Below are 56963 nucleotides of genomic sequence, written 5' to 3' on the forward strand. Positions count from 1 at the left end.
AGTTCTCAAAGAACACACGCACACACTTCTACCAACAACATGTCGTCGGGGTTTCGGTGAGGCAAGGGTTCAAACTTAGCTCAGCCAACCGGCCGGAAGCAAATCCGATCCGAGTTCTGCTGAACACGCAATCAGTCAGGCGCTCATCGTACTACCTCGTGTCCCGGCCGCTGGGCGGCTGAGTCGGTGTCCGTGTCGCTCTGACTGGAATAAAGTTACGTGCCGACAAACACGAAGTCAAATCGCCTGGAAAATCCGGCATTTCCCCAGGTCACGAGAACATCCTACCCACGGTTGAAGGCCGGCGCTCGTCGGCGAACATCACGAGCGACGACTACAAACAACGCCGCCCCGGTGACCGGGGCGGCGTTGTCGAATGGATCAGGACAGCTCAGACGCGGTTCGGTCGCCAGGTGGCCACCGCCCAGATCACCACGATGTCGACGGCGATGATCAGGATCGACCACCACGGGTAGTAGGGCAGCCACAGGAAATTGGCGATGATCGACAATGCCGCGATCACCATCGCCGCTACCCGGCCCCACGTCTGACCGGCCAGCAGGCCGATCGCGACGATCACCGCGATAGCGCCGAGAACGATGTGCCACCAGCCCCAGCTGGTGATGTCGAACTGGTAGATGTACTCCGGTCCGACGACGATGAGGTCGTCCTTGGCGACCGCGGAGATTCCCTGGAGAATCTGCAGAACACCGACAACGGCCAGCAGGATGCCAGCGCCGATGGAGGTTCCTGCCGCAATTCCGTCGCGCAGGTGGTGCTGATTCGTGTCTGTCATCGCTGGGCCTTCCCATGAGGTCAACGCCACGTGCCACCACGGCACACGACAACGGTAGGAAACCCGGCGTGTCGCGCGCCTCACCCGTTGCGGGTGAACTCCCCTACCCGACGCGACACCGGTCGCAGGGTCTTGCCGAGGTCGGTGCGCAGGGTGATCAGCGCGTCGAGCAGGTAGTTCTGCCTGACCCGCCATGGATGACGGTCGCCCTGACGTGGGAAGGCAGCGATCGAGCGCAGGACGTAGCCGGCGTTCAGATCGAGTAGCGGGCGCTCGGCGAGCGAGCCCTTCGGCTCGGGGACGACCGCGGCGCTACCGGTGCGGTCCAGGTGGGTGAGGACTTTGCAGACCAGACGGGAGGTGAGGTCGGCGCGCAGGGTCCACGACGCGTTGGTGTAGCCGACGCAGATGGCGAAGTTGGGCAGGCCGGTGAGCATGGCGCCCTGCCAGACGAACTGATCGGCCAGCGGAACGGGGGTGCCGTCCACTGAAGGCGCGATGCCGCCGAACGCCAACAGGCGCAGGCCCGTGGCGGTGACCACGATGTCGGCGGGCAGCGTCTCCCCCGAGACCAGGCGGATCCCCGACGGGACGAAGGCGTCGATGTGGTCGGTGACCACCGAGGCTTTGCCCTTTTTCATCGCCTTGAAGAAGTCGGCGTCGGGAGCGGCGCACAGGCGCTGGTCCCACGGGTCGTAGTCGGGCGTGAAGTGTTCGGCGACGAGCCTGTCGTCTTTGAGGATGCGCGCGGTGAGGTCGGTGAGCAGTTTGCGCGCGGCGGCGGGGCGACGGCGGCAGAACTGGTAGAAACCGATGTTGAACAGGATGTTCTTGGTTCGGATGAGCCGGTGAGCGAGGCCGGCGGGGAGCAGTTTACGGAGCTTGTCGGCGTGCTTGTCGCGGCCGGGGACGGGGCTGATCCAGGTGGGGCTGCGCTGCAGCATGGTGACGTGTGCGGCGTCGGCGGCGAGGTTGGGCACCAAGGTGACGGCCGTGGCGCCGCTGCCGATCACGACGATGCGCTTGTCGCTGGTGTCGAGGTCGGCGGGCCAGAACTGTGGGTGCACCACGGTGCCCGCGAAGTCGTCGCGGCCGGGGAACTCGGGGGCGTGCGGCTGCTGGTAGTCGTAGTAGCCGGCGCAGGCGTAGAGGAAACCGCAGGTCAGGGTGCTCAGTTCGGGGCCGTCGGGGCCCTCGTGGGCGATGGTGAGTTGCCAGTGGGCCTGCGCCGATGACCAATCCGCGCCGATCACCCGGGAACCGAAGCGAATGCGCCGATCGATGCCGTTCTCCTGCGCGGTCTCGCGGATGTAGTCCAGGATCGCGGAGCCGTCGGCGATGGAGCGGGCCGCGCGCCACGGCTTGAACGGGTAGCCGAGGGTGAACATGTCCGAATCCGAGCGGATGCCCGGGTAGCGGAACAGGTCCCAGGTGCCGCCGAGGTCGGCGCGCGCCTCGAGGACGGCGTAGCTGCGATGCGGGTGCTCGGTCTGCAGCCGGTAAGCGGCCCCGATGCCGGACAACCCGGCGCCGACGATGACGACGTCGAGGTGTTCGGGGGCAACGGCGGTGTCGGTCATGGGCTCCAGTGTGCCTGCCCTGCGACCGCGACAGAAGGGCGTGTGCCCGGTCGACAGCGGACCGGCGGCCATCGTCGAGGTTTCGGTATCGTCGGAGCCGTGTCGATCTTTCGGCGTGCGGGATGGTTGCTCGTCGGCGCACTGGTCATCGTGCTGGCTGCCGCGTTCGCTGGATGGCCGGTCTTCGTGCACCCCCAGGTCGACCCGTTGCGGCCCGCGGACGTGATCGTGGTGCTCGGTGGCACCGCCTACGAACGGTTCGACCTCGGCATCGAACTCGCCGAGCGCGGCCTCGCCCCCGAGGTGCTGATCTCGCAGTCCACCGGACCCGACGATCCGATGATGGACAAGTACTGCGGCGGCCGATTCGCCTTCCGGGTCTCGTGTTTCGTGCCCGACCCGTGGACCACCGACGGTGAGGCGCGCGAAATCGTCCGGCGCGCAAATATCTACGGATGGCGCCACATCATCGTGGTCACCTTCACGCCACATGTGTCGCGGGCGAGATACATCGTCGAGAAGTGCTACGACGGCGAGATCACCATGGTCGCCAGCCCGTCGGATTCCGGGCCGGAGTTCTGGACGTGGATGTATGTGCGCCAATCCGCTGGGTACATCAGAGCTTTCGTCAATCAGCATTGCGAGACCGACTGACACACGGTGGTCCGGCTCCTACAGTGAAACCAGCACTTCGGGGGCAGCGCTGGTGAGAGGACCGCCGATGCTTGTGGAGGATCTGCGCACCGTCGGCGACGACGCGCTGCGCACCCAGATCTGCGTCATCGGGTCGGGCCCCGCGGGACTGACGGTGGCCACCGAACTCGCCGCCGCCGGACTGCGAGTGCTGGTGCTGGAAAGTGGCGGGCACGAGATCACCGCGGACGAACCAGCATTCGCCGCGATGGAAAGCATCGGCGCTGCGCGTGCGGAACAACACCGGATCGCGGGAAACCGAGTGCTCGGCGGGAGCTCACACAGCTGGGCCGGACGTTGCGGCGTGCTCGACGACCTCGACTTCGCCCATCGGCCCTGGGTCGCCCGGTCCGGCTGGCCGATCGACGCGGGCGCGCTGCGGCCCTATGCCGAACGTGCCGCCGCGCATGCCGGGCTCGGGCACGGCACCGGCTTCACCGACAACGAGTTCTGGGCCATGGCCGGGCGGCGAGCACCGGCCGACGCGCTCGACACCGCCTCGTTGCGCCCCTACTTCTGGCAGATCAGCCGCGACCCGACCAACCGGTTCGACTGCAAACGATGGGGTCCGCACGTGCGCGACATCGTCGCGCCGACAGCTCGGGTGCTGGTGAACGCGACGGTCACCCATATCGACACCGATGCCACCGGCGCGCATGTGAATTCGGTCGAGGTGACCGGTGCGGGCGGGCGCGTGCGCACCGTCGAGGCACGGATGTTCGTGCTGGCCGCGGGTGGAATCGCCACGCCACGGCTGCTGCTGGCCTCGCGGCGCACCGTCGCCGGTGGGATCGGGAATCGGTACGACCAGGTCGGGCGGTACCTGATGGATCACCGCTGCGGGGTGGTGGCGACACTGCGCACCGCGGAGGCCGGGGCGGCGCTCGACCGGTTCGGCAAGTACGTGGTCAAGAGTGTGCGGGGCCGCCACACCTATCTGCACGGCATGGCGCTGTCGTCCGCGCTGCAACGGCGCGAGTCGCTGGTGAACTGTGCGCTGTGGTTGCAGGAGGTCACCGCCGACGACGATCCGTGGGCCTCGGTGAAGCGGTTCTTGCGCGGACGGGCTCACTGGCAGGACCTGCTGATCATGCTGTCCGACACCGGGCTTCTGCTCGACGGTGCGCGGCGCAGGTTGGTCGACAGTGTCGGGGTACCGCATCGACTGGCCTGCGTCGAGGTGCGGGCGATGGTGGAGCAGACCCCGAACGCCGACAGTAGGGTCCGGCTTTCGACGCGGACTGATCCGATGGGAATCCCACTGCCGCAAGTGGATTGGCGGACGAGTGAGCAGGAGGATCGAACGGTGCGCCGGGCTACGGCATTGCTCGTGGGTGAGTTCGCCCGGCTCGGGTTGCCGACGCCGCAGGTGGTTCCCGCGGCGCTGCCCGACAGCACCGATCCCCTGCCGCTCACCGACTGGGCGCATCCCTGCGGGACCACCCGGATGTCGGCCGATCCCCGGCACGGCGTCGTGGACCAGCACTGCCGGGTGCACGGGGTGGACAACCTCTACATCGCCGGTAGTTCGGTGTTTCCGACGAACGGGCACGTCAATCCGACGCTGACCGTGATCGCGCTCGCTGTGCGACTGGCCGACACGCTGCGCGCGGGGCTGGTGGCCGCTCCCGATTAGGCTGGGCCGGTGCCGGACTCGTCATCGACCAGCCATCCCCACGAACCACATACCGAGGGCCTCGCGTCGCGGTTGAACTGGCTGCGCGCCGGGGTGCTCGGCGCAAACGACGGCATCGTCTCCACCGCCGGGCTCGTCGTCGGTGTGGCCGCGACCACGAACAATGCCCAGACGATCCTCACCGCGGGTATCGCGGGACTGGTCGCCGGTGCGATCTCGATGGCCGCGGGCGAATACGTGTCGGTGAGCACCCAGCGGGATTCGGAGAAGGCGCTGCTGGCCGAGGAACGCCGCGAATTGGCCGACGAGCCCGATTTCGAACTGGCCGAACTGGCCGAGATCTACGAGCAGAAGGGCCTCAGCCCGGCCACCGCGCGCGTCGTGGCCGCCGAGCTCACCGCCCACGACGCGTTCACCGCGCACGCCGAGGCCGAACTCGGCATCGACCCGCGCTCGCTCACCAACCCGTGGGCGGCCGCGATCTCCTCGGCGATCGCGTTCACCTGCGGTGCGCTGCTGCCCTTGCTGGCGATCGTGTTGCCGCCCACCGCATGGCGGGTGCCGGTGACCTTCGCCGCGGTGCTGATCGCGCTGGCGATCACCGGCTCGGTGAGTGCCCGCCTCGGCGGCGGCAACCGCGGACGAGCGGTGGTCCGCGTGGTCGTCGGCGGAGCGCTGGCAATGGCGATCACCTACGGAATCGGCGCCCTCACCGACTCCCTGAGTTCCGGCTGAGCTCCAACCAGACCGACCGCTGAATTGCCTCGGCACCCGCACACCCAGCGAATCCGCAAACCGCCATGTATGCGCCTACCAACTAAGGTCAGACCACGAATCCGTGAACCCGGCCGTGTATGCGCCTTCCAAAAAAACAAGGTCAGACCACGAATCCGTGAACTACCCGGATCTGCGCACTCAGTGCATCGGGCCGAGGTCGAGGCGGCGGGTGACCCGATCGACGACATCCGGGGGCATGCCGGGTTCGCGGCGGGCGGTTTGGGCCTCGCGGCGGCCCGCTTCGGTGACGGCGGCGCGGACCGCGCGCATCTGCGAGGCGAGTTTTCGTTCCTTGTCCAGAGCGGCCTTGGCGTCGGCGTCGGCCGCTTCGGGATCGGCCTTGGCGGACAGCCGACGCAACAGGGCCTTGAGGTCGTCGTAGACGTCTTCGGGGAGGTTGTCGCGGGCGGCGATCGCTTTGAGTTCGGCGAGTTCGGCATTCACGACCCTGGTCCAGAGGGCCTGTTCGACGGCGCGTTCGTGCCGGGTGTCGGCGTGGACGCCGGTGAGGCGGACTACCAGCGGGAGTGTCGGGCCCTGGACGAGCAGGGTGAACAGCACGACCGCGAACGCGATGAACAGGATTTCCGAGCGGGCCGGGAAGTCGGCGCCGGTGTCGAGGGTGAACGGCACGGCCAGTGCCAGCGCCACCGTGGCGACGCCGCGCATTCCGGCCCACCAGGTGACGATGACCTCGCGCCAGGTGAACGGTTCGTCGGTGTAGGGCAGTTTGCTACTGATCGCCCAGGTGGCCATCAGCCAGGCCAGGCGCAATCCCACGACGACCACGATCACCGCGACGGTGACCCCGGCCAGCCCCGGCCAATTGTGGCCGGTGGTTTCGATGACCACCCGCAGTTCCAGCCCGATCAGGGCGAAGGCGAAACCGGTGATGAGCATTTCGGTGATGTCCCAGAACGAGTCGGCGACCAGGCGATAGTCACGGTCGCCGATCTCGGTCACGGCATCGGTGAGATACAGCGCGCAGACCAGCACGGCAAGGACCGCCGAGCCCTCCCAGTGTTCGGCGATGCCGTAGGCGGCGAAGGGCAGCAGCAGGCTCAGGGCAACCTGGCCGGTGGCGGTGTCGAGGTGCTTGGTGAGCGTGCTGCCGAGCCAGCCGAGCACCAGTCCGACGACCAGCCCGACCACCGCGGCGATCGCGAAGTCGGCGAGCGCGTGCCACGGGCTGAACAGGCCGGTCATCACCACCTGGAGACCGACGGTGTAGATGACGATCGCGGTGACGTCGTTGAACAGACCTTCGCCACCCAGCGTGACGATCAGTCGGCGTGGCAGACCGAGGCGGCCCGCCATCGACGTGGCCGCCACCGGGTCCGGCGGCGCGACGAGGGCGCCGAGCACCACGGCCGCGGCGACGGCGGTACCAGGACTCCAGGCATGGAAGACCGCGGCGACCGCGATCGCGGTGACTATCACGAGGCCGACCGCGCGCAACGCGATGATCTGCCAGTTCTCCGCGAACTGCCGCCACGAGGTGCGGCGGGCGGCGGCGTAGAGCAGCGGCGGCAGGACCAGCGGCAGGATCAACTCGGGCGGGATGCTCAGGCTCGGCACGGCCGGAATCAGGGCGAGCAGGCAGCCGAACAGGGTCATCAGGATCGAGGGCGCCAGACCGATGCGCGCACCGAGGGGTTCGGCGAGTACGGCCGCGAGCAGGATCACCAGAGTCAGCACCAACTGGTCCATAGCTGACCAGTCTCACCGACATCGACGGTGCGCGGGCATCGACCCGCCGCCGGTCAGGGGGTCGAACGGCTGACTCGACTCACCCGCGCGACGCACCGGAGACCCGGTCCACATCGACGGCGCGGTGCGATCGCAGATCAGGGCCGGACGGCTGCCGCCGGTGGGAGCAGGATCGGCGGAAGGGGGAACGGGAGTTGCAGGACAGGGGGCGGCGGAGGTGGTGGAGGCGGCGCCGGGGCGGGTTCGGGTTCGAAGACCGGCGGCGGCTCGGGCGGGGGCGGCGGCTCGTAGACAGGCGGCTCGTAGACAGGCGGCGGGGGCGGCTCGAATGCGGGCGGCGGCGCAGGCTCCTCCACGGGCACGGGCCCGGGGGCGGGTTCGGTTCCGGGCGGCGGGGGCGGCGGAGGCGGCCCGGGGGCCGCTGTCGGGGGCAGGGCGTCGGGGGTGGTCACCGTGCATTGCCATTGGCCGTCGTCGTGGACGCGCCAGTGCGCGACGATGCCACCGGCCGAGCAGTTCCCGCCGACTCGCCTGGCCGGCCACGGGGGCGCGAATTTCTGGTCCTGGTCGGCGGCTTCCCGATCGGAACCGGCGATCGGGAGACCGTTGGCGTCGGATCCCATCGGGTTCACCGACGGGTTGTCGTCACCCTGGTCGGCGCGCAGCAACAGACCGAGCGCACCCACCAGTGCGAGTATCGCGGCGAGTACCGCCGCGATCGCGATCATTCGAGTACTGCTGCCGGTCCGAGCTTCCGGACCCTCGCTGCTCTCTGCCATCGCACCGCCTCCACCGCGGACCAGGTCCCCCGTCCAGCAGGCTACCGCACGGTTGCTCGCAGGCCACTCGGCTCGGCCGAACAACCACTGGCCAGGGCAGATACCTATATACGATGGTTGCCAGATGTTTACTTGATCGCGACCCGCACCTTCACCGCGTCGGCGTCGGTGTTGTGCAGCGCCTGGGTGATCAGCGCGCTCAGATCGAGCTGCGGAGCGGTCGCGGTGACCGATTCGGTGAGCGGGCGCAGCCCGGGCAGTAGCGCGGAGAGCTCGGGGCCGAGCTCGTTCAGCTTGGCGGTGAGTTGCTCGAGCAACGGCACCAATCCGCCCTCGCGCAGGTACATCTGCGGATCACCCTCGGTGGCCCGGCCGACCGATTCGACGAACTGATCGATCACCTGACTCAACCGGATGAAGGCGGGCGCGGCCGCGGAGGTGGCCGGGCCTGCCCAGCCGATGTCGCCGGAGACGTACTCGAAGTTGTTCTGCAGCTCGCCGATCGCCGGGGCGCGACTCATGAGCGCCGCGGCGAGCAGGTCGCCTGCCCTTGCCAGCTCCGGGACCACGTTCTCGGTGCCGACCATCGCCGTGCCGAGCGTGTCGACCAGAGAGCCGACGACCGCGGGGTCGAGTTGCTCGACGGTCTTGGTGACCAGCCGTGCGACCTCGGGGATCGACATCGGGGTGCGCACGTTCTCGCCGGAAAGGCGTTGCCCGTCGATGAGATAGGGACCGTTGGCGTCGCGCGGCACGAACTGCACGTACGGCTCACCGAGCGAGGACAGGTGCTCGATGGTGACGACACTGCTCATCGGCACCTTGTGATCGGCGCCGAACCGGAATCCGACCTGGACGCGACCGCTCGCCGAGGTGTCGACGCCGGTGACCTCGCCGATCTCGATGCCGGTGAGCAGGATCGGCGAACCGACGCTGAGGCCACCGGAATTCGCGATCTCGATCGAGGCCGCGGTGTAGTCGGCGAACGGGTCGACGCGCACCACCCCGAAGGTGAGGTAGCTCGCACCGAGCACGGTGATGGCGGCGATGCCGCCGAGTGAGGCCAGTGCACCGATCTTCATCGCACCATTCCGATCATCCGCAGCGCGGTGACGATCTGCGCCAGCTGGTCTTGTTCGGACACCTCGACACCGGTGACGTTCACCTTCGGTCCGCGCTCGGCGAAGGGAATGATCTTGTCGCGCAACAGGGCTGTGAGCAGTGCCATGTTGGTCGAGGAGCGCAGGTCGGCCGAGCCGCCGGTGGCCAGCGGGAGGAACGCGGTCGCGGCGGCGTCACCGGAGCTCGCGATCGGAGCCAGCCAGGTGAGCGAGGAACCGACCGGACCGAGCGCGGCGAAGATCTTCATGGTCTTGGCGATCGAGTCCTGCGTACCCGTGAGCGAGGCGACGGCCTCGGGGGTGAGGATGTCGGTGAGCGCTTGTTCGGTGTCGTCGTGCAGGATCGTCGCATTGCGGGACAGGCCGTTGACCAGCAGGTCGACCTGGTCCAGATTCGCGGCCAGGTCGGCGGCGTCAGCGCCCATCACCGCTGAGATGCGCGCGGTTTCCTTGGGATCCTGTGGCATCACCGAGTTGATCCGGCCGAGCATCTCCTGCAGCTGACCGATCGCCCCGCCCTGGACGAACAGGGCCATGGTGGCCATCGTGTCCTCCAGTTGCACAGGCGGTTTCGTGCGTTCGATCGGGATCGTGCCGCCGTCGCGCAGCAGCTCGCCGAAACCGTCCTTCGGGGTGGTGAGCGAGAGGTGGATATCGCCGAGGATGGTGTCCTGACGCAGTTCGGCGATGGACTTCGTCGGCAACTGCACGGTGTCGAGGATGTCGGCCTCGACGATGACGTAACCGCCGCGACCGGCGGGGGCGTCGGCGGGCTGGACCACGCGCACCCCGTCGACGATGCCGATCTCGGCGCCGTTGGCGATCACCTTCGACTTCGCGGGCAGGTTCAGCGCGCTGCTGAACTCGATCTGCACGCGGTAGGTCGAACCGCTGACAGTCGAGCCGGGCACCGGCACCTCGGCGGGGTCGAAACCACAGCCGCCGACCGCGAGCCCGGCCGCGATCACCAGTGCGACCGCACTGCGCCGCACCATCTTTCGAGTGTTCATCGAGCACCTGCCATTCCCAGCACGACCTGCACGAGATTCACATCGGCCAGTCCCTGCGCCGGATCGGGGCACTGCCCCGGGATCAGCTCGTTCACCGCGCCGCACACCTGGTCGGCCGCACCGGCAGGGAGGGCGACCTTCGGCGGCGCGTAGGTGATCGCGGTGCCGCCCGCGGGATCGGTGGCGCTCCGGAAGGCGGAGGCGAGCGCGGGCATCTTCGCCACGATCTCACTCAGCGATCCGACGTTGGCGCGCAACAACTTCACCAGCGGGACCGTGTCGTCGAGCGCGCCGATCAGCGGGTCACCGAGGATGACGGCGATGTCGTTGAGCATCGGCAACACCTCGCCGAGACCGTCGAACAGCGACGTGGCCGGGATGAGCAGGTCGTCGGAGGCCATGTTGAGCAGCGGCGCCAGGCGGACCAGCATCGTCTGCAGGTCACCCCAGTTGGCGGCGACCCGGTTCGACACCGAGGCGAACGCGTCGAAAAGGCTTGCGAGATGGCCGATGTCTGCGTCGGGCTTGGTCATCGCCGAACCGAGCTTGTGGATGAGTTCGTTGACCGTGGGGCCGGTGCCCTCGGTCGCACGGTTGAGCGAGGACAGGCCGTCGGACAGGGCACTCGGCTCCCCCGCGGCGCCGCCGGAGAGCTGATCGGACAGGCTCGCCAGCGCCGTGAGCGTTTCGGTGATGCTCTTGGGGGTCAGGGTTTTGGTGATGCAGCCACCCGCCAGCGGGGGCGCGGTCTTGCCGCTGGTGAGCACCGCCAGATTGCGGTCCGCCGCGACCGAGTACGCGACCGTGGTGGCGGAAGCATCCGAGTAGACCGGGAATTCGGCGTCGACCTCGAATTCGACGCGCACCTTGGCGCCCTCGTTGCGCACCGCGGTCACCTCGCCCACATCCATGCCGCGCATGGTGACGTGGTTGCCGGGGTACAGGCCGATCGCGTCGGGCATGAGCGCGCAATAGGATTCGGTCTTCTTCAGCGGATCGAAGGCGACGAAGTAGCCGCCGGTCACCAGCGCCACGAGCACCGCGACACCGGCGATCGACATGAACGCCTGGGATCCGAGCAGTCGTTTCAGCATCAGCACGCCTTCCCGGGCAGCGGTACGCACACGCGGGCGCCCGACTGGTCGACCACCACACCGGCTTCGGGGGTCGCCAGCTGCGACAACTTCGTCTGCAGGGCACCGACGGTCCCGATGACAGGCTCGAGCCGGCCGCCGAGTTCCTGCAGGCGAGGCAGGGTGTCGGCCAGGGCCTGCACCTGCGGTTTCAGAGTCGATTCCCAGGTCGGAGTGAGGCCGGCCAGACGATTCACTACGGAGGTGAGCAACCGAACCGCTTCGGCCAGTTCGGCTTTCTTACTCAGTAGCAGATCTTCGAGAAGGTTGACGTTGTCCATCAGCCTGCCCAGATCGGACTTGGCGCCGTCGTACATGGAGATGTACTCGTCGACGACCGCGATCGACTTCGACACCTGGCTGCGCTGACGATCGAGCATGTCGACGTACTTACCGACGGTGTCCAGCGTGGTGCGCAGCGCCTCCGGCGAGGTCGCGATCGCGGAGTTCGCGGCGGCCAGGTTGTTACGCACGGTATCGCCGTCGATGGCGGCCAGCGGGGCGGTGGCGTCCTGGAAGGTCTCGATCAGGCTGTAGGGCAAGCGGATTCGATCGGAGGGAATCGCCTTGTCCCCCAGCGGGGCCGTGCCTGCCGGGTAGAGCGCGACGTAGTGGCCGCCGACCACGGTGAGCATGCGGACATCGAGGGAGGTCTTGTCGCCGACGAACACCTCGTTGTCGACAGTGAACTGCATGAGGACCTTGTCGGGCTTCAGCTCCAGGGAGGTGACGCTGCCGACCGAGATGCCCGCCAGGCGCACGTCGTCGCCCTCGCGCACCGACTGCGCTTCGCTGAGCTCGGCGGTGTAGGTGTGCTTGCCCAGCGGCACCACGTAGACCACGCCCGCGGCGATGATGAACAGCACGACCAGGCTCAGGCCGATGATCCCCATCCGCAGTTCCCGTGCGCGTTTGCCCGCTTCATCGGGGATCGGGCGATCACCGGCGAACATCCCGGTGAGCTTCTTCAGCGGTTGCATACGGTGACCTTCTGTCCGGCGATCAGCACCTGCAGCGGCGCGGGCACCTCGGCGGCGCCATTGCTGCAGTGCGGCGTGAAGTCGGCGAAACCGCGCGAGAGCGAGGCGTCGACCGTGGCCAGCAGACCGGGGAGCTTGCCGAATACCTCGACAGCTTCCTGTGGATTCGGGAAAAGCCCGCGGATCATCGCGTCGACATCGGCGCCGCCGCCTTCGACCAGGCCGAGCGAAGCGAGCAACCGGTCCACCGGAGCGAGCACCGAGGGCGCGGTCATCGCGAACTGCGCGACGCCGCCGATATTGCGCTGCATCGCCTCGAAGACATCGGTGAGCCGAGCCAGCAGCGGCAGCAGGTACCCGACCCGACCGCCGTGCCGGTCGCCCATGTCGGACAGGTTGCGGATCAGGGTGCCGATCACCTGCTGACGATCGTCGGCGTAGTTCGCGAGCTGGTCGATCGCGGTCAGCGCGGGACCGAGGCCGGTGCCGTCACCCTCGATGACGGCGAGCATGCTCGCGGTGAACTGGTTGATCGCTTCCGGCGACAGCGTGGCGAGCACCGGCTTGAGGCCGCTGAACAGGCTCGTCACGTCGAAGGACGGGACGGTCATGTTCGCGCCGATCCTGGCGTTCGCCGCGATGGCCTTACCGGGGTTCGGCGCCTGCTGCAGGTCGATATAGCGCTGGCCGGTGAGGTTCTGGTAGCGGATGGCCAGCTTGGAGTTGTCGTAGATCGGGGTGTCGGTCTTGACCGTGATCGCGACCTTGGCCTTGTCGCCTTCGAGGCTGATCTTCTCGATCTTGCCCACCTGCACGCCGAACATCCGCACGTCGTTGCCGACCTTGAGGCCGTTGGCGTCGGTGAACAGCGCGTCGTGGGCGAAGGTGTCGCCGTCGACAGGACGCTTGATCAGGGTGAACACGAGCCCGAGGACGGTGATCATCACCAGGGTGAAGGCGCCCAGGCGCAGCGCGGTTCCGCGAATCTTCATCGCCCACCGGCCTTTCCGAACAGCGGCACCGCGATGCCGGGGACACCGCTGAGCTCGACGTCGAGGTTGAGGACAGGACCGTTCGGGCTGTCGGGCATGGCGCCGCGCAGGTTGTGCAGCAGGGCGGTGAGATCGGCACCGGTACTGCGCGGGTTCGGCGACATCTGAGCCAGCGCGAGCAGCATCGGAGCGAGCATGTCGGTGGTCTCGGCGAAGTGGCCGCCCGCGGTACTCAGCGTGGTGGTCAGCGCGGGCAGGATGCTGCCGCCGATCACCCCGACGCCGATGTCGTAGCGCTCCTTGTCGACCTGGGTGACCCGGATCTCGCTGAGCCGGTCGATCACTTTCATGGTGGCGCCCGCGAACTCACCGCCGCCGTCGAAGGCGGGGCCGAGCTTGCCGAACAGCTCCGAGGGCATCACGTCCTGGTTGTCGGCGATGGTCTTCGCGACCGTGATCAGGGCCTGCACCAGCGGGGTGAAGGCCTTGAAGTCGGCGGCCAGCTGGGAGATGACGGTCGCCATCTGCGGGCTGGTGACGGTCATGCCGACCTGCGAGAGGCTGCGCAGGATCGCGCTCATCGTGGCGTCGTAGACCCGGTCGCCGTTGTTGCCGGTGAGGTCGAGGACCGCGCCCTCACGCAGCGGCGAACCGCCCGCGCCACGGCGCAATTCGATCTCGGCGATGCCGAACAGATTGGTCGGGGCGTAGTCGATCGCGAGGCTGTCGTCGATGCCGACCAGGCGCTGCGAGTCGAGCAGCAGCGAGATCTGCTGGGTGCCGCGCGCGCCGGGGGTCACCTCGGCGACCTCGCCGACCGTCACGCCGTCGACGCGGACCTGACTGCCCGCGCTGATGCCGTCACCGAGATGTTCGGTGTGCAGGGCGATACGCAGGCCGTCTTCGGTGCGCAGGTTGTTGTAGGCGACAGTTCCGAGCAAGACCGCCGTGATCAGTCCGAGGATGATCGCGCCGGTCGTGCGCGCGCTGCGCCGATCGGCCGCGACGCCCGGCATTCCGTAGTTAGGCATAGCTCACCCCGTAAAACTGATCGCCGAGTTGAAGCCCCAGAGCATGATCGTGAGGACCATGTCGATGGCGATGATGGCCACCGAGCTGGCGCGCACCGCGCGACCGGAGGCGATGCCGACCCCCTCGGGACCGCCGGTGGCGAAGAACCCGAAGTACGCGTGCACCAGGATCACCACCGTGCCGAACACCGCCACCTTGATCACTGCGGCGATCATGTCGAAGCCGGAGATGAACTGGAAGAAGTAGTGGTCGTACACACCGGCCGACTGGCCGTAGACCATCGTGAGCAGCCCGCGGCAGGCGCCGTAGGCCAGGATCAGCGCGATCAGGAAGGTCGGCACGATGGCGATGGCGCCCGCGATCACCCTGGTGGTGACGACATAGGGCACCGAACGCAGGCCGAGCGCCTCGATCGCGTCGATCTCCTCGGAGATGCGCATCGCACCGATCTCGGCGGTGATCCGGCAGCCGGCCTGCGCGGCGAAGCCGATGGCCGCCGCGATCGGGGCCAGCTCACGGGTGGTCGCGTAGGCCGAGATCACGCCGGTGACCGGGCCCATGCCGAGCATGTCGAGTGAGGCGAACGATTCGACGCCCACCGAGGCGCCCATCACCAGGCCGAGCACGATCATCATCGGGACGGTGCCGCCGCCGACGATGATCGACCCGCGACCCCAGGTCATATCGGTGACCGCGCGCAGCGTTTCGTCCCGGTAGCGGCGCAGCGTCAGCGGCACCGAAGACAGCACCTGCCAGACGAACACCGCGACGAAGCCGATCGATTCACCGGCGGTGACGATCCGCTTGCCGGTGCGGGCGGGCTTGCGCAGCCAGTGCAGCGAGGTGGGGATATACGACGAGGCAGCCATCACGCCAACTTCGTCGGCAGGAACATGGCACTGATCTGGCTGGCCAGGAGGTTCACAATCGCGATCGAGACCACCGAGAGCACCACCGCCGCGTTCACCGCGTCGGCGACACCGCGCGGACCGCCCTTGGCCTCCAGGCCGCGCTGGCAGGAGATGATCACGACCAGGAAGCCGAAGATCAGCGCCTTGAGCAGCGAGACCCACACGTCACCGGCGGTCGCGAACGAACCGAACGTCGACCAGTAGCTACCCGGGGTCACGCCCTGACCGCCGACGGCGACCGCGTAACCGGCCAGCACGCCGACGAAGATGATCAGCACATTGAGCATCGGAGCGACCAGCAGCATGGCCGCCAGCCGGGGGATGACGAGCCGGTGCACCGGGTTGATGCCCATGGTGTTGAGCGCGTCGATCTCCTCGCGGATGGTGCGCGCGCCGAGGTCGGCCGCGATCGCCGCCGCGCCCGCGCCACCGAGCAGGAAGCCGGTGGCGATGGGCGCGCCCTGCTTGATCACGCCGAGGCCGCCGGTGGCGCCGAGCATGGAGTCGGCGCCGAGGCTGTGGATCAGGTTGCCGACCTGGACCGAGACGATCACGCCGAACGGAATCGCCATCAGGATCGCGGGAATGGCGGTGACCGTGATCAGGCGCCAGGCCTGCACGAGGGTCTCCCGCCACTGGAACTGCCTGCGGGCGATGTCGGAGAACGAGCCGCCGACCGATTGCTGTGCGAGATCGACCGCACGCCCGAAGGTCCGCAGCGACGACACGACGGTGTCGGTGAAATTCTTGCGGACGATCTGGGTAGCGGAATCCGGCTTCGCGGAGTGCAGATCGGTAGGCATCAGAGATGCCTCCGGGCCGCTCGCGAAGCACGGGGCTTGGTGATTTTCATACCGCACTCTCTGGCTTCGGCGTCGGTGCCAACTCCAGCAAGCTAACCGGTACTCTGCGTCACAACAAAATTTCCAGTGGGTGACCCTGGTCGCTTTTCCGCGGTTTCCATGACAGATCTAAAGGCCATGTGATCCGCAACACTTCAGCTACGGACTTGCGGCCAGGAACACAAAAGCTGCGAACAACGCCAGGTGAACGCCACTGTGTAGCAGGGTCGCGCGGCCGGGAACGATCGTCAGCGTGCCGACCACGACCGTCAGTGCGAGCAGAACCATCTGCGTAGCACCGAGACCGAGCACCAGCGGACCACTGAGCCAGATGGTCGCGATGGCGATCACCGGAATGGTCAGGCCGATGCTGGCCATCGCCGAACCGAGCGCCAGATTCAGACCGATCTGCACCTGGTTGCGCCGCGCCGAGTTCACCGCCGCGATGGTCTCGGGCAGCAGCACCAGCATCGCGATCACCACACCCACCGCCGACGGCGGCAATCCGGCCGAGGCGATCGCCGACTCGAGCGCGGGCGAGACCACCTTGGCCAGGCCGACCACGCAGATCAGGGCGAGCACCAGCATTCCGAGACTGATCAGTGCGGCCCGATTGGACGGCGCGTGGCTGTGGGCGTCACTGTCGTCGACCGCGCCGCCGTCCTCCACCGGGAGGAAATCGTCGGGGTGACGCACCGTCTGCACCATCACGAACAGCCCGTAGAGCGCCAGCGAGGCGACGGCGGCGAAGGCCAGCTGCGCCGGCGAGAACTCAGGGCCGGGCGCACTGGTGGTGAAGGTCGGCAGCACCAGGCTCAGCGTGGCCAGGGTCGCCACGGTGGCCAGGGCGGCGCCGGTTCCCTCCGCGTTGAACACCGCCACCCGCCTGCGCAGCGCGCCGACGAGCAGCACCAATCCGAAGATGCCGTTGCAGGTGATCATCACCGCGGCGAACACGGTGTCGCGGGCCAGCGAGGCCGCCTTGTCGCCGCCGGAGATCATCATCGTGACGATCAACGCCACCTCGATCACGGTCACCGCCACCGCGAGCACCAGCGAACCGTAGGGTTCACCGACCCGGTGGGCCACGACCTCGGCGTGATAGACCGCCGCCAGCACCGCGCCGACCAAGGCGATACTCACCAGCGCGACGATCAATCCCGGTACCGAACGGCCCCAGCTGAGTACGAGTACGAGCGCGGCGAGGATGGGCACGTACATGGTCCATTTAGTCGTCAACGCGGCAATCATGACCTCCATCCTTCCAGCTACGACCGGGCACACCCGGATCCGTCGCGGCATGGATCTCGGCGATGGATTCACTCGCGCCCCCTCCATGGGGAACAATTCAGCGCGTGCGGACCCAGTTCACCCTCGAGCTCGTCGCTTTGGCCAACGATCTCACCCTGATGTCGCGCGTCGCCCATGACGCGACCGAGCGGGTCACCCAGGCGCTGGCCGGAGCCGACCTCGCTGCCACCTACGAGGTGTTCGCGCTCGACGAGCAGCTACAACTGATGTTCGCCGCCTGCGAATCCCGCACCATGGCCCTGCTCGCGTTGCAGGCGCCGGTCGCGCGCGATCTGCGCCATGTGGTGACCGCGATTCAGGTTGCCGGCGAGCTGTCGCGGATCGGTCGGCGCACCGAAACCGCTGGGCAGTACGTGTATCGGGCGCATCCGGGCGTGGTCGCCCCCGCATCGGTGATCACCGAACTGGTCTCGATGGGCACGCTCGCGGCCGCCTGTGTCGCACGGGTGAGCGCGTCGGTGGCCAGCGGTCGATTCGCCGCCGACGACGGCAGCGACATCGACGCGATGGAAACGCTGTGCAAGCAGTTGCGCACCGCCCTCAGCGAGGCCGAGGTGAGCACCGAGGCCGCGATCGATATGGCGTTGCTGGGCAGTCAGTTCCAGCGATGCGTCGACCATGCCGCCCGCATCGCACGGCTGATCCGCTTCCTGGACACCGGGATTCCGCCGGAATCGGGATCACTGCCCGACTGATGGATTGTGATGTCGGTCACCTCGAGTTTGCACTCGGGCGTCAACGGTCATTTCCGTCGATAGATGAACGCTATTGAGCCGCAATCGGTTCCCGCTGTGCTGTGCGGAACCGCATAGCGGACAATCACTGACGACACCCGGTGCGGCCGTTAGGTTGTGCCGGTTCATTTCTCGACGAAGCGTCTGGGCGGTACGGGCATGAAGTGGTCTTCGATCAACGGCACGATCCTGGGACGAGCCCTGCTCGCCTTCGCCGCGGCGGTATGCCTGGCCGTGGTGAGCGCCTGTTCGAACTCGCTGCTGGACAAGGTGAATCCGGGTCCTGGCGCCGCGGGCGCGGTGACGATGTCGGGCAAGGAGGTCGGCGATCTGGTCGCCACCCTCGTCGTCGCGAAGGAAGGCCCGATGACGGGCTACACGCGCGAGAAGTTCCCGCACTGGGACACCAACAAGCCCGAGCACGGCTTCACCGGCGACCTGGCCAAGTACGCCAAATGCACCAGCCGCGAGGTGATGATGCTGCGTGACGCCAACGGCAAGGTCACCCTCGACGCCAAGACCTGCGACTTGACGGTGGCAGCCGGTGGCGGCTGGCAGGACCACTACGGCTTCATCGACAAGAAGACCGGCCAACTCGGGCCCTACAAGTTCATCACCGATCCGTCCAAGGTCGACGCCGAACACATTGTCGCCCTTGCCGAAGCATGGCGATCCGGTGCCGCCGACCGCGACGAGGACACCCGCCGCCGCATCGCCAACGACTCGATGAACCTGGTCGCCGCGGACCCGTCGGCCAACCGTTCCAAGGGTGATCAGGATCCCGCGAACTATCTGCCGCCCGGTAACTTCCGGTGCGCCTATGTGGAGCACTACGTCAAAGTGAAGGTAAAATACGCACTGACCGTTGATACCGCCGAGCACACCGCATTGCGCACCGCAGTCGATGACTGCCTCCGCCGAGGAGAGTTCAAATAAGCGAGCCCATCGAGATCACCGCCGAGAGCGCCGTCATGACCGAAGAGGAAGGGACGGTGTCCGGCGAGCTCGATGTCATGCTCGACGACGCCGGCAAGGGCCTCGTCCGCTACCGCGGCACCGATACCTGGTTCACGATCGGCAACATCGAGTGCGAGCCCCCTCGCACCTGGGACTGCGTCGCCGACCTGGTGAAGGCGATCAAGAAGGACGCGGGCACCCGAGATGTCGCCGGGAACATCGTGGTCTTCGAAGCATGAGGATTCACCTGGCAATCTGGTAGTTATGCCGACTGCCTCTCGACAATCGCCGCCACCCGACATCGCCTGGTCGACGCTGTGCCGTCGGACACCGCGCGTGCTCGCCCTCATGGCGACCGCCGCGGTGCTGATCATCGCCCTCACCTGGGAGGTCACCAGCGGCATCAGCCGGATGGACACCGCGGTGCTCGATTGGATGATCGCGCACCGCGGCGAACCGCTCACCAGCATCGCCACGGTGATCACCGACCTCGGCAGCACACTGTCGATGACGATTCTGGCGTCGTTCACCGTCGGCGTCTTCGCGCTGCGGCGCAACCTGCCGGTCGCCGCCCTGGTCGCCATCACGTCGCTGGGTGCGGGAGTGCTGGTGTGGGTGATCAAACGTCTCGTCGGCCGCCAGCGACCGCCCGAGGCGTCGCGGCTGATCTTCGAACCCAGCCTGTCGTACCCGTCGGGGCACACGCTCGGCTCCACGGTGGTCGTCGGCATCGTGGCGATCGTCCTGGTTCCGCGGATCACCAAGCACTGGCTCCGGCTGACCGCCACCGTGCTCGCGGTCGCGTTTCCCATCGCCGTCGGGTTGTCGCGCATCTATCTCGGTGTGCACTGGACCACCGATGTGCTGGCCGGTTGGATCATCGGCCTGCTGTGGCTGGTCCTGTGCGTCACCGTGTTCACCCGCGTGCTGGGCCCTCAGCCCACCGCGATCACCACCTTGCCGAACGAGGCACCCGAACGCAGGTAGTCGTAGGCGTCGGTGGCCTTGTCGACGTCGAATTCGCGGTCGATCACCGGGCGAAGGCGGTGCTCGGTGATCACCCTGTTCATCGCCTCGAAACCGGCACGGCTGCCGACTGCGATGCGCCGGATGGCCAGGTAGGAGGAGCCGAACGGGTTGTCCGGCAGTGTTGTTCCCGGTGCGGGCGCCATCGCGCCGACCATCGTCACCGTCGAGTTGTACGCGCCCGCGCGCACCGATTGTTCGAGCGTGGGCAGGCCGACCGCGTCGACGATGTGCTCGGCGCCGGTCCCGGTCAGGTCCATCACCGCATCACCCCAGTTCCTGGTCACGGTGCGGTCGATCACCGTGTCGGCGCCCAGCGCGCGCAACCGGTCGGCCTTCGCCTGGCTGGAGGTGATCGAGATGACCTCGGCGCCGAGGATTTTCGCGAACTGGATCGCGTACAGCGCCACCGCGCCGCTTCCGACAGTGAGCACGCGCGCACCGGGGGCAGGCGGAACGGGTGTGGTGAGCGCCGACCAGGCGACCAAGCCCGCGCACGTCAGGGTCGCCGCCTCCGCATCGGTGAGATGGGCGGGCACGTGCACGATCGAATCCTCCTCGACGAGTGCGTAGGTGGCGAGGAATCCGTCGTAGTTCGCGCCGTACTGTTCGGCGGCCGTGGCGAGGGTTTGCGGACCGTCGACCCAGTGGACGAAGTAGCTCGCGGTGATCCGATCGCCGATTTCCGCGCGGGTCACCGCGGGGCCGAGCGCGATCACCTCGCCGACGCCATCGGAGAGCGGGATGATGCCGGGGGTGGCGGGCAACGGGTAGGTGCCGTCCATCAGCATCAGATCGCGGCGGTTCACCGAGGCGGCGCTGACCCGGATCAGGACCTGATGCGGGCCCGGTTCGGGCCGCTGCTGTTCGGTCCGCGTGAGACCACCGTCGAGGTGGTAGGCGAAAGCGTGGTCGGGGTGGAGTTCGTTGTGCGGCATGGGAACAACTGTGTCGGCGACGGTGAGACCGCGCGATTCCCTGGAGGGTATGGGCGCTGGTCCACGGCGGGGAATGGCGGCGGCCGTCGACGCGGTTTACTCCGGTCATGACGACCGCGCTGCCGACGACCGGTTTCGGCCCCCAACTGCGTCACTGGCGCACGCTGCGCCGGGTCAGCCAGCTCGACCTGGCGATTCGGGCCGAGACCAGTCAGCGGTACCTGAGCTTCCTCGAGCAGGGCAAGTCGCAGCCGGGTCGCACGATGGTGGTGCGACTGGCCGAATCGCTCGAGCTGTCGCTGCGCGACCGCAACACCTTGCTGCTGTCCGCCGGATTCGCGCCGGTATTCCCCGAAAGCGACCTGTCCGCACCGGAGTTGGCACCGGTGCGCGAGGCGATCAGCGCGGTTCTCGACGGGCACATGCCCTACCCGGCGCTCGTCGCCCGCCCGCGCGGCGAACTCGTCACCGCCAATGCCGCGTTCGACCTGTTCACCGAGGGTGTCGACCCGCAACTGCTGCGTTCGCCGATCAATGTCCTTCGGCTGGCCATGCACCCCGACGGCGTCGCCCCGCGCGTGCGCAACCTTCCCGACTGGGGCAGGCACATCATGGATTCGCTCCGGGGCCGCGCCGCGCACACCCCCGATCCGGCCCTCGACCAGCTCGTCGCCGAGCTGTCGAGCTACCTGCCTGCCCCCTCCCCCGGTCCCGACCATGTCGGCTTCGCCGTTCCCCTCCACCTGCACACCCCCGACGGTGACCTCCGCCTGATCACCACCCTCACCTCCTTCGCGACGGCCACCGATGTCACCATCGCCGAACTCCACCTCGAGGCCTTCCTGCCCGCCGACGCGGAAACCGCGCGCATCCTGCGGCTGCGCGCGGACCGGCACCGAACGAAGCAGTGATCGCGCACCGCGTGACAGCCCTCGATCACCGCCGACCGAGGGCTGCCCGGATCACTGTGCGGCAGTTGCGGATTCCACCCGCACCGGCGCATCCCAATCGATGCGGTACCGGCGTTCGGCGCCCATCGTCTTCTCCGGGTTCATCACCGTCTTGACCATGAGCGGCATCATCGCGTTCATCACCTTGCGGGCGAGTGGTCCCGGCGTCTTGCTGTGGTTGATCTTCGCCGCGCGAGCCGCGATGCCTTCCACGCGAGCCCGGCGCAACTGCTCGTAGGCCGCGAAAGCCTCGGTGGGCGAGGCGATATCGCGCAGGCATCGCGCCAGCTGGACGGCGCTCTCGATCGCCAGTGACGCACCCTGTCCCGAGCTGTTCGACGGTGCGTGCACCGAGTCGCCAACCAGCACCATGCGGTCGCGATACCAGTGCGGCACCGGCGGCATGATGTGCAGGGCGCCGGTGATCTCGAGGTTCTGCGCCGTGGTGCGGCGGGTGAATTCCGCGCCGGGAGAATCGGGCGCGTACGTCTCGCGCAGTACTTCCAGCCAGTGCTCCGCGGGGACGGCACGGGCATCGGTGAGCGAAAGGTATTGCTTGCTCGGCAGGTTCGCACCCCACGCCACCCGGCCGTCGGCCTGCTTCCAGTACAGGTAGTACGCCTTGGCGCCGAAGGCGAACACCATGGTGTCGTCCGGCAGGTCGAGGTCACATTCGACCAGAGCACCGAAGCCGAGCATTCCGGTGTAGTCGGGGCCCGGCGCGGCCGGGTCGATCAGACTTCGCACGGTGGAACGGATTCCGTCCGCGCCGACGAGGATATCGGCGGTGGCGGTCGATCCGTCGGTGAAGTGCGCGGTGACACCGTCGGGATGTTCGTCGACCCTCGTCAGCCGCTTGTCGTAGCTGAACGGCACCCCGGCGGCGACCGCGTGATCGTGCAGGGTGCGGTGCAATGCACCGCGGTCGACCGCCTGTAGCGGGGGCTGGTCGGCCAGCACCGGCATGATGTGTTCACGACCGCTCACGCGCAGTCGCATCTGCGCGACCGGCAGGGCGATCTCGCGCACCGCGTCACCGGCGCCGATGATGTCGAGCGCCGCGACACCGTTGGGCGCCAGCGCGAGCCCGGAGCCGATGCCCTCGGAGGGGCCGGAATAGGCCTCGTAGACATGGGCGTCGATGCCTGCTTTGCGCAAGGCGGTGGCGGCGACGGGCCCGGCGATGCCGCCGCCGATGATCAATGCGGAACGGGTGGTGGACATGGATGATCTCCAGATCTGTATCGGCGCCACCCAGCTATCCTGTGGTTGCCTCACCTCGTGGCCGGGTGCGCCTGGTTTCGAGACGGTTTCTCGGGCTCGGTGGGGTGTTGCCGCACGCCACCGGGTCCGGGTCTTGGAGCGGAGCTAGTCGTTCCCCCTCTCGCCGAGTTCGGGGATCTGTTCGGTGGGCATGCCGTCGACATGCCACTGCCGCCAGAGTTCGAGGCCCTCGAAGGTGCCCGCGGCGAGTTCCGCGCACAGGGAACGCGCCCAGTTCGCCTCGGCTTCCAGCATCGCCAGGCCGAATTCGGATTCGACGAGGAACAGCCGGGGCAGCGTCAGCTCGGCCAGCTCGGCCTTGGTGGTCTCGATGGTTCGCTCCAGCGCAGCGACGCGGGTGCCGAGCAGTGCGATCACCTCGTCCGGCGGCAGCACCGCCAGAATCGACAGGCCCGCGGTGAACCGGTGATGTTCGGGCTCGGGCGCGGCGAGCAGTTCGCGCGTCCAGTCCGCCATCTCGGTGCGGCCCGCGTCGGTGATCCGGTAGATCACCCGCTCAGGGCGCGCGCCGTCGCGTTCACTGCCGATGACCTCGAGGAATCCGGCCTTCTCCATGTTCTGCACGACGGTGTAGAGCGAGCCCCACTTGATGTCCATGTCACGGTCTTTGCCGTGCGCGCGCAGGGTGGCGGCGATCTCGTAGCGGTGCATCGGGCGCTGCACGATCACCGAGAGCACGGCGAGCGCCAGCAGATTGTTCACTTTGCGCTTCGTAGCCATGATTGCCTCCTTACTCGTCTACGAATATACGTCTACGAGTATTAGGCGGCAAGGCTTGTCCAGCGGAGTGGACGGCGCAATTCAGACTTTCGATACCTCGCCGCTATCAGCGCCCTGGTCGAGCAGCTTGGCCGCGATCTTCGACAGCGCCTCGTCGAGCAGCGCGCGGTCGACCGGATCCTCGGAATTCCAGTCGTCGAGGCGGTCACCGAGCCAGCGCCGCCAACCCGCCCGCAGCTTGTCGACCTCGGCGTCGCCGTCGGCGGTCAGCGAGAGGACGCCCCCGTCGTCGTGCAACAGACCCGCGTCGGCGGCCTGGCGGAAGACGGGCGAGAGCACCTCCACCGGCAGCCGGTATCGGTAGGAGATGGCGTGCACCGTGGCAGGCATGCCTTCCTTGGCATAGAGGTAGACCTGCCCCAACGCCCACGCCGCGTCCGGGCTCAGCGTGCTGCCGGAGGCCGCGATGAGCTCGGGGATGATCGGTTTCTCCGCCCTGGCCTTGCGCACCGTCGTGGCGACCGCGCGTTCCAGTTGCACCACCCGGTCGTGCGAATCGGGCACCGAGAATCCCTCGCCGACGTCACCGGCGCCGTGGCGGGCGCTGTCACGCAGCCGCACCTGCGGCAGGAACCACGCCACGACGAAACCGACCAGCGCCACCGGAACGACCCAGCGGAACACGTGGTCGATCGACAGCGCGTAGGCGTCGATGATGGGCGCGGCCTGCTCGTACGGCAGTTCTCGCAGCAGTTTCGGATTCGCGACCACCTCGGGCGAGACGCCCGGCGTCTGCGCCAACGCGTTCTCCAGCGCGGTCTTGCTCTGGTTGGTATAGAGCGTGCCGAAGACGGCGGTGCCGAACGCGCTGCCGAGGGTGCGGAAGAAGGTGACGCCCGAGGTGGCGGTGCCGAGGTCGGCGTAGGGCACGGTGTTCTGCACGACGATGGTGAGCACCTGCATCGACAGGCCGAGCCCGGAGCCGAGAATCAGCATGTACAGCGATTCCAGCCACACGCTCGTGTCGTGCCCCATCGTCGACATCAGGCCGAGGCCCACCGCCATCACCGCCATGCCGACGATCGGGAAGTACCGGTACTGCCCGGTTTTCCCGACCACCTGCCCGGAGAAGACCGAGGTGATGAACAGGCCGACGACCAGTGGCAGCGTTCGCACGCCGGAGATCGTCGCTGTCGCGCCGTCGACATATTGCAGATAGGCGGGCAGGTAGGTCATCGAGCCGAGCATCGCGAAGCCCACGATGAAACTGAGCACCGACGACACCGTGAACACCCGGCTGCGGAACAACCGCATCGGCAGCATCGGCTCCTTCGCCCGGTTCTCCACCAGCACGAATCCGGTGAGCAGTACCACCGCGAGCACGAACAAACCGATGATCTGCCAAGAGCCCCACGGATATTCGTTGCCACCGAACTCGAGTCCGAGGATCAGCGACGAGACACCGAGCGCGACCAGGCCGATGCCGAGGTAGTCGATCACCGGCCGGGCGACCGCGCGCAGGTGTGGGAGCGTGCGCGCCGCCATCACCACCATGATGATCGCGATCGGCACATTCACGTAGAAGCACCAGCGCCAACTCGCGTGGTCGGTGAACAGCCCACCGAGGGTGGGCCCGACGACGGTGGTCACGCCGAACACCGCGCCGAGCGCGCCCTGATATTTGCCGCGTTCGCGCAGCGGAATGGTGTCGGCGATCAGGGCCATCGAGGTGACCATCAACCCGCCGGCGCCGACGCCCTGGATCGCGCGGGCCACGATCAGGACGACCATGCCATTGGAGACACCGGCCAGCGCCGAGCCCGCGATGAAGATGATGCCGCTGATCTGGAACAGCAGTTTGCGGCCGAACAGGTCACCGAGTTTGCCCGCGAGCACGGTCGCGACGGCCTCGGCGAGCAGGTACGCGGTCACCACCCAGGCCATGTGCCCCGCGCTGCCGAGATCGGCGACGATCGAGGGCAGCGCCGCCGACACGATGGTCTGGTCGAGTGCGGCCATGAGCATGCCGAGCACCACGGTCGCGAAGATGATGTTGATCTTCGCCTTGCTCATCGGCTCGACGGGCTCGTCTACAGCAACACCATCCGACATTGCCTCAGTATGGGCTTTCAGGTCGGGTGCCAGACCCCAGTGACACGGCAGCAATCGCCACCGATCGCTCAGCGCACGGCGTAGTTTCCCAGGCCCGGTTCGAGCGCGTCGAAGGCGATTTCGGCATCGCGGGTCAGCGCGGCGGCGATCTCGGTGTCGGATTCACCGTCGAGCGTGCGGCGGGTGATTTCGTCGAACAACACCCTCAGCACACCGGCGAGTTGGGCCGCGGCCACCCGCGGGGTGATGTCATCGGGCGCGGCGCCGGTCTCGGTGGCCAGCGCGACGGCCAGCGCCACCTGACGGTCGTCGTTGAAGTCGCGCACGCGGGCCGTCAGCGCCGGACTGTCGGCGATCATCCGGGCGAACGGTTCGCCGCTGAAGCCGATGAGTTGGTCGTGGGCCGCGACGGCCGCCAGGTACGCGTGACGCAGCGCCGCCAGGGCCGATTGCCCCGGTTCGCGGTCGCGCACGATCGCGGCGAGTTGCTCGATGTAGACCTGGCCGAGGTCGAGGGCGAGGTCTTCCTTGCGGGGGAAGTAGTTGGTGACGGTCATCTTGGCGACGTCGGCGGCCGCCGCCACTTCCGCGATGGTCACCCGGTCGAAGCCGCGTTCCAGGAACAGCGCGGTGGCCCGGTCGGAGATCTGCTCCCTGGTCTGCTGCTTCTTCCTGGCCCGTAGCCCCGGTTGCGTCATGTCACCAGCATATCTGAAACCGTCATAAATTTACCCTTGACATATTTTTATGTTCGTTCTAAGTTTGTGCTCGTTGTACTGAGCCCATCAGTCCTGCTTCTCGCCGCAGATCGAACGGGAGTCTTCTTGACCACCACTGTCACCGCCGATCCCATTCGCGACTACCTGACCACGATCGGCCGCACTCCCCTGCTGACCGCCGAGCAGGAATACGCCCTCGGCGCGCGCATCGCCGCGGGTGCCGCCGCGCGCGCCGAGATCGACTCAGCCGATGACGAACTCACCGCCGCACGACGAGAACTGTTGCACCGCACCGAACTCGACGGTCTGCGCGCGAAAGATCAGATGGTGCGGGCGAACCTGCGCCTGGTCGTCTCCATCGCCCGCCGGTTCCCGACCAATACCGGGATGTCGCTGCTCGATCTGATTCAGGAGGGCACGCTCGGACTGATGCGGGCGGTGGAGAAGTTCGACCACGAGCGTGGGCTCAAACTCTCCACCTACGCGACGTTCTGGATCCGGCAGTCGATCGGTCGCGCGCTCACCGATCAGGGGCGCGCGATCCGGCTGCCCTCGAATGTGGCCGACGTGCTGCACCGGGTGATCCGGGTGCGGCGCGAGCTGACCCACCAACTGCGGCGGGCGGCCACGACGGAAGAACTCGCCGTCGCCGCCGAACTCACTGTCGCGCAGGTCGAAGCGATGCTGCGACACGAAGCCGAGCCGGTGTCGCTGCACGCGCCCGTCGGCGAGGACACCGATCTGGGCTCGCTACTTCCCGACACCACGCCCGCACCCGCGGATGTGGTCGCGGATCGAATGCTCGGCGGCTACGTCGAGACGGCCTTGATGGTGCTCACCGAACGAGAATCCGCCGTGATCCGGCTGCGGTTCGGCCTCGATCGCGGTGAAGGCCGCACGCTGGAGGAGGTGGGTTCGGCGCTCGGCTTCTCCCGCGAACGGGCACGCCAGATCGAGGCGAAAGCCATGATCAAGCTGCGCAGACCCGCTTGCGCCCGTACGCTAGCCGGATTGCTGGGGTGAACTTCCCTCCTATCTTACTCCAGAGTAAGATAGGAGCATGGCATGGAAACCAACTGACATCGCGGACCAGTCCGGGCGCACGTTCGTGATCACCGGGGCCAACGGCGGCCTCGGTGCCGAAACCACCAAGGCGCTGGCAGGTAAGGGCGCCACCGTGATCATGGCCTGCCGCAACGCAAGTAAGGCGCAGCCCATCGCCGACGCCATCCCCGGCGACGTGCGGGTGGCCGCGCTCGACTTGGCCGATCTGGCTTCCGTGCGCGAATTCGCTGCCCAGCAGGGCGAATTCGATGTGCTGATCAATAACGCGGGCCTGATGAACATCCCGTTCTCGCGCACCGCCGACGGGTTCGAAACCCAGTTCGGCGTCAACCACCTCGGCCACTACGCCCTCACGGGACTGCTGCTCGATCGCGTCCGCGACCGGGTGGTGTCGATCGCCAGCATCGCGCACAAGCAGACCCCGAAGCTGTGGATCGACGACCTCAACTACGAGAACCGCCGCTACCAGCGCAATCTCGCCTACGCCCAGGCCAAGCTCGCCAACCTGATGTTCGGCCGTGAACTGCAGCGCAGGCTCACCGAGGCCGGATCGGCGAAGAAGTCCTACGTCGTGCACCCCGGGGTCTCGGCAACGGATCTGTTCGCCCGCACCGAGACCCCGCTGGATCGGATCAGCAAGCCGTTCATCAGGCTCATCGGCCACGCGCCCGCCAAGGCCGCGCACTCCACACTGTTCGGGGCGACCGAACCCGACGCCGATCCCACCACCTACTGGGGTCCCAACCGTTTGATGCAGTCCCAGGGCCCGGTCGAGGCCTGCCCGTCGAGCAAGATCTCGCGCGATCCCGAACTGCTGCGCAGGCTGTGGGAGGAATCCGAGCGGATGACCGGGATCAGCTACAAGTTCTGAGTCACGCCACCACCGTGAGCACGATCTTACCGCGGGTGCGCTGATTGTCGCTGATCTCGTGGGCCTTGCTCACCAGATCCAACGGCAGAACGGTCTCCACGTGGGGACGCAGCGCACCCGCTTCGACCAGGTCCGCGATGGCGCGCAGGCTCGCTCCGTCGGGTTCGACGATCATGAATCCGGCACGCACTCCGAGCGGGCGGGCCTGCTCGACCAATGCCGCTTCCGCCGGGGAGGCCAGCGATACGACGATGCCGCCCGGGCGAAGGACTCGCAGGGATCGCGGGCCGTATTCGCCGCCGACGGTGTCGACCACCACGTCGATATCGCGGGCTTGCTCTACGAAATCTGTTGTCGTGTAGTCGATTACCTCGTCGGCGCCGAGATCACGGACGAATTCGCGATTGTCGGCGCGCGCCGTGGCGATCACATACGCGCCGCGCGCCTTGGCGATCTGCACCGCGACGTGGCCGACCCCACCCGCGCCGGCGTGGATCAACACCCGCTGACCCGGCCGCACGTCGGCGGTGTCGACGAGCGCCTGCCAGGCGGTGAGCGCGACGAGCGCCAGTGCGCCGGCTTCGGTGTGGGTGAGGTTCGCCGGCTTGCGCGCGAGATGGCGGGTCGGCGCGGTGACGTACTCGGCGTAGGTGCCCGCGGCGTGCGGCAGGCGCGGCATGCCGAACACCTCGTCACCGGGGGCGAACAGCGTCACGCCGAGGCCGACCTCCTCGACCACGCCGGACACGTCCCAGCCCAGCGGGATGATCGCGCCGAACAGCCCACCGCTGCTGCGATGCCATGAATCGGTCGGGTTCACCCCGGCCGCGTGGACGCGGATCAGCACTTCCCCTGGGCCCGGCGTCGGCTTGTCGACCTCGATCACCCGCAGTACCTCGGGTCCGCCGAAGGTGTCCTGCCCGATTGCCCGCATTGCTCTTCTCCCTTGTCTCGCATGCCGTTTCGAATGGAACCGGCTGTGCGAGAACCACGATGCCGGGTCGGCGAGACGGCGACGAGTGGCAAGAAAGTCAATATGTGCAAGAATCTTGCCATGCATCGCGTGGTGGTTCTGGCACTGAACGGGGTCTATCCGTTCGAATTGGGGATTCCGGCGCGGATCTTCGGCACCGCGACCGATCCCGACGGTGCCGCGCTCTACGACGTGCGCACCTGCAGCCTCGACGGGGCGCCGGTGTCGACGAATGCCGACTTCACCATCGCCGTCGAGTTCGACAGCAGCGCGCTCGACGAGGCCGACACCGTGGTGATTCCACCGTTCTCCACCTGTGACGCGCCGGAATCGGAGTGGATGCCCGCCGGACTGGCCGATGCGCTGGGACGCCTGCGTCCGGATACTCGCATCGTGTCGATCTGCACCGCGGCGTTCGCCCTGGCCGCTCTCGGACTGCTGGACGGCCGCCCCGCGACCACCCACTGGAAGCAGGCCGATCGATTCCGCAGCCTGTTCCCCAAGGTCAGCATGGATGCCGACGTGCTGTTCGTCGACGAGGGCCGCATCGTCACCGCGGCAGGCAGCGCCGCCGGAATCGACGCGTGCCTACACCTGCTGCGCCACGATCACGGCAGCGTAGTCGCCAACCGAGTCGCCCGCCTGTGCATCGTGCCGCCGTGGCGCGAGGGCGGCCAGGCCCAGTTCATCGACCGCCCGATTCCCGAACCCGCCACCGCGACCACCGCCGCCACCCGCGCCTGGGCGCTGACCCACCTCGATCACCCGCTCCCGCTGACCGAGCTGGCCGCCCACGCCCGGATGAGCGTGCGCACCTTCTGCCGCCGCTTCCGCGAGGAGACCGGCCTGCCACCCGGCCAATGGCTCACCCAGCAACGCGTCGGCCACGCCCGCCACCTCCTCGAAGCCACCGACCTTCCCATCGACCGCGTCGCCGCCGACGCGGGCCTGGGCACCGCGGCCTCCCTGCGTCAACACCTGGCCACCACCATCGGCGTCTCCCCTACCGCCTATCGCCAGACCTTCCACGCCAGGACCACACGGTGAGCACCGCGACCTGCTCCTACGCAGCCTGTAGTAGGCGGGTACCGTGGAGCGCGTGTCCGTTCCACCTCCTCGCCCGGCGCACAATCGTCCGGCTCTGATCGCGCTGGTCTGTGTCGCCGCGCTGGGCTGTCTGGCGCTGGCCTGGTGGCAGTGGGAACGGTACGAATCGTCGTCGGGGACCGGCCAGAATCTCGGCTACGCACTGCAATGGCCACTGTTCGCCGGTTTCGCGGTGTTCGCCTATGTGCGGTTCGTGCGACTGGAACGCGAGGCCGACGAGCCGACGCCGCCGCGTGCGGGCAAAGCCGAGGCGCCGCGCGAGATCCCCGCGGGCATCCTGCCGGAACGCCCCACCGCCGCCTCGGCCGACGACCCGGAAACGGCCGCCTACAACCAGTACCTGGCGCAACTGCACGCCAGCGACATCGATGCGCAGGTCCGCACCGCCGGCTTGCACTCCCCCGAGAGGAATGCCGGGTGACCGACAACAACACCACCGCACCGTCGCTGGACACCGACTCCGCCGCCCCCGCGGGCAGCGCCCCCACCGCCAAGATCGCCTCGGCCCTGCTGCGCTACCGCGTCCTGGCCTGGGTCACCGGTCTGTGGCTGCTGCTGCTCACCGTCGAGGTGATCGCCAAGTACGGCTTCGGCGCCGACACCCCCAGCTGGATCGCGGTCGTGCACGGCTGGGTGTACTTCGCCTACCTGTTGGTCACCGCCGACCTCGCCGTGAAGGTCCGCTGGCCCATCGGGCGCACCGTCGGCACCCTCATCGCAGGCACCATCCCCCTGCTTTCCTTCTTCGTCGAGCACCGCAACGCCAAAGAGATCAAGCAGCAGTACAGCCTCTGACCTCGACGAAAAGCGCCGCCGCCCCGATGATCCGGAGCGGCGGCGCTGTCGTTGTACGGTCAGCTCCCCGAGCTCAGGCCAGGGCGGCCAGGGCGGGGATGAGCTGGGTCAGGGCGCGGCCCCGGTGGGAGACCGCATCCTTTTCGGCGGGGGTGAGTTCGGCGGCGCTGCCGGTGCCGCCCTCGGGGAGGAACAGCGGGTCGTAGCCGAAACCGCCGTCGCCGTGGGGTTCGCGGGCGATGGTGCCCGGCCATTCGCCGCGCACCACCGTGGTCGTGCCGTCGGGTAGGACCAGCGCGCAGGTGGAGACGAAGCGACCACCGCGGCGGTCGTCTGGGACGTCGCCGAGTTGGGCGAGCAGCAGGGCGTTGTTCGCGGCATCGTCACCGTGCCCGCCCGCCCAACGGGCCGACAGCACGCCGGGCATCCCGTTCAGCGCGTCCACTTCGATGCCGGAATCGTCTGCCACGCAAGGCAATCCGGTTGCAACGGCACCGTCACGCGCCTTCGCGATCGCGTTCTCCTCGAAGGTGGCGCCGGTTTCGGGCGCCTCCTCGTAGGGCGGCACCTCGTTCAGGCTCACCAATTCGACTCCGGCCACGCCTGCTTCATCGAGAATTCGGCGAAGTTCTATCAGCTTCTTGGTATTTCGGCTGGCGACCAGCACACGCGCGGCCACGACTACTTCTTCGCGGACAGCTCGGGCAGTGTGCCCGGGTACGGCAGCGCCAGCGCCGCCTTCTGGATCGCGAACAGCTGCTCGGCGCCGAGGAAAGCCGAGTCGAGCATCTTGTCCAGGGTCGACCGAGGGAACGTCGCGCCCTCGCCGGTGCCCTGGATCTCGACCAGAGTTCCGGTGTCGGTGGCCACCACGTTCATATCGACCTCGGCGCGCGAGTCTTCCTCGTAGGGCAGGTCGAGGCGAACGCGCCCATCGACCACACCCACACTGACCGCGGCGATCATGCACGAGATCGGCTGCGGGTCAGCCAGTTTGCCTGCGGCGGCCAGGTAGGTCACCGCATCGGAGAGCGCCACATAGGCGCCGGTGATCGCAGCGGTGCGGGTGCCGCCATCGGCCTGCAGCACATCGCAGTCGAGCGCGATCGTGTTCTCGCCGAGCGCGGCCAGGTCGATGCAGGCCCGCAGCGAACGCCCGATCAGCCTGCTGATCTCCTGCGTCCGACCGCCGACCTTGCCCTTCACCGACTCCCGACCACTGCGGGTGTGCGTGGCGGCAGGCAACATCGCGTATTCCGCGGTCAGCCAGCCCAAGCCCGAATCCCGGCGCCACGGCGGCACCCCCTCGGTGACGCTCGCGGTACACATCACCCGCGTCTGCCCGAATTCCACCAGCACCGAACCCGCCGGGTGCTTGGTGAAACCCCGAGTGATCTTCACGTCGCGGAGTTCGTCATCCGCCCTACCATCAGCTCGTCTAGACACGCTGGACAGACTAACCCGTACCTCGCGACCTACCACCCCAGGTCCGCCATGACCGCGTTCCCGGCCGGCGGATCCCCGCGCCTACAGGTCGAACGTCTCCCCCGGCGATACCGCGTGCACCGGCCCCGAGAACGCCGCCTTGGCCTCCGCGATCACATCTTCCCGCGAAGTCCACGGCGGAATGTGAGTCAGCAACAGTTCCTTCGCCCCGGCACGGGTCGCGATCTCGCCCGCCTCGGTTCCCGAAAGGTGAATCCCCGGAGGACGATTGGCCGGATCGTGGGTCCACGACGCCTCGGCCAACAGCACGTCGGCGCCCTGCGCCATCTCGACAACGGCATCGCACATCGCGGTGTCGCCGGTGTAGACGAAGACCCGACCGTCGGCGGCGGTGATCCGCAGCCCATAGGACTCCGGCGGGTGGAACATCCGCCGAGCTTCCACCGTATGACCGGGACCGAACGGGATCGGCGTGTTCTCGACCCAGGCCTGCGAGTCGATCACGTCGGACCAGTCGTCGGTCTCGCCCCCGATCTCGGCGGACGCGTTTCCGATCCGCAACGGCGCATCGGACGGCCCGCGGACCAGGGCCTTACCGGTCGGCGGATTCGGATGGTAGCGACGCCACACCAGCAGTGCGGGCAGATCCAAGCAGTGATCCGCGTGCAGGTGGGTGAGGAAGATGTCGACATCGGCGGGGTTCATGTGCTTCTGCAGCGCGCCGAAGATCCCGGGGCCGAAGTCGATGACTGTCGGCCGCATATCAGGGCCCGTCAGCAGGTAGCCCGACGCTGGGGAGTCCGGGCCGGACACGCTGCCCGAGCACCCGAGGACGGTAAGGCGCATGCCCCCATGCTGCCACGACGTGCTGGTACTCAATGCAGGATCCCCCCAATTTCCAGACCGGATCCCCGGTTACCGCGTTGGTGCTGCGCGGCCGACCGATGCTCCACGGCGGCGTCGACGTTCATCTGACGAGAGTACCCAGCCCGCGAGCACTCCACCCACCGCCCCGAAAAGATGTCCCTGCCAAGAAATTCGAGGGTCGCTCGGCAGCACGCCCCACAGCATCGAGCCGTAGAACACCAGGATCACCAGCCCCACCACGATCTGGCCCACATTGCGCGCGAACCACCCGCGACAGATCAGATACGTCAGCCAACCGAACACGATCGACGACGCTCCGACGTGCACACTTCCCGTCGACCCGGTGAGCCAGGTGCCGACGCCCGCGATCACCCAGATGATCGCCGTCGCGGCGATCCCCCGCCCGACCCCGGAGAGCAACACAAGGAACCCGAGCACCAGCAACGGCAGCGTGTTGGCGAACAGATGGTCCCAGCCGCCGTGCAACAGCGGCGCCCAGAGAATGCCGTCGAGCCCGGCTACCTCACGCGGTTCGATACCTGCCGAGTCCAGTTCGCCGGGCGCGCCGGGGGGTGAATCGTAGGAGAGCACCATGTCGACGCCCTCGATCACATACAGCGACCCCACGAAGCCCAGAATCACCACCGCGGCCCGAATCCACGACCCGCCTCGCGACGCACCGACGCTCGGACTCGCGTTATCGAACGAGGCATCCACCCCACCGCTCACCGACATCGCCTCCACTCCGGCAAGGGACTGTCGAACAGCCCGTTGACCAGAGCGTACCGAAGCTGGGCCGCATCCGGTCAGGCCCAGAGTTGCCCGTCCAGCTTCTCCTCAGCTTCGTCCAGCGTGCCGTCGTATGCCCCGGTAGACAAATACTTCCATCCGCCATCGGCGACCACGAACGCGATATCGGCCCGTTTGCCTGCCTTCTGTGCCTTCTTGGCGATGCCGAGCGCGGCGTGCAGGATCGCCCCGGTGGATATCCCGGCGAAGATTCCCTCCTCGCCGACCAGTTCACGAGTCCGCTTCACCGCGTCGTAGGGCCCCACCGAAAAACGGGTGGTCAGCACTTTCTCGTCGTAGAGCTCCGGAATGAAACCCTCGTCGATATTGCGCAGGCCGTAGACCAGCTCGCCGTACCGGGGTTCCGCGGCCACGATCTCGATATCGGGCACATGTTCACGCAGATATCGACCGGTGCCCATCAAGGTTCCGGTGGTACCGAGCCCCGCGACGAAATGCGTGATCTCCGGCAGATCCGCCAGCAATTCCGGCCCGGTGTTCTCGTAGTGCGCGAGCGCGTTGGCCGGGTTGCCGTACTGGTACAGCATCACCCAGTCCGGATTCTGCGCCGCGATCTGCTTGGCCATCGCCACCGCTTGATTGGACCCACCCGCCGCGGGCGAGTCGATGACCCCGGCGCCGAACATCGTCAGCAATTGCCGCCGCTCCACCGAAGTGTTCTCCGGCATCACACAGACGATCCGGTAACCCTTGAGCTTGGCCGCCATGGCCAGCGAGATCCCGGTGTTGCCGCTGGTCGGCTCCAGAATCGTGCACCCGGGGGTGAGCAGCCCGTCGGCTTCGGCCTGTTCGATCATCCGCAGCGCGGGCCGGTCCTTGATCGACCCCGTGGGATTGCGGTCCTCCAGCTTGGCCCACAGCCGCACATGATCGTCGCCGTCCCATTGGGGCGACAGTTTCTGCAATCCGACGAGCGGGGTGTTGCCGAGCGTCGCGATCAGGGATTCGTAGCGGGCCACGGTGTCAGGCGCCGCCGGCCACGGCGGGCAGGATGGTCACCGACGCGCCCGCGGGCACCTCGGCGTCCAGACCACCCGAGAAGCGCACGTCCTCGTCGTCGACGTAGATGTTGACGTAGCGGTTCAGCTTGCCGTCCGACAGCAGCTTCTCGGCCAGCCCGGGGTGATTGGCGTCGAGGTCGGAGATGAGCGCCGACAGCGTCGAGCCCTCGCCCTGCACGCGCTTCTCACCTCCGGTGATACCGCGCATGATGGTCGGAATGGACACGGTTACCGGCATGGGGACTCCTCGGGGTGGTGACTTTTCTCGGACGGGTTCAGTAGGACTCGACGATGCGCACCGGTTCTTCGGTGACCTCGCCGTCGACGATGCGGTAGCTGCGCAGTTCGTGGGACTGCGGATCGCGCGTGGAGACGAGCACATAGTGCGCGTCCGGTTCGGCGGCGTAGGAGATGTCGGTGCGGCTCGGGTAGGCCTCGGTGGCGGTATGTGAGTGGTAGATGACGACCGGCACTTCGTCGGCGTCGTCCATCGCGCGCCACACCCGCAGTTGTTCACCGGAATCGAACCGGTAGAAGGTGGGCGAGCGCTCGGCGTTGACCATCGCGACGAAGCGTTCGGGCCGGTCACTGCCCTCGGGACCGGCGATGATGCCGCAGGCCTCGTCGGGGTGGTCGGCGCGGGCGTGCGCCACCATCGCGTCAACGAGATCGGCCCTGATCACCAGCACTTGTCGACCCTTTCCACATCCTGCATGCGTGCTGTCGAGCACCTTCCTCGACAACGACTCACCCTATTCGGGTATTCCGTGGGGCATGCACTCCGGTCCCGGCCGGGTCGTCACAGCAGGCGCGGCAAGTCGCCGAAGAGCTGGTCAGCAGGTGGTTCGGGCCGATCAGCGTGGAAACAGGTCGTAATAGGCGGGGATTCCGGCGATCGAGGTCGCGGCGAGCACCGCGTCGACGACGGCGCGCTCGACGACCACCGCCGCGGCCGTACACAACTGGTCGAGCAGCAGCAGATCAGGAGGAAATGCGGGCGGCAGCGCGAGCGGGGCGACCTCGATCGTGCCGGTGGACAGCGCGAACAGGGTGTCGCCGTCGAGCGGGGAGTGCACGGGCCGGATCGCCCGGGCGAGTCCGTCGTGCCCGGTGGCGGCCATCCGTCGACAACCGGCTGGGTCGAGGGCGGCATCGGTGGCGATCACGCCGATCGTCGTGTTGAGAACCATGCTCTTCGCGGGTAGCGCGGCAAGTGCGGCGATCTCGTCCGGTGTCGCCTGCCGCAACCCGAAGAAGTCGGGTCCGTCGGTGCCGACGCCCCACGGCAACCCGGTGCGCGGATCGACGACCGACCCGACGGGATTGGCCACGATCACCGCGCCGACGGTCACCCCTGCTCCGGGGCCGTCCGCGAGAACCACACTTGCCGAACCGATTCCGCCCTTGATCGCGCCCGCCCGCGCACCGACACCGGCGCCCGCGGTGCCCCTGGCGAACTCGGTCGACGCCGCCGCGGCCGCGCGATATCCGAAATCGGCGTCGGGCCGGATGCCCCAGTCACCGACCGGCAGATCGAAGATCACCGCGCCCGGCACGATCGGCACCACCCGACTCGGGTCGGCCGGGTCCATCGGAATGCCCTCGCGGTGTTCCTCCGACCAGCGCATCACCCCGTCGGCGGCGGCGAGGCCGTAGGCGCTACCTCCGGTGAGGAGCACGGCGTTGAGTCGGCGGACCGTGTTGGCCGGGTCGAGCAGGTCGGTTTCTCTGGTGCCGGGTCCGCCGCCGCGGACGTCGACCGAGGCCGTCGCGCCGCCGGGGACCCGCACCACCGTGCAGCCCGTCGCGGCGCCGGTACCGAGGGTGACTTCGGCGTCGAGCGCTTGGTGGTGCCCGACCAGCACCCCGGCGACATCAGTGATCGAGTTACGTACACCAGAGCCGCTGCGCATCATTTCGTCCTCGAGTCCGCGAATTCGGTCATCGCGCTCAGGGCGCGAGCGATTGAAGCAGTGAATCCTGCATCCACGTCAGCCAGTGGTAGACGTCCAGATGCGGAGCGCGCGGGTCTTCCGGATCGAAATGGTCGGGCGTGTCGTCGTCGATGTCGAGCAGGGTGCCCAGCGCGAGCCGGACATCGGTGAGCGCGGCCAGCCACGCGTCGGCCTGCTCGGGCGTGAGCACGATCTTGCCGCCCATTTCCGGGCAACTGTCGAGCACAGTCCGGCCCGCGGCGAGTTTCGCGTCGATGATCTCCGGCTCGTGCAGGCTGCGCAGCGCACTGTTGAGATCGGCGCGCTTGGCATCGGGGGAACCGGGTTCGGCGCGATGGAAGTCGGGCAGCAGGCGCAGCAGCTGCGGATCGTCGGGCGGGGTGGAGTTGCCGGTACGCAGGCCGGTGAGCGCGGCGAGTTCGTCCTCGGGGGCGTCGGCGGCACGGTCGCTGAGCAGTCCGGACACCGCGCCGATCAGTGAGCGCAGGACGGTCGCCTCGTGCTCGTCCATTTCGGATCGAAGCTTGAGGCCACTCAGTGAGTTCTTCCTGCTCCACTTACGCACAGGGCCCAGGTTACTCAGGTCGTCAGTCGCGCTGCATGGTTGCCCAGAGCCCCGCGGCGTGTAATCGGCGCACGTCCTGCTCCATCTTGTCGCGCGAACCCGAGGACACCACCGCCTTGCCCTCGTTGTGCACCTGCATCATCAACTCGGTCGCCTTGGCTTTGCTGTAGCCGAACAGCTTCTGGAAGATGTAGGTGACGTAGTGCATGAGGTTCACCGGATCGTCCCAGACGACGGTGACCCAGGGCCTGTCCTCAGCCTCCAGGATCTCGGTGTATTCCGTAGTCTCCGGCGTCGCCTGCGGTGCCGGCAGTGCGGCGTTCACAGCGTCGGTGACGGCGCCGGCCCGAACGGTATTGCACACGGCCATGAAAACCAGGGTACGACGCGGCCCGCAGGAAACAACACTTGCGGTGACTAGAGTTTCTGGTGTGCAGATCCGTGACGAGTTCGCCAGCACCGCGCTGCTGACCGACCAGTACGAGCTGACCATGCTGGCCGCGGCGCTGGCCGACGGTTCGGCCCGTAGACAGTGCACCTTCGAGGTGTTCGCTCGGCGGTTGCCGCACGGGCGCCGCTACGGCGTCGTCGCCGGTACCGGCCGCCTGCTCGACGCGCTGGCCCATTTCCATTTCGGCGCCGACGAGCTGGCCGTGGTCGCGAAGTTCCTCGACCCCGCCACCGTCGACTGGTTGCGGGAATATCGCTTCACCGGCGATATCGACGGCTATGCCGAGGGTGAGCTGTATTTCCCCGGTTCGCCGATCCTGACCGTGCGCGGCAGTTTCGCCGAGTGCGTACTCCTCGAGACCCTCGCACTGTCGATCTTCAATCACGACAGCGCGATCGCCTCGTCGGCCGCACGCATGGTGAGCGCCGCGGCCGGTCGGCGGATGATCGAGATGGGATCGCGGCGCACCCACGAACTCGCCGCGCCCTCGAGCTCACGCGCCGCCTACCTGGCCGGATTCGACGCCACCTCCAACCTCGAGGCCGTGCGCAGCTTCGGCGTGCCCGGTGCGGGCACCAGCGCCCACGCGTTCACCCTGCTGCACAGCGGCGCAGACGGCGAACACGAGGCAGCGGCGTTCCGCAGCCAGATCGACACGCTCGGCATCGGCACCACCCTGTTGGTCGACACCTTCGACATCACCAGGGGCGTCGCCACAGCCATCGAGGTGGCCGGTCCCGAACTGGGCGGTGTGCGCATCGACTCCGGCGACCTCGGCGTGTTGGCCGCACAGGTCCGTGACCAGCTCGACGAACTCGGCGCCACCGGCACGCGCATCGTGGTGTCAGGTGATCTCGATGAGTACGCGATCGCGGCGCTGCGTGCCGAGCCGGTCGATGTGTACGGCGTCGGCACCTCGGTGGTCATCGGTTCGGGCGCGCCGACCGCGGGCATGGTCTACAAGCTGGTCGAAGTCGACGGCATCCCGGTCGCCAAACGGTCGAGCCACAAGCAGTCGCGCGGCGGGACGAAGAAGGCCGTGCGATTGGCCCGCGCCACCGGCACGATCGTCGAGGAGATCGTCTATCCCGAAGGCGGAGAAGCACCGGCTACCAACGGTTTTCAGGTGCGGGAGTTGCAGATTCCGCTGGTGCGCGACGGTAAGGTCGTCGACGGTATCGCCACCCTGGCGCAGAGTCGCGACCTGGTCGCGCGCGGATTGGTGAGCCTGCCGTGGGAAGGACTGAAACTCTCCGCGGGCGAGCCCGCCGTGCCGACGACTTTCCTTGGCTGAGCGCGCGGCCTCGGACAAGGTGGCCGCCGAGCCATCCGCAGCGGAGAATGGTGCGCGTCGACAAGGGTGGAGGATGACATGGCACGTGGCCTGATAATCGTGGATGTGCAGAACGATTTCTGCGAGGGCGGCTCGCTCGCGGTAGCGGGTGGCGCGGCAGTAGCGGCCGCGATCACCGACTTCGTCGCGGCCGAGCAGTACGACGCGGTCGTAGCCACCCGCGACTGGCACATCGATCCCGGCCCCCACTTCTCCACCGAGCCCGACTATGTCGACTCGTGGCCACCCCACTGCCGAGTGGGCACCCCCGGCGCCGATTTCCACCCGGCTCTGGACACTTCGCCCATCCAGGAAACCTTCTCCAAGGGCGAATACACCGCCGCCTACTCCGGATTCGAAGGCGCGGCAGCGGACGGCACCTCCCTCACGGATTGGCTGCGCGCCCACGACATCGACGCCGTCGACGTAGTCGGCATAGCCACCGACCACTGCGTCCGAGCCACCGCTGTGGACGCCGCCGACGCCGGATTCGACACCACCGTGCTGCTCGACCTCACCGCGGGCGTCGCCCCCGACACGACCGAATCCGCCCTGGCCACCCTCCGCGATGCGGGCGTGCACCTGCGCCCCTGAATACTTGCCGCATGGACTATCGATTCCCGGCGCACACCCGATCCGCCCTGACGAAGGCACTCGCCGAGACCGACAGCATCCACGACGCCGCCGACACCGTCTTCTGGTCGAACCCGGCCACCGACGATCTCCAGCGCCTCGGCATCGGCGCGTTCGGCAAGCTCCCCCCGGCCTTCTCGCATCTGCTGGCACTGTCGAGCCTGCACACCAGCGTCCTCGACGCGGGATTCTCGGGCTACCTGAAAACCCGCCGCAGCGAACTCCCTTGGGCAACAAGGGGTCTGCGGGCAGCAGGCATGCCCCAACTGGCCGCCGCGGCCATCATCGCCGCCCGCGACGCCTCCCTCAGCTCCCCGAACGACGACCTCGACCGCTTCTGGGAAGACGAACACCAGACCCTCGCCACCCCCGACCAGATCCGCCGCCCCACCGGCGACCGAGCCGAGGACCCCGACGAGATCTACGACATCAACGAACCCCAGGACTTCGAACAGCGCGTCATGGACTACGTCCGCGACCACATCGACGACTTCGTCCGCGAGTCCTGAGCGCGTACCCCAGCCCCGCACATCCCGACCCCGAGGAGGGATCCGCCGCGTAGCGGCGGGTTCGCGGCCGTCCCGTCGATCAGGTGCCGTTGCGTAGGCGACGAAGGAGCAAGCAACGGTGCCTGATCGACGGGACCGGCGGGGCCGCGAACTCGAGCGCGCCAGCGCTCCAACAAACCTGTCCGACCCGACGGATAAGCTGCCAGCGTGCCCGAACTTCCTCCCGTCGCCGACCTGCTCGTCACCGCCGTGCGTGCCCTCGGCGGCAAGGAACGCTCCGGGCAGACCACCATGGCCACCGCCGTCGATCACGCGATCGACACCAAGGAACACCTGGCGGTCCAGGCGGGCACCGGCACCGGTAAATCGCTGGCCTACCTCATCCCGAGCCTGCGCCACGCGGTCCGCACCGGCCGCACCGTGGTGGTCTCCACCGCGACGATCGCGCTGCAACGCCAGCTCGTCGACCGCGACCTGCCGCGCCTGGCCGAGGCACTGACCAAGCCATTGGGCCGAGCACCCAAGTTCGCGATCCTCAAGGGCCGCAACAACTATCTCTGCCTGAACAAGATCAACAGCGTGATCCCGGAAGACACCGGCGGCGAAGCCGAGCTGTTCGACGCCTTCGCCATCTCCCGCCTGGGCCGCGAGGTCCAGCGCCTCAACGAATGGGCCTCCGACACCGAAACCGGCGACCGCGACGAGCTCGCCCCCGGCGTCACCGACCGCGCTTGGCGTCAGGTGAGCGTGGGCTCACGCGAATGCCTCGGCAAGTCCCGCTGCCAGTTCGGCCAGGACTGCTTCGCCGAGAAGGCGCGCGCGGAATCGGCCCAGTCCGACGTGGTGGTGACCAACCACGCGCTGCTGGCCATCGACGCCATCAGCGGCATCCAGATCCTGCCCGAACACGACGTGGTGGTGATCGACGAGGCGCACGAACTGGTCGACCGCGTCACCGGCGTGGCCACCGCCGAACTGGCCGCCACCGCGATCAGCGCCGCCGCCCGCCGCTGCACCAAACTGATCGACGAACGCGAGGTGGACCGCCTGGAGGGGGCCGCGGAGGCCTTCCACCAGGCACTCGAGGATCTACCGCCCGGTCGCTGGGACCAGATGCCCGACGGCATCGCCCCGGTCCTGGCCCTGGTCCGCGACTCCGCCTGGAACGCGCGTACCGCCATCGCACCGCAGGGCACCGTCAAAACCCAGGACGACCCCGACAACGCCGCCGCCCGCACCATGGCCGTGGCCGCCATCGACGACGTGCACGACGCCGCGGTCCGTGCCCTCACCGCGTTCGAGGAGGCCGACCCCGCCGCCCGCCGCGATGTGATCTGGTTGTCGGCCGACGAGATGCGCGGCGTCGCCCGCCGCACCTTGCGCATGGCGCCGCTCTCGGTCGGCGGACTCCTGCGCAGCAGACTGTTCGGCACCGCGACGGTCGTGCTCACCTCGGCCACCCTGCAGATCGGCGGTTCGTTCGACGGGCTCGCGATCACCTGGGGTCTGCCGTCGCAGTCGGGCGGCAGGGTCGACCCGGCCATGGCCAACGGCGCCACCGCACCCGCCGACCTGGAATCGGTGCGCTGGAACGCCCTCGATGTCGGGTCCCCGTTCGACCACGCCAAGTCCGGCATCCTCTACGTCGCCAAGCATCTGCCCGCGCCGGGCCGCGACGGCCTCTCGCCCGCCTATCTCGACGAGATCGAACAGCTCATCACCGCCGCCGGTGGTCGCACACTCGGCCTGTTCTCCTCGATGCGCGCCGCCAAGGCCGCCACCGAGGCGCTGCGCGAACGGCTCGACACCCCGATCCTGTGCCAGGGCGACGATTCGATGGGCGCGCTGGTGCGTAAATTCGCCGACGACCCGGCCACCTCACTGTTCGGCACCCTCACCCTGTGGCAGGGCGTCGATGTGCCGGGTCCGTCGCTGAGTCTCGTTATCCTGGACCGCATTCCGTTCCCCCGACCCGACGATCCGCTGCTCACCGCACGTCAGCGGGCGGTGGAGTCGCGCGGCGGCAACGGTTTCATGACCGTGGCGGCCAATCACGCCGCGCTGCTGCTGGCCCAGGGCACCGGCAGGTTGCTGCGCAGCGTCGACGACCGCGGCGTGGTCGCGATCCTCGATTCCCGCCTTGCCACCGCGCGCTACGGCAGTTACCTGCGCGCCTCACTGCCGCCGTATTGGGAGACCAGCGACCCCGAGGTGGTCGCGAAGGCACTGCGTCGGCTCACCGATACGGCCTGACCTGCCCGGCGCCGGCAAGTCGAGTCCTGCAAGCGCCGTGACCACACTCGTGAATCAGCGAGCGTGCGAACGCAACTCGTGAGAACGTGTGGTGATGATGCACCACGCCGATGGCGAGGTACTCGGCGAATTTCTGGTCAGCGCACGATCTTTGGCCGAGTACCGCGCGATGTTCCATCTCTCCGACGATGATCTTTCCGGTCGCCGCGTCCTCGATTGTCCCGGTGGCGCAGCGAGTTTCGCGGCCGAGGCGAGCGCATTGGGCGCCGAAGTCACCGCGATCGATCCCATCTACGCCACCCCGCCGCTCGAACTCGCCGCGCGCGCGACCCCCGAAACCGAACGCGCGGTGGCCTGGGCGCACTCCCACGCCGACCGCTACCGTTGGGACTGGTACGGCTCCACCGCCGAGCACGCCGCGATCCGCCGCGGCGCCGCCGCCCGCTTCGCCGACGACGTGCGCGCCGCGCCCCACCGCTACCTGGCCGGTTCCCTACCCTCGCTCCCCTGCCCCGACGACGCATTCGACCTGGCCCTGAGCTCGCACCTGCTGTTCAGCTACGCCGACCGACTCGACGCCGATTTCCACCTGGCCGCCCTGCTCGAATTGGCCCGTGTCACCACCACCGAAGCCCGGGTCTACCCGCTGCTCGACTACACCGGCGCCCCACTCGACGACCTCATCGATCATCTGCGCACCGAACTCCACGACAAAGGCATCACCACCGCCCTGCAGAAGACCGGCTATGAGTTCCATCACGGCGCCGACACCATGCTGACGTTGCGTCCAGCCGCCTGATGGGCGCGCCACGCAACGTCGCGCGGTCGGTCTCGAAAGGCCGAGAACGGTTCGCCGCCAGCCGTACCCGCTTTCATGTCGTTTTCCTACCGAAGTCGGTCCGCCGCCGATCGTCGTTCACCCGGCGCGGTAGGTTCTTAGTCGTGCATACGATGCGGGCCGGCCGGTAGCACGGCCGTGGCGGAGAGATCTCGAGGCGTGGCACTGCCGCGCACGACCCTGACGCTTCTTCTGCTACTCGGAACCGCTGTCTTCGGCGTGACACTGTTGTTCACGACCATGGATCCGTGGATGGACAGCGGCGGCATTCTCGTCGGTGGTCTCGACGTGCACATCTACCGCGACGGCGGCTGGCGCGTGGTGCACGAACGGGCGCTCTACATCGACCCGACGCACTACGGCCTGCTCTACACCTACACACCGTTCTCGGCCCTGGTGTTCCTGCCGCTGTTGCTGGTTCCGTGGGCACACGTCACCACGACCTGGATGGTGCTCAACCTGCTGGTGCTGTTCGCGGTTGCGCTGCAGAGCTTCCGGATGCTCGGCTACCGCGTCACCCCCAAGCTGGCCGCCGTCTGCGCACTGCTCACCCTGGCCTGCACGTTCGCCGAACCGGTGCGCACCACGCTCTACTACGGGCAGATCAATCTGGTGCTGATGCTGCTGGTGCTGTGGGACTTCTCCCGCGCCGAGAACAGCAAGTTGCGCGGCATCGGCGTCGGCATCGCCGCGGGCATCAAGCTGACTCCGCTGTACTTCATCGCCCAGTACCTCGCCCAACGGCGCTGGCGCGCAGCCGCGACCGGCGCCCTCACCTTCGTCGCGTCGATCGGCCTGACCGCGCTGGTACTGCCGAGGGACTCCTATCAGTACTGGACCTCGACGTTCTTCCATTCCGGCCGCATCGCCCCCGACGTCCACCCGGCCAACCAATCCCTGCGCGGCGCCATCGCCCACCTCACGCACGGCCCCGCACCGGTGTGGTTGTGGCTGTTGATCGCGATACCGATCGCGCTGGCGGCCCTGTGGCTCTCGGCCGTGCTGGTCCGTCGCGGCGAACCCCTGCTCTCGGTCACCCTCGGCGGCCTCACCGCCTGCGCGATCTCCCCGTATTCCTGGGGCCATCACTGGGTCTGGTTCGTCCCGCTGCTGGTCTACCTGATCCACCGCGCCCAAACCCGCGCACCGTGGTGGCTCGCCGCGGGCGGCCTCTACCTGGCCATCGCCGCCTGGAACTACACCTACACCCCCACCTGGGTCAGTGTCGGCACCTTCCTGCTTCCCCCGTGGTGGCCGCTGTCCCAGGTGCTGATGAACATCTACGTGATCATCTACCTGATCACCCTGGCGGGCATCGCCCTGCACATTCGTTCGCGCAAACTACCGCCCGCTCCCGTCGAGCCGATCATCGATCTCTCTGCCCCCGAACAGGTTTCACCCGAGACCCGGACCGTCGCCGCCCCACACCCCGACGACGACCGTCCGGCGATGATGAACTGAACTATCCACAGGACCAATCGAAAACGCCCGACTCCAAGTCGAGTTGAGCGTTGCCGCCGCCGAGGTTCATGCCGGAGATCTCTTCGATTTCCAGGTAGTACGGGGTCAACCCCTCGGGCAGAGCCTGGACGGGGAAGGCGGTGCCGCCGAGGTGCGAGCGGCCGAAAAGCGGCTCGGCCCACGCGGTCCAGCCGGAGTCCTCGGTGAGCGGGTCCTGGTACTTCGTGTTCGGCTCGTACTCGACCGGGGGGATGCCGACGTTGGGATCGGCGGTGCGCTCGGCGAGCCAGACGCCGACGGTGGGATGCACATCGTCCCAGGCATTACAGCCCTCATCGCTCGCACTCGGAGATCCGGGCAGGCGAACGTCGGCGGGCGGGGCCACGGGGCCGCCGGCGAATTCCTTTTCGGTGAGCCAGATCAGCGCGAAAGCGCCGCCGATCTCGTCGTGCATGATCTGCGACTTCGGGTGCGGGCGGGTGGCGACCAGGTCGCGCGCGAGGGGGTCATCCGATGCCGCGTCCGCCTCGACCGCGTCGGTACCGGCGAACTGGCCCTCGCCCTGAAAGAGCGCGATCGCGGGAAATCCGGGGCCGCGGCGCTGGAAATCGGTCGGCAGTCGCAGGGTGAGCGCGTGCATCATCGGCAGGCCGGTGACGGGTCCGCGCGGCCAGGTGGCCGGATCGATGGCCGGTCCTTCGCTGCCGATCCAGCCGGCGCGCACCGGCGCGTCCAGCGTCAGCGGCTCACCGTCGGGCGTCTCGGCCAATTTGTCCGCCGAGTCCCCGAAACCCAGGTCGTAAGCCTTCATCGCAGCTCTCCTCTTCCATCCGCGGACAATGCGTGGCGCCGCTGAGAACAGGCACCGCCACGAGGTTAATCGTTGCCACCGACTCCCCGCGCGTGCTCCGTGGAACCACGGACGTACGCCCGATGACGAATCGGCTCGCTACACCACGAAAGAGGCGGCGAGGCAACCGGATCCCGGTCACCACGCCGCCCTCGCGACACACAGCGCTGTGTCAGATCAGAGCACAGCCTTCAAGATCAACGTCACCACCGCGGCCACCACGGCCACCGCGACGGCCCCGGCGCCCCACACCACGCCCTGACGCTGCCACGGCCGGCCCGCATCGAGCGAGAAGCGCCCCGGCCCGGTGAACGCCAAAGCCGCGGCGACCAGCGCGAACAGCAGCGGCGTCGTGAACCCCGGCACCGACGGATCCGACGGGAAGAGCCCGCCGCTCCACAGCACGTTGATGGCGTTGATCATCGTTCCGAGCACTACGGCGGCGGCCAGCGGCGTGAACAGCCCGAATACCAGCAGCAGGCCGCCGACCAGTTCGGTGAGCCCGGCCAGTGTGCCGAAGATTTCGCCGGGGTTGTAGCCCATGGCGGTGAAGCTGTCGGCATTGGCGCGCCAGCCGGGGCCGTTGAGCCAGCCGAACAGCTTCTGGGTTCCGTAGGCGGCCATCAGACCACCGAAGCCGACACGCAGCACCAGCAGGCCGATACCTGCGGCGGTGGTCTCGTCGGTGGTTGCGGTAGGGGTGATGCGGGTAGCGGTGTCGGTCATCGTATCCTCGTCTGCGATTCGGAACATGCCCGCAACCGGACCGTGGTCCGATTGCCTTCCTCGGTCACAACCCTGGGTCCACTGCCACTATTTCACGCCCTTCCAGGCATTACTGTGACCCCGCCCACAAGGCAACGAAAAGGGTCGCCCCAGCGGGACGACCCTTGTCGAAAAACGTCAGTTCACCAGGCCATGGTGGCGTAGCCGACCAGCGTCTCCTCGGACTCCTGCGACAGCTTCCAGGTGCCGTCGATGTTCTTCCAGGTCACCGGGATCGGGAAGGCGTAGTCACCCAGGCGGCTGTTCAGCGTGGCCGACAGGGTGTCGCCGTCCACGGTGACCGGGCCGGAGACATCCCAGCTGTAGCCGGGGATCCGGTTGACGGTGTCGCGCACGACCGCGAGGCCGCTGGCATTGCCCGACTCGAGCTCGGACGCCGAACCATTCATGGCCGCCTGCAGCTTGCCGTACAGCTGACCGACCGAAGGCGTGGCGGGGGCGGCGATCGCGGCGGGGGCGGTGGCGACGACAGCGGCGGTGACCGGCGCGAAGATGGTGGCAAACGCCATCGACGCGGCAACGAGCGAACGCTTCATGGATGGATCTCCTCTAGTTAGGCAAGCCTAGGCTAGCCCGAGTATAGACACACTTATGGCCGGAACACCTACTCCACCAGGAAGATGAAGTACGCGAGGAACAGCACCATCAGTGCCCACATGGCCGGGTGCACTTCCCTGATACGGCCCTTGGCGACCATCACGATCGGGTAGAAGATCATGCCCATCGCCAGCCCGTTGGCGATCGAATACGTCAGCGGCATCATGATGACGGTGATGAACGCGGGCACCGAGTACTCGAGGTTCTGCCAGTCGATGTCGCCCAGCGAACGCGCCATCAGGATGCCGACCACGATCAGCGCGGCCGAGGTGATCTCGGCCGATCCGGCGACCACCGAGAAGATCGGATAGCAGAACATCGCGATCAGGAACCAGCCCGCCGTGGTCACCGCCGTGAGTCCCGTTCGACCGCCCGCCGACACACCCGCCGTCGATTCGACGTACGCGGTGGTGGTGGAGGTACCGATGATCGCGCCCGCGGTGGTGCCGACCGAGTCGGCGGCCATCGCGCTCGCCGCGCGGGGCAGGGTGCCGTCCTTGTTCAGCAGGCCGGCCTGGTTGGCGACACCGATCAGGGTGCCGGAGGCGTCGAAGAAATCGACGAACAGCATGGTGAGGACCACCACGATCATCTGCCCGGTGAAAGCCTCCGGCAGGTGGATGATCGCCTGGCCGAAGGTCTCATCCAGTCCCTTCGGCATCTCGGCGATGCCGTTCGGTATGTCGACCAGACCGGTCACCATGCCCAGGATCGTGGTCGAGACGATGCCGTAGAGCACCGCGCCGTGCCAGCCGATCACCAGGAAGACCACGGTCACGATCAGGCCGAACAGAGCCAGCAGAGTGGTGCCATCGGTGAGATCGCCGAGAGTCACCAGCGTCGCGTCACTGTTGACCACGATGCCCGCGTTCTTCAAGCCGAGGAACGCCACGAACAAACCGATACCCGCGCCGACGGCGAACTTCATCTGCAACGGGATCGCGTTGAGGATCCGTTCCCGGACCTTCGTAATCGCCAGGACGAAGAAGATGATGCCCGACAGCAAGGTGCCCGACAGCGCCACCTGCCACGGGATGCCCATGCCGAGCACCACCGTGTAAGCGAAGAACGCGTTGAGACCCATGCCCGGCGCGAGCGCGATCGGGTACTTCGCCCAGATGCCCATCACGAGCGTGCCGAAGACCGCGGCGACGGCGGTGGCCGTGAAGACCGCCTGCATCGGAATGCCCTTGTCGCCGAGAGCGCCCTCGTCACCGAGGATCGACGGGTTCACCGCCAGCACATACGACATCGCCAGGAACGTGACCGTGCCCGCCATCGCCTCGCGCTTGAAGCTGGACCCACTCGACGAGATACCGAAATATCCGTCGATGCGCCCTCTGGCACGGGTCAGGGCATGACTGGCCATGATTCTCCTCAGTTATCGACCCCGGAACGGTAGCGGAAAGTTCACTGAATCGAATAACCCGGCACTCGTGTCACCCTGTACGGTCACGCGCCCGCGACGGCCACCAAGCCCAGTTCGGCGTCGGAGGCGAGCAACGCGTTGTGGGGAAGGACACGGACCGTGTACCCGACCGCACCCGACAGCGGGACCGGAGCCTGGATCGAATACAGCTCGCTGCCTTCGTCGGCGCCGGCGTGGCGCATCTCGATCGTGGTCGTGTCGGAGAGGTCGTCGGTCGGCGAGACCCGGCCGAGCACCGCCTGCACCACCACATCCGACGGCGCGAGCCCGCCGAGATCGATGCGCGCGTGCAGCGACAGTTCCGCGCCGATCACCGGGGTATCGGGCAGGCCCGAGCTGTCGACCTGCGCGATCCGTACCGAGGGCCAGGCAGCGTCGACGCGCTTGCGGTATTCGGCGATCTCGGTGGCACCGGCGAATTTGTCGGCGGCGGCGCGACCGAACGCGGCGGCCGCGGGTCCGTAGTACTGCTCGGCGTAATCGCGCACCATCCGCGATGCCAGCACCTTCGGGCTGGTGGTCTGCAAGGTGTGGCGCACCATCTCGGTCCAGCGGATCGGCACGTCGCTCGCGTCACGGTCGTAGAAACGCGGCGAGACAGTGCGTTCGACGAGTTCGTAGAGCGCCGAGGCCTCGAGGTCGTCGCGGCGGGTCTCGTCGCGGATGCCGTCGGCGGTGGGGATGGCCCAGCCGTTCTCGCCGTCGTACATCTCGTCCCACCAGCCGTCGCGGATGGACAGATTGAGGCCGCCGTTGAGCGCGGACTTCATTCCCGAGGTCCCGCAGGCTTCGAGCGGGCGCAGCGGATTGTTCAGCCACACATCGCAACCCCAGTACAGGTAGCGGGCCATCGACATGTCGTAGTCGGGCAGGAAGACGATGCGGTGACGCACCTCGGGATCGTCGGCGAACCGCACGACCTGCTGGATCAGCGCCTTGCCGCCGTCGTCGGCGGGGTGGCTCTTGCCCGCGACCACCAGTTGCACCGGACGTTCGGGGTCGAGCAGCAGCGCGCGCAGACGTTCGGGGTCGCGCAGCATGAGGGTGAGTCGTTTGTAGGTGGGCACGCGACGGGCGAAACCGATGGTGAGCACGTTCGGATCGAAGACGTCGTCGATCCAGCCGAGTTCGGCGTCGGCGGCGCCGCGCTGTCGCCAGGAATCGCGCAGCCTGCGCCGTACTTCGTCGATCAGCACCCCGCGCAACGTGTTCCGCGTCGACCACAGCTGACCGAGGTCGACATCGCTGAGCTTCTCCCAGCCGCGCGCCTCCTCGACCAGTTCGGGGCCGACCAGTTCGCGCGCCTTGTCGATCCATTCGCGCGCGGCCCAGGTCGGGGCGTGCACGCCATTGGTGACCGAGCCGATCGGCACCTCGGCCGCGTCGAAGTCCGGCCACAGCGCCGCGAACATCTCCCGGCTGACTTCACCGTGCAGTTTCGATACGCCGTTGGCGCGCTGGGCCATGCGCAGACCCATGTGCGCCATGTTGAACACCGAGGGATCGCCCTCACGACCGAACGCGAGGATCCGGTCGACGGAAAGCCCCGGCAGCAGAGCGGATTCGGACTCACCGTGCGAGCCACCGAAGTACCTGCGGACCAAAGGCATCGGGAATCGGTCGATGCCCGCGGGCACCGGAGTGTGCGTGGTGAACACGGTGCCTGCCCGCACCGCGGCGAGCGCGGTCTCGAAATCCAGTCCGCCCGCGATGAATTCACGCATCCGCTCGACGCCGAGGAACCCCGCGTGACCCTCGTTCATGTGGAAGACATCGGGATCCGGGAGCCCGTTGGCGCGGGTGTAGGCGCGCACCGCGCGAACGCCACCGATTCCGGCCAGGATCTCCTGTTTGATCCGGTGGTCCTGATCGCCGCCGTAGAGCCGGTCGGTGACGGCGCGCAGTTCGGGATCGTTGTCGGCGATATCGGAATCGAGCAGCAGCAACGGGATCCGGCCCACCTGCGCGATCCACACCCTGGCCCGCAGCACCCGGCCCTCCGGCATACCGACGCGGATGAGCACCGGCGAGCCGTCGCTGGTGAGCAGCCGCAGCGGCAGACCTTGCGGGTCGAGCGCCGGGTAGTGCTCCATCTGCCAGCCGTCGGCCGACAGCGACTGCCGGAAATACCCCGAGCGATACAGCAGCCCGACGCCGATCAGCGGCAGGCCGAGATCCGAGGCGGCCTTGAGATGATCACCGGCGAGGATGCCGAGACCGCCGGAGTAGTTCGGCAGCACCTCGGTGACACCGAACTCCATCGAGAAGTAGGCGATCCCCGCCACCTCGGTGCCGGTCTGCTCCTGGAACCACCGCGGCCGAGTCAGGTAGTCCTGCAAGCCCGCGGCAGCCGCGTCGACCCGCGCGGTGTAGCCGGGATCGGCGGCGAGCTCGTCGAGCCGCTCGGCGGGCACCTCACCCAGCATCCGCACCGGGTCCTGGCCGACGGTTCGCCACAACTGCGGATCGAGCTCGGCGAACAGATCCTGCGTCGGGCCGTGCCACGACCACCGCAGGTTCGTCGACAACTCACCCAGCGCGGCGAGCCGCTCCGGCAAATGGGCACGGACAGTGAACCGACGAAGTGCCTTCACCCCGGAAGAATAAACGATCGAGCCCGCACCGGGGACCTAGGTGAACTGGGCAGCGAATTCGGGGGTGGGCGGGACCTCGGTGATCACGTCGATCAGCACCCCCGCGGGATCGGCGACGATGAAGTGTCGTTGGCCGAAGTCTTCGGTGCGCAGCTCGAGTTCGGGGCGAAGGCCGCCGGTCCGCACGAGTCGGTCCCACTCGGCGTCGACGTCGTCGACCTCGAAATTGAGCACCACCCCCTGGACCGGTTTGCCGAAGCCTGCCGGGATCGTGGGATGGGTGGGGTCGAGCAGGGCCAGTTCGTAGGACGGCTCGTCGTCGGCGCCCGGCCGCCGCAGGCTGACGTACCAGTCCGCCTCGAAGACGATCTCGAAGCCGAACCAGGCCGTGTAGAAGTCGCGCGATTCCGCGATCCGGCTGGTGGCGAGAACCGGGTAGTAGCTGCTGAGTCTCATGGATTCACCTTTCACATACCGTTGGTATGTGTCGTACGATAGTTCACATACCATCGGTAGGTCAACGGGAGGACAGTCGATGACATCGACCGCGCGAACGCGGCAACGCGAACAGACGCGGCGCCTCCTGTTACACGAGACAAGGGCCCTGTTCGCCGCGAAAGGCTATGCCGCCGTGGGGTTGTCGGAGATCGTGACGTCCGCCGGGGTCACCAAGGGCGCGCTATATCACCACTTCGACAGCAAGGCCGACCTGTTCCGCGCGGTCCTCACGCAGGTACAGGAGGAGGTCGGCGCACAGGTGGCCGCCGCGGCCGACACCGAGTCCGACCCGTGGACGCAGCTCACCACCGGCTGCGCCGCATTCCTGCGAGCCTGCGCCGACCCCCTCGTTCAGCGGATCCTGCTGATCGACGGCCCCGCCGTCCTCGGCTGGCACGAATGGCGCGCCATGGACGAGGCAAATTCAGCTCGCCACCTGCACGAAGCCCTGCAATCTCTCGTCGACACCGGCGTTCTTCCTCCGCAACCGATCGCCCCGCTGACCCGACTGCTCTCCGGCGCGATGAACGAGGCCGCGCTGTGGTCGGCCACCACCACCGACCCCGACGCGCTGACCGACACCCTCGCCGCCCTCGACCGACTCCTCGCTGGCCTGCGCGGCCCATGACGCCCCGAAATCCGTTCGCCGTACCCCGGGGCACTGCGTGCCACCATGCACCGATGCCGAGCCACGCCGGCGGCCACAGCGACAACTTCGGCGCCGCCCTCACCGCGATCCTGGTAGCCCTCGGCCTCGGCCTGGCCGCCGACACCCGCTGAATCCACCCCGAGCGACACCGGGCGACAACACCGCACCCCCGGCCACCAGCGCTCCCCACCCAGAAAAATGCAGTAAGTTAGCCGAGTGACCGGCCGGATAGCCATCGATGACATCGCCCCGTCCATTCCCGGCGGCCGCCCGTCTAAAGCCGCAGTCGGCGAGGTGTTTCCCGTCCGCGCCGTCGTCTGGCGCGAGGGTCACGACGCAGTAGCCGCCACCCTGGCAGTCCGAGCCCCCGGCTCCTCCCGGATCACCCGCATCCGCATGGCCCCCGACTACCAACCCGACGTCTTCAACGCCCACTTCACCCCCAACGCCCCCGGTCTGTGGACCTACCGCATCGAAGGCTGGAGCGACCCCGTCGCCACCTGGCGCTCGGCCGTCGAAGCGAAATTGTCCGTCGGCCAGACCGCCGCCGACCTGGCCAACGACCTCGAGACCGGCGCGATCCTCTTCGAACGCGCCGCCCAAGCCGTCCCGAAGAAGCAGTTCGAACGCCTGCGCGCCGCCGCCACCGCCCTGCGCAGCGACGAACAACTCCCGGCCCGGGTCGCCCCCGCGTTCTCCGAGGAGGTCACCGAGATCCTGCGCGCCACCCCGCTGCGCGAGATGGTCACCCGCGGCACCCAGTTCTCGGTCCTGGTCGAACGCCGCCGCGCCCTGGTCGGCTCCTGGTACGAATTCTTCCCCCGCTCCACCGGCGGCCGCGACGGCGAAGGCAATCCGATCCACGGCACCTTCGCCACGGCCGCGCGTGAACTCCCCCGTATCGCGGGCATGGGATTCGACGTCGTCTACCTCCCCCCGATCCACCCGGTCGGCGTGGTGAATCGCAAGGGCCGCAACAACACTCTCACCACCGAGCCCGGCGACGTGGGCTCCCCCTGGGCCATCGGCTCGGCGGACGGCGGACACGATGCCGTGAACCCGCTGCTCGGCACCGAAGCCGACTTCGCCGAATTCGTCTCCGCGGCAACAGCGCTCGGCCTCGATGTCGCCATCGACCTGGCCCTGCAATGCGCGCCGGACCATCCCTGGGTCGCCGCCCATCCGGAGTGGTTCACCACCCTGCCCGACGGCACCATCGCCTACGCCGAGAACCCCCCGAAGAAGTACCAGGACATCTACCCGGTCAACTTCGACAACGACCCCGACGGTCTCTACGCCGAGATCCTGCGGGTGGTCCGGTACTGGATCTCGCTGGGCGTCACCATCTTCCGCGTGGACAACCCGCACACCAAGCCCGCCGATTTCTGGGAGTGGCTGATCGCGGAGCTGCGCCGCACCGACCCCGATGTGATCTTCCTGTCCGAGGCGTTCACCCGTCCGGCCCGCCTCTACGGCCTTGCCCGCCGCGGCTTCAGCCAGTCGTACACGTATTTCACCTGGCGCGTGCACAAGTGGGAACTCACCGAGTTCGGCTACGAGATCGCCGCCAAGGCCGACGAAGCCAGACCGAATCTGTTCGTGAACACCCCCGATATCCTGCACGAAAGCCTGCAACACGGCGGCCCCGGCATGTTCGCCATCCGTGCCGCGCTCGCGGCCACCCTGTCCCCCACCTGGGGCGTGTACTCCGGTTTCGAACTGTTCGAACACGAGGCGGTCCGCGAGGGCAGCGAGGAATACCTCGATTCGGAGAAGTACGAACTTCGTCCCCGCGATTTCGCCGGCGCCCTCGAGCGCGGTGAATCGCTGGAACCGTGGCTCACCCGTCTCAACGAGATCCGGCGCAATCACCCCGCGCTGCAACAGTTGCGCTGCATCCACTTCCATCACATCGACAACGACGCGCTGATCGCCTACTCCAAGATCGATCCGGTCACCGGCGACGCGGTCCTGGTCATCGTGAACCTGAACCCCTATGCCGCCGAGCAGGGCCACATTTCGCTCGATCTCCCCGCGATCGGTCGCGAATGGCACGACCATCCGGTGGTCTTCGACGAGATCAGCGGCGAGGAATACCACTGGGGTCAGCAGAATTTCGTGCGCCTCGACCCCGCGCGCGCGGTCGCGCACGTCCTGGCGCTGCCTGCGGTCCCCGCCGCCGCCCGCGCACCGCTGGCCTACCGCGAGACACTGTGATGAAGCGCCGCGATCTGCTGCTGCTGGCCGCGGGCACCCATCCCGACCCGCACACCGTCCTGGGCGCACACTCCCATGCCGACGGCACCGCGGTCCGGGTGCTGCGCCCCCACGCCGACACTGTGACGGTGCTCGTCGGCGATTCCGAGCATCGGCTGAAGTCGTTGGGCCACGGCATTTTCGACGCGGTCCTGCCGTATCCGCAGATCGACGACTACCGGGTCCGCGCCGAATACCCGGGTAGCCAGACGGTGGTTTCCGCCGACGGCTACCGCTTCCTGCCCACCGTCGGCGAATTCGACCTGCACCTCATCGGCGAAGGCCGACACACCCGCCTCTGGGAGGTGCTCGGCGCGCACCCGCGCCACTACACCACCCTCGACGGCGAGGTCGACGGCACCTCGTTCGCGGTCTGGGCCCCGAATGCTCGCGGGGTCACCGTCTTCGGCGATTTCGACCACTGGAGCGGCACCTCGGCACCGATGCGCGCCCTGGGCAGTTCCGGGGTGTGGGAGGTGTTCGTGCCGGGCGTCGGACCGGGCACTCGCTACAAGTACCGGGTCCACGGCGCCGACGGTCGTGTCGTCGATCACGCGGACCCCCTTGCCTTTTCGACCGAAGTGCCGCCCGCGACGGCCTCGGTGGTCACCCGCGCCGACCACGTGTGGACCGACAGCGCCTGGCTCGACCGACGCGCGAAGACCGACGCGGTCCGCTCGCCTATGAGCGCCTACGAAATCCACCTCGGTTCCTGGCGACCCGGCCTCGACTACCGCGAATTGGCCCATCAGCTGGCCGATTACCTGCGCGCGACCGGATTCACCCATGTCGAACTGCTGCCGGTGGCCGAGCACCCGTTCGGCGGGTCGTGGGGGTACCAGGTCACCTCGTACTACGCCCCGACCTCGCGTTTCGGCAGCCCTGACGACTTCCGCTACTTCGTCGACCACCTGCACAACGCGGGCATCGGGGTACTCCTGGACTGGGTCCCGGCGCACTTCCCGCGCGACGAATGGGCACTGGCCCGCTTCGACGGCACCCCGCTCTACGAGCACCCCGACCCGCGCCGCGGCGAGCAACTCGACTGGGGCACTTTCATTTTCGACTTCGGTCGCAACGAGGTCCGCAACTTCCTGGTCGCCAATGCCGCCTTCTGGATCGAGGAGTTCCACATCGACGGCCTGCGCGTCGACGCCGTGGCCTCGATGCTGTACCTGGACTACTCCCGCCCCGAGGGCGGCTGGGAGCCGAATATCTACGGCGGCCGGGAGAATCTGGAAGCGGTCGACTTCCTACAGGAGCTCAACGACACCGTGCACCGCGCCCATCCCGGCGTGGTCACCATCGCCGAGGAGTCGACCACCTGGCCCGGCGTGACCCGTGGCACCGACGTCGGCGGTCTCGGATTCACCATGAAGTGGAACATGGGCTGGATGCACGACACCCTCGGCTACCTGGGTCGCGACCCGATCCATCGCTCCTGGCACCACAACGAGATGACGTTCTCGCTGGTGTACGCGTGGAGCGAGAACTATGTGCTGCCGATCAGCCACGACGAGGTCGTGCACGGCAAGGGCACGCTGTGGACCCGCATGCCCGGCGACGACTTCGCCAAGGCGAGCGGCGTGCGCGCCCTGCTCGCCTACATGTGGGCCCACCCCGGCAAG

57 protein-coding genes (1 of these 57 running past the window's edge) are annotated in these 56963 nt (G+C 67.7%); 22 read left to right on the top strand and 35 right to left on the bottom strand.

Translation table 11 applies throughout. The features are described from left to right. Window positions 1-391: 391 nt before the first annotated feature. A complete protein-coding gene (locus tag IBJ82_RS33635; RefSeq protein ID WP_194830029.1) occupies window positions 392-796 on the bottom strand; it encodes a hypothetical protein in 405 nt (134 codons plus the stop codon). Between the two features lie 80 nt (window positions 797-876). Beyond that, window positions 877-2376, bottom strand: a complete 1500-nt coding sequence (locus IBJ82_RS33640; RefSeq protein ID WP_194830030.1) for an NAD(P)/FAD-dependent oxidoreductase — start codon at window positions 2374-2376, stop codon at window positions 877-879. A gap of 99 nt (window positions 2377-2475) precedes the next feature. Here IBJ82_RS33640 and IBJ82_RS33645 point away from each other — a divergent pair, with 99 nt between their 5' ends. From IBJ82_RS33645 to IBJ82_RS33655, 3 genes are all read left to right on the top strand, one after another. Beyond that, window positions 2476-3030 (top strand): YdcF family protein, encoded by a 555-nt coding sequence (locus IBJ82_RS33645; protein WP_194830031.1) that lies wholly within the window; start codon window positions 2476-2478, stop codon window positions 3028-3030. Between the two features lie 67 nt (window positions 3031-3097). Further along, the gene (locus tag IBJ82_RS33650; RefSeq protein WP_194830032.1) at window positions 3098-4705 is read left to right on the top strand and encodes a GMC family oxidoreductase; all 1608 of its coding nucleotides are present in this window, start codon (window positions 3098-3100) and stop codon (window positions 4703-4705) included. A 9-nt stretch (window positions 4706-4714) separates the two neighbouring features. Continuing rightward, window positions 4715-5440, top strand: a complete 726-nt coding sequence (locus IBJ82_RS33655; RefSeq protein WP_194830033.1) for a VIT family protein — start codon at window positions 4715-4717, stop codon at window positions 5438-5440. Window positions 5441-5620: 180 nt separating this feature from the next. Here IBJ82_RS33655 and IBJ82_RS33660 read toward each other — a convergent pair whose 3' ends face one another. The 11 genes from IBJ82_RS33660 to IBJ82_RS33710 all read right to left on the bottom strand — a co-directional run bounded on the left by IBJ82_RS33660 (window position 5621) and on the right by IBJ82_RS33710 (window position 17243). Beyond that, the gene (locus IBJ82_RS33660) at window positions 5621-7192 is read right to left on the bottom strand and encodes a Na+/H+ antiporter (RefSeq protein WP_194830034.1); all 1572 of its coding nucleotides are present in this window, start codon (window positions 7190-7192) and stop codon (window positions 5621-5623) included. Window positions 7193-7329: 137 nt separating this feature from the next. Beyond that, window positions 7330-7971 carry a hypothetical protein gene (locus IBJ82_RS33665; protein WP_194830035.1) on the bottom strand — a complete coding sequence of 214 codons (642 nt, stop codon included), beginning with the start codon at window positions 7969-7971 and terminating at the stop codon, window positions 7330-7332. Window positions 7972-8099: 128 nt separating this feature from the next. Continuing rightward, a complete protein-coding gene (locus IBJ82_RS33670) occupies window positions 8100-9053 on the bottom strand; it encodes an MlaD family protein (protein ID WP_194830036.1) in 954 nt (317 codons plus the stop codon). Continuing rightward, window positions 9050-10102, bottom strand: coding sequence for an MlaD family protein (locus IBJ82_RS33675; protein WP_194830037.1), 1053 nt, complete (start codon window positions 10100-10102; stop codon window positions 9050-9052). Before IBJ82_RS33675 ends, IBJ82_RS33670 begins: the two co-directional genes overlap by 4 nt. Further along, complete coding sequence (locus IBJ82_RS33680) at window positions 10099-11196, bottom strand: MlaD family protein (protein ID WP_194830038.1); 1098 nt, start codon at window positions 11194-11196, stop codon at window positions 10099-10101. Before IBJ82_RS33680 ends, IBJ82_RS33675 begins: the two co-directional genes overlap by 4 nt. Continuing rightward, window positions 11196-12215 carry an MlaD family protein gene (locus IBJ82_RS33685; protein ID WP_194830039.1) on the bottom strand — a complete coding sequence of 340 codons (1020 nt, stop codon included), beginning with the start codon at window positions 12213-12215 and terminating at the stop codon, window positions 11196-11198. The genes IBJ82_RS33680 and IBJ82_RS33685 overlap by 1 nt, the downstream gene beginning before the upstream one ends. Continuing rightward, on the bottom strand, window positions 12203-13207 hold the full coding sequence (locus IBJ82_RS33690) for an MlaD family protein (protein ID WP_194830040.1): 1005 nt from the start codon (window positions 13205-13207) through the stop codon (window positions 12203-12205). Before IBJ82_RS33690 ends, IBJ82_RS33685 begins: the two co-directional genes overlap by 13 nt. Then, window positions 13204-14238: an MlaD family protein gene (locus IBJ82_RS33695; RefSeq protein WP_228538066.1), complete on the bottom strand. Its 1035-nt coding sequence runs from the start codon at window positions 14236-14238 to the stop codon at window positions 13204-13206. Before IBJ82_RS33695 ends, IBJ82_RS33690 begins: the two co-directional genes overlap by 4 nt. 3 nt (window positions 14239-14241) lie before the next feature. Continuing rightward, a complete protein-coding gene (locus tag IBJ82_RS33700) occupies window positions 14242-15108 on the bottom strand; it encodes an ABC transporter permease (protein ID WP_194830041.1) in 867 nt (288 codons plus the stop codon). Next, on the bottom strand, window positions 15108-15953 hold the full coding sequence (locus IBJ82_RS33705; RefSeq protein WP_063006068.1) for an ABC transporter permease: 846 nt from the start codon (window positions 15951-15953) through the stop codon (window positions 15108-15110). The genes IBJ82_RS33700 and IBJ82_RS33705 overlap by 1 nt, the downstream gene beginning before the upstream one ends. A gap of 198 nt (window positions 15954-16151) precedes the next feature. Further along, the gene (locus IBJ82_RS33710) at window positions 16152-17243 is read right to left on the bottom strand and encodes a calcium:proton antiporter (protein WP_228538067.1); all 1092 of its coding nucleotides are present in this window, start codon (window positions 17241-17243) and stop codon (window positions 16152-16154) included. A gap of 104 nt (window positions 17244-17347) precedes the next feature. Here IBJ82_RS33710 and IBJ82_RS33715 point away from each other — a divergent pair, with 104 nt between their 5' ends. From IBJ82_RS33715 to IBJ82_RS33730, 4 genes are all read left to right on the top strand, one after another. Beyond that, window positions 17348-17998 (top strand): PhoU domain-containing protein, encoded by a 651-nt coding sequence (locus IBJ82_RS33715; protein ID WP_063006066.1) that lies wholly within the window; start codon window positions 17348-17350, stop codon window positions 17996-17998. A 198-nt stretch (window positions 17999-18196) separates the two neighbouring features. Then, complete coding sequence (locus IBJ82_RS33720; protein ID WP_194830043.1) at window positions 18197-18973, top strand: HNH endonuclease family protein; 777 nt, start codon at window positions 18197-18199, stop codon at window positions 18971-18973. Between the two features lie 35 nt (window positions 18974-19008). Then, window positions 19009-19233 carry a hypothetical protein gene (locus tag IBJ82_RS33725; protein WP_194830044.1) on the top strand — a complete coding sequence of 75 codons (225 nt, stop codon included), beginning with the start codon at window positions 19009-19011 and terminating at the stop codon, window positions 19231-19233. A gap of 25 nt (window positions 19234-19258) precedes the next feature. Then, window positions 19259-19981 (top strand): phosphatase PAP2 family protein, encoded by a 723-nt coding sequence (locus tag IBJ82_RS33730; protein ID WP_194830045.1) that lies wholly within the window; start codon window positions 19259-19261, stop codon window positions 19979-19981. Here IBJ82_RS33730 and IBJ82_RS33735 read toward each other — a convergent pair. Continuing rightward, window positions 19930-20958: an NAD(P)-dependent alcohol dehydrogenase gene (locus IBJ82_RS33735; protein WP_194830046.1), complete on the bottom strand. Its 1029-nt coding sequence runs from the start codon at window positions 20956-20958 to the stop codon at window positions 19930-19932. The genes IBJ82_RS33730 and IBJ82_RS33735 overlap by 52 nt on opposite strands. Window positions 20959-21065: 107 nt before the next feature. Between IBJ82_RS33735 and IBJ82_RS33740 the strand changes: the two genes are divergently transcribed. Then, window positions 21066-21869: a helix-turn-helix domain-containing protein gene (locus tag IBJ82_RS33740; protein WP_194830047.1), complete on the top strand. Its 804-nt coding sequence runs from the start codon at window positions 21066-21068 to the stop codon at window positions 21867-21869. Window positions 21870-21920: 51 nt separating this feature from the next. Here IBJ82_RS33740 and IBJ82_RS33745 read toward each other — a convergent pair whose 3' ends face one another. From IBJ82_RS33745 to IBJ82_RS33760, 4 genes are all read right to left on the bottom strand, one after another. Further along, the gene (locus IBJ82_RS33745; RefSeq protein ID WP_194830048.1) at window positions 21921-23132 is read right to left on the bottom strand and encodes an FAD-dependent monooxygenase; all 1212 of its coding nucleotides are present in this window, start codon (window positions 23130-23132) and stop codon (window positions 21921-21923) included. Between the two features lie 144 nt (window positions 23133-23276). Next, the gene (locus IBJ82_RS33750) at window positions 23277-23912 is read right to left on the bottom strand and encodes a PadR family transcriptional regulator (RefSeq protein ID WP_194830049.1); all 636 of its coding nucleotides are present in this window, start codon (window positions 23910-23912) and stop codon (window positions 23277-23279) included. Window positions 23913-23993: 81 nt separating this feature from the next. Then, window positions 23994-26024, bottom strand: a complete 2031-nt coding sequence (locus IBJ82_RS33755; RefSeq protein ID WP_228538068.1) for an MDR family MFS transporter — start codon at window positions 26022-26024, stop codon at window positions 23994-23996. Window positions 26025-26092: 68 nt separating this feature from the next. Next, window positions 26093-26722, bottom strand: coding sequence for a TetR/AcrR family transcriptional regulator (locus tag IBJ82_RS33760; protein WP_194830050.1), 630 nt, complete (start codon window positions 26720-26722; stop codon window positions 26093-26095). A 126-nt stretch (window positions 26723-26848) separates the two neighbouring features. On the opposite strand from IBJ82_RS33760, the gene IBJ82_RS33765 reads away from it, so the two are divergent. Together IBJ82_RS33765 and IBJ82_RS33770 are read left to right on the top strand one after the other, a co-directional pair. After that, complete coding sequence (locus IBJ82_RS33765) at window positions 26849-27766, top strand: RNA polymerase sigma factor RpoD/SigA (protein WP_194830051.1); 918 nt, start codon at window positions 26849-26851, stop codon at window positions 27764-27766. A 37-nt stretch (window positions 27767-27803) separates the two neighbouring features. Beyond that, complete coding sequence (locus IBJ82_RS33770) at window positions 27804-28679, top strand: oxidoreductase (RefSeq protein ID WP_194830052.1); 876 nt, start codon at window positions 27804-27806, stop codon at window positions 28677-28679. Window position 28680: 1 nt separating this feature from the next. Here IBJ82_RS33770 and IBJ82_RS33775 read toward each other — a convergent pair whose 3' ends face one another. After that, window positions 28681-29613 (bottom strand): NADP-dependent oxidoreductase, encoded by a 933-nt coding sequence (locus tag IBJ82_RS33775; RefSeq protein ID WP_194830053.1) that lies wholly within the window; start codon window positions 29611-29613, stop codon window positions 28681-28683. 120 nt (window positions 29614-29733) lie between these two features. Between IBJ82_RS33775 and IBJ82_RS33780 the strand changes: the two genes are divergently transcribed. Genes IBJ82_RS33780 through IBJ82_RS33790 form a run of 3 tightly spaced genes read left to right on the top strand, consistent with a single transcriptional unit; the run spans window position 29734 to window position 31554 of the window. After that, window positions 29734-30699 carry a GlxA family transcriptional regulator gene (locus IBJ82_RS33780; RefSeq protein WP_194830054.1) on the top strand — a complete coding sequence of 322 codons (966 nt, stop codon included), beginning with the start codon at window positions 29734-29736 and terminating at the stop codon, window positions 30697-30699. A gap of 52 nt (window positions 30700-30751) precedes the next feature. Next, window positions 30752-31180: a transcriptional regulator gene (locus IBJ82_RS33785; protein WP_370585604.1), complete on the top strand. Its 429-nt coding sequence runs from the start codon at window positions 30752-30754 to the stop codon at window positions 31178-31180. 26 nt (window positions 31181-31206) lie between these two features. Then, entirely contained in the window at window positions 31207-31554 is a 348-nt protein-coding gene (locus tag IBJ82_RS33790) for a DUF3817 domain-containing protein (protein ID WP_194830084.1), read from the top strand. Between the two features lie 73 nt (window positions 31555-31627). Here IBJ82_RS33790 and rdgB read toward each other — a convergent pair whose 3' ends face one another. From rdgB to clpS, 10 genes are all read right to left on the bottom strand, one after another. Then, entirely contained in the window at window positions 31628-32233 is a 606-nt protein-coding gene (gene rdgB, locus IBJ82_RS33795; protein ID WP_194830056.1) for an RdgB/HAM1 family non-canonical purine NTP pyrophosphatase, read from the bottom strand. Window positions 32234-32235: 2 nt separating this feature from the next. After that, window positions 32236-33000, bottom strand: a complete 765-nt coding sequence (rph, locus tag IBJ82_RS33800; protein WP_194830057.1) for a ribonuclease PH — start codon at window positions 32998-33000, stop codon at window positions 32236-32238. Window positions 33001-33081: 81 nt separating this feature from the next. Beyond that, the gene (locus IBJ82_RS33805) at window positions 33082-33846 is read right to left on the bottom strand and encodes a cyclic nucleotide-degrading phosphodiesterase (protein ID WP_194830058.1); all 765 of its coding nucleotides are present in this window, start codon (window positions 33844-33846) and stop codon (window positions 33082-33084) included. Between the two features lie 69 nt (window positions 33847-33915). Further along, complete coding sequence (locus tag IBJ82_RS33810) at window positions 33916-34602, bottom strand: rhomboid family intramembrane serine protease (protein ID WP_194830059.1); 687 nt, start codon at window positions 34600-34602, stop codon at window positions 33916-33918. Window positions 34603-34673: 71 nt separating this feature from the next. Further along, window positions 34674-35636, bottom strand: a complete 963-nt coding sequence (locus IBJ82_RS33815; protein ID WP_194830060.1) for a cysteine synthase — start codon at window positions 35634-35636, stop codon at window positions 34674-34676. A gap of 4 nt (window positions 35637-35640) precedes the next feature. Next, window positions 35641-35916: a MoaD/ThiS family protein gene (locus IBJ82_RS33820; protein WP_056817808.1), complete on the bottom strand. Its 276-nt coding sequence runs from the start codon at window positions 35914-35916 to the stop codon at window positions 35641-35643. A 37-nt stretch (window positions 35917-35953) separates the two neighbouring features. Next, window positions 35954-36367 carry a M67 family metallopeptidase gene (locus IBJ82_RS33825; protein ID WP_194830061.1) on the bottom strand — a complete coding sequence of 138 codons (414 nt, stop codon included), beginning with the start codon at window positions 36365-36367 and terminating at the stop codon, window positions 35954-35956. Window positions 36368-36532: 165 nt separating this feature from the next. Continuing rightward, window positions 36533-37594 (bottom strand): P1 family peptidase, encoded by a 1062-nt coding sequence (locus IBJ82_RS33830; protein WP_370585605.1) that lies wholly within the window; start codon window positions 37592-37594, stop codon window positions 36533-36535. Between the two features lie 34 nt (window positions 37595-37628). Continuing rightward, the gene (locus IBJ82_RS33835; RefSeq protein ID WP_194830063.1) at window positions 37629-38198 is read right to left on the bottom strand and encodes a DUF2017 domain-containing protein; all 570 of its coding nucleotides are present in this window, start codon (window positions 38196-38198) and stop codon (window positions 37629-37631) included. A 22-nt stretch (window positions 38199-38220) separates the two neighbouring features. After that, a complete protein-coding gene (clpS, locus tag IBJ82_RS33840) occupies window positions 38221-38568 on the bottom strand; it encodes an ATP-dependent Clp protease adapter ClpS (protein WP_056817816.1) in 348 nt (115 codons plus the stop codon). A 61-nt stretch (window positions 38569-38629) separates the two neighbouring features. On the opposite strand from clpS, the gene IBJ82_RS33845 reads away from it, so the two are divergent. From IBJ82_RS33845 to IBJ82_RS33870, 6 genes are all read left to right on the top strand, one after another. Continuing rightward, window positions 38630-39943, top strand: coding sequence for a nicotinate phosphoribosyltransferase (locus IBJ82_RS33845; protein ID WP_194830064.1), 1314 nt, complete (start codon window positions 38630-38632; stop codon window positions 39941-39943). A 78-nt stretch (window positions 39944-40021) separates the two neighbouring features. Then, window positions 40022-40576, top strand: a complete 555-nt coding sequence (locus IBJ82_RS33850; RefSeq protein ID WP_194830065.1) for an isochorismatase family protein — start codon at window positions 40022-40024, stop codon at window positions 40574-40576. 11 nt (window positions 40577-40587) lie between these two features. After that, a complete protein-coding gene (locus IBJ82_RS33855; RefSeq protein ID WP_056817819.1) occupies window positions 40588-41124 on the top strand; it encodes a hypothetical protein in 537 nt (178 codons plus the stop codon). 207 nt (window positions 41125-41331) lie between these two features. Further along, window positions 41332-43377, top strand: coding sequence for an ATP-dependent DNA helicase (locus tag IBJ82_RS33860; protein ID WP_194830066.1), 2046 nt, complete (start codon window positions 41332-41334; stop codon window positions 43375-43377). Between the two features lie 94 nt (window positions 43378-43471). Next, the gene (locus IBJ82_RS33865; protein WP_228538070.1) at window positions 43472-44176 is read left to right on the top strand and encodes a hypothetical protein; all 705 of its coding nucleotides are present in this window, start codon (window positions 43472-43474) and stop codon (window positions 44174-44176) included. Window positions 44177-44434: 258 nt separating this feature from the next. Further along, window positions 44435-45676, top strand: coding sequence for a glycosyltransferase 87 family protein (locus IBJ82_RS33870; RefSeq protein ID WP_194830067.1), 1242 nt, complete (start codon window positions 44435-44437; stop codon window positions 45674-45676). A gap of 1 nt (window position 45677) precedes the next feature. Here the strand turns inward: IBJ82_RS33870 and IBJ82_RS33875 are convergent, their stop codons facing one another. From IBJ82_RS33875 to IBJ82_RS33900, 6 genes are all read right to left on the bottom strand, one after another. Continuing rightward, a complete protein-coding gene (locus IBJ82_RS33875) occupies window positions 45678-46487 on the bottom strand; it encodes a hypothetical protein (RefSeq protein WP_194830068.1) in 810 nt (269 codons plus the stop codon). 216 nt (window positions 46488-46703) lie between these two features. Next, window positions 46704-47252 carry a DoxX family protein gene (locus IBJ82_RS33880; RefSeq protein WP_194830069.1) on the bottom strand — a complete coding sequence of 183 codons (549 nt, stop codon included), beginning with the start codon at window positions 47250-47252 and terminating at the stop codon, window positions 46704-46706. A 182-nt stretch (window positions 47253-47434) separates the two neighbouring features. Beyond that, window positions 47435-47848: a hypothetical protein gene (locus tag IBJ82_RS33885; RefSeq protein WP_194830070.1), complete on the bottom strand. Its 414-nt coding sequence runs from the start codon at window positions 47846-47848 to the stop codon at window positions 47435-47437. Between the two features lie 68 nt (window positions 47849-47916). Then, complete coding sequence (locus tag IBJ82_RS33890; protein WP_305082289.1) at window positions 47917-49278, bottom strand: NCS2 family permease; 1362 nt, start codon at window positions 49276-49278, stop codon at window positions 47917-47919. Window positions 49279-49361: 83 nt separating this feature from the next. After that, window positions 49362-51932: an alpha-glucan family phosphorylase gene (gene glgP / locus IBJ82_RS33895; protein WP_194830071.1), complete on the bottom strand. Its 2571-nt coding sequence runs from the start codon at window positions 51930-51932 to the stop codon at window positions 49362-49364. 36 nt (window positions 51933-51968) lie between these two features. After that, the gene (locus tag IBJ82_RS33900; protein ID WP_194830072.1) at window positions 51969-52388 is read right to left on the bottom strand and encodes a VOC family protein; all 420 of its coding nucleotides are present in this window, start codon (window positions 52386-52388) and stop codon (window positions 51969-51971) included. Window positions 52389-52467: 79 nt separating this feature from the next. On the opposite strand from IBJ82_RS33900, the gene IBJ82_RS33905 reads away from it, so the two are divergent. From IBJ82_RS33905 to glgB, 3 genes are all read left to right on the top strand, one after another. Then, the gene (locus tag IBJ82_RS33905; RefSeq protein ID WP_194830073.1) at window positions 52468-53058 is read left to right on the top strand and encodes a TetR/AcrR family transcriptional regulator; all 591 of its coding nucleotides are present in this window, start codon (window positions 52468-52470) and stop codon (window positions 53056-53058) included. Window positions 53059-53295: 237 nt separating this feature from the next. Beyond that, a complete protein-coding gene (locus IBJ82_RS33910; RefSeq protein WP_194830074.1) occupies window positions 53296-55296 on the top strand; it encodes an alpha-1,4-glucan--maltose-1-phosphate maltosyltransferase in 2001 nt (666 codons plus the stop codon). Then, window positions 55296-56963: the 5' portion of a 1,4-alpha-glucan branching protein GlgB gene (gene glgB, locus IBJ82_RS33915; RefSeq protein ID WP_194830075.1), read on the top strand. The gene runs 489 nt beyond the window's last position; 1668 of the gene's 2157 nt are visible here — the first part of the coding sequence; it begins with the start codon at window positions 55296-55298; its stop codon lies off the right edge, out of view. The genes IBJ82_RS33910 and glgB overlap by 1 nt, the downstream gene beginning before the upstream one ends.

The organism is Nocardia sp. XZ_19_231, assembly GCF_015355705.1.
Classification (GTDB): Bacteria; Actinomycetota; Actinomycetes; order Mycobacteriales; family Mycobacteriaceae; genus Nocardia; species Nocardia salmonicida.

Bases quoted from the DNA above. Each gene is read 5' to 3' on its own strand.
- IBJ82_RS33635 (WP_194830029.1), bottom strand. From the start codon at position 796: ATGACAGACACGAATCAGCACCACCTGCGCGACGGAATTGCGGCAGGA.
- IBJ82_RS33640 (WP_194830030.1), bottom strand. From the start codon at position 2,376: ATGACCGACACCGCCGTTGCCCCCGAACACCTCGACGTCGTCATCGTC.
- IBJ82_RS33650 (WP_194830032.1), top strand. From the start codon at position 3,098: ATGCTTGTGGAGGATCTGCGCACCGTCGGCGACGACGCGCTGCGCACC.
- IBJ82_RS33660 (WP_194830034.1), bottom strand. From the start codon at position 7,192: ATGGACCAGTTGGTGCTGACTCTGGTGATCCTGCTCGCGGCCGTACTC.
- IBJ82_RS33665 (WP_194830035.1), bottom strand. From the start codon at position 7,971: ATGGCAGAGAGCAGCGAGGGTCCGGAAGCTCGGACCGGCAGCAGTACT.
- IBJ82_RS33670 (WP_194830036.1), bottom strand. From the start codon at position 9,053: ATGAAGATCGGTGCACTGGCCTCACTCGGCGGCATCGCCGCCATCACC.
- IBJ82_RS33675 (WP_194830037.1), bottom strand. From the start codon at position 10,102: ATGAACACTCGAAAGATGGTGCGGCGCAGTGCGGTCGCACTGGTGATC.
- IBJ82_RS33680 (WP_194830038.1), bottom strand. From the start codon at position 11,196: ATGCTGAAACGACTGCTCGGATCCCAGGCGTTCATGTCGATCGCCGGT.
- IBJ82_RS33685 (WP_194830039.1), bottom strand. From the start codon at position 12,215: ATGCAACCGCTGAAGAAGCTCACCGGGATGTTCGCCGGTGATCGCCCG.
- IBJ82_RS33690 (WP_194830040.1), bottom strand. From the start codon at position 13,207: ATGAAGATTCGCGGAACCGCGCTGCGCCTGGGCGCCTTCACCCTGGTG.
- IBJ82_RS33695 (WP_228538066.1), bottom strand. From the start codon at position 14,238: ATGCCTAACTACGGAATGCCGGGCGTCGCGGCCGATCGGCGCAGCGCG.
- IBJ82_RS33700 (WP_194830041.1), bottom strand. From the start codon at position 15,108: ATGGCTGCCTCGTCGTATATCCCCACCTCGCTGCACTGGCTGCGCAAG.
- IBJ82_RS33705 (WP_063006068.1), bottom strand. From the start codon at position 15,953: ATGCCTACCGATCTGCACTCCGCGAAGCCGGATTCCGCTACCCAGATC.
- IBJ82_RS33710 (WP_228538067.1), bottom strand. From the start codon at position 17,243: ATGATTGCCGCGTTGACGACTAAATGGACCATGTACGTGCCCATCCTC.
- IBJ82_RS33720 (WP_194830043.1), top strand. From the start codon at position 18,197: ATGAAGTGGTCTTCGATCAACGGCACGATCCTGGGACGAGCCCTGCTC.
- IBJ82_RS33725 (WP_194830044.1), top strand. From the start codon at position 19,009: ATGACCGAAGAGGAAGGGACGGTGTCCGGCGAGCTCGATGTCATGCTC.
- IBJ82_RS33730 (WP_194830045.1), top strand. From the start codon at position 19,259: ATGCCGACTGCCTCTCGACAATCGCCGCCACCCGACATCGCCTGGTCG.
- IBJ82_RS33735 (WP_194830046.1), bottom strand. From the start codon at position 20,958: ATGCCGCACAACGAACTCCACCCCGACCACGCTTTCGCCTACCACCTC.
- IBJ82_RS33740 (WP_194830047.1), top strand. From the start codon at position 21,066: ATGACGACCGCGCTGCCGACGACCGGTTTCGGCCCCCAACTGCGTCAC.
- IBJ82_RS33745 (WP_194830048.1), bottom strand. From the start codon at position 23,132: ATGTCCACCACCCGTTCCGCATTGATCATCGGCGGCGGCATCGCCGGG.
- IBJ82_RS33750 (WP_194830049.1), bottom strand. From the start codon at position 23,912: ATGGCTACGAAGCGCAAAGTGAACAATCTGCTGGCGCTCGCCGTGCTC.
- IBJ82_RS33755 (WP_228538068.1), bottom strand. From the start codon at position 26,024: ATGTCGGATGGTGTTGCTGTAGACGAGCCCGTCGAGCCGATGAGCAAG.
- IBJ82_RS33760 (WP_194830050.1), bottom strand. From the start codon at position 26,722: ATGACGCAACCGGGGCTACGGGCCAGGAAGAAGCAGCAGACCAGGGAG.
- IBJ82_RS33770 (WP_194830052.1), top strand. From the start codon at position 27,804: ATGGCATGGAAACCAACTGACATCGCGGACCAGTCCGGGCGCACGTTC.
- IBJ82_RS33775 (WP_194830053.1), bottom strand. From the start codon at position 29,613: ATGCGGGCAATCGGGCAGGACACCTTCGGCGGACCCGAGGTACTGCGG.
- IBJ82_RS33780 (WP_194830054.1), top strand. From the start codon at position 29,734: ATGCATCGCGTGGTGGTTCTGGCACTGAACGGGGTCTATCCGTTCGAA.
- IBJ82_RS33805 (WP_194830058.1), bottom strand. From the start codon at position 33,846: ATGCGCCTTACCGTCCTCGGGTGCTCGGGCAGCGTGTCCGGCCCGGAC.
- IBJ82_RS33810 (WP_194830059.1), bottom strand. From the start codon at position 34,602: ATGTCGGTGAGCGGTGGGGTGGATGCCTCGTTCGATAACGCGAGTCCG.
- IBJ82_RS33820 (WP_056817808.1), bottom strand. From the start codon at position 35,916: ATGCCGGTAACCGTGTCCATTCCGACCATCATGCGCGGTATCACCGGA.
- IBJ82_RS33830 (WP_370585605.1), bottom strand. From the start codon at position 37,594: ATGATGCGCAGCGGCTCTGGTGTACGTAACTCGATCACTGATGTCGCC.
- clpS (WP_056817816.1), bottom strand. From the start codon at position 38,568: ATGGCCGTGTGCAATACCGTTCGGGCCGGCGCCGTCACCGACGCTGTG.
- IBJ82_RS33850 (WP_194830065.1), top strand. From the start codon at position 40,022: ATGGCACGTGGCCTGATAATCGTGGATGTGCAGAACGATTTCTGCGAG.
- IBJ82_RS33855 (WP_056817819.1), top strand. From the start codon at position 40,588: ATGGACTATCGATTCCCGGCGCACACCCGATCCGCCCTGACGAAGGCA.
- IBJ82_RS33865 (WP_228538070.1), top strand. From the start codon at position 43,472: ATGATGCACCACGCCGATGGCGAGGTACTCGGCGAATTTCTGGTCAGC.
- IBJ82_RS33875 (WP_194830068.1), bottom strand. From the start codon at position 46,487: ATGAAGGCTTACGACCTGGGTTTCGGGGACTCGGCGGACAAATTGGCC.
- IBJ82_RS33880 (WP_194830069.1), bottom strand. From the start codon at position 47,252: ATGACCGACACCGCTACCCGCATCACCCCTACCGCAACCACCGACGAG.
- IBJ82_RS33885 (WP_194830070.1), bottom strand. From the start codon at position 47,848: ATGAAGCGTTCGCTCGTTGCCGCGTCGATGGCGTTTGCCACCATCTTC.
- IBJ82_RS33890 (WP_305082289.1), bottom strand. From the start codon at position 49,278: ATGGCCAGTCATGCCCTGACCCGTGCCAGAGGGCGCATCGACGGATAT.
- IBJ82_RS33900 (WP_194830072.1), bottom strand. From the start codon at position 52,388: ATGAGACTCAGCAGCTACTACCCGGTTCTCGCCACCAGCCGGATCGCG.
- IBJ82_RS33905 (WP_194830073.1), top strand. From the start codon at position 52,468: ATGACATCGACCGCGCGAACGCGGCAACGCGAACAGACGCGGCGCCTC.